Annotated in this window: 52 protein-coding genes, 2 tRNA genes and 1 pseudogene (1 of these 55 only partly in view); 24 read left to right on the top strand and 31 right to left on the bottom strand. The window is 58.5% G+C overall.

All coding sequences use genetic code 11. From position 1 onward, the window contains the following. Both ABJD00_RS17445 and ABJD00_RS17440 read left to right on the top strand, forming a co-directional pair. Positions 1 to 121, top strand: a 121-nt coding sequence (locus ABJD00_RS17445; protein ID WP_413828751.1) for an IS3 family transposase, incomplete at its 5' end; no start/stop codon positions are given. A 136-nt stretch (positions 122 to 257) separates the two neighbouring features. After that, positions 258 to 620, top strand: a complete 363-nt coding sequence (locus ABJD00_RS17440) for a hypothetical protein (RefSeq protein WP_413832983.1) — start codon at positions 258 to 260, stop codon at positions 618 to 620. A gap of 7 nt (positions 621 to 627) precedes the next feature. Here the strand turns inward: ABJD00_RS17440 and ABJD00_RS17435 are convergent, their stop codons facing one another. The 9 genes from ABJD00_RS17435 to ABJD00_RS17395 all read right to left on the bottom strand — a co-directional run bounded on the left by ABJD00_RS17435 (position 628) and on the right by ABJD00_RS17395 (position 6,484). Beyond that, positions 628 to 1,209 (bottom strand): GNAT family N-acetyltransferase, encoded by a 582-nt coding sequence (locus tag ABJD00_RS17435; RefSeq protein WP_413832981.1) that lies wholly within the window; start codon positions 1,207 to 1,209, stop codon positions 628 to 630. Next, complete coding sequence (locus tag ABJD00_RS17430) at positions 1,206 to 1,598, bottom strand: ketosteroid isomerase-related protein (RefSeq protein ID WP_413832979.1); 393 nt, start codon at positions 1,596 to 1,598, stop codon at positions 1,206 to 1,208. Before ABJD00_RS17430 ends, ABJD00_RS17435 begins: the two co-directional genes overlap by 4 nt. Next, a complete protein-coding gene (locus ABJD00_RS17425; protein WP_413832977.1) occupies positions 1,598 to 2,059 on the bottom strand; it encodes a low molecular weight phosphatase family protein in 462 nt (153 codons plus the stop codon). The genes ABJD00_RS17430 and ABJD00_RS17425 overlap by 1 nt, the downstream gene beginning before the upstream one ends. Next, positions 2,060 to 2,539, bottom strand: coding sequence for a UPF0262 family protein (locus ABJD00_RS17420; RefSeq protein ID WP_413832975.1), 480 nt, complete (start codon positions 2,537 to 2,539; stop codon positions 2,060 to 2,062). 162 nt (positions 2,540 to 2,701) lie between these two features. Continuing rightward, positions 2,702 to 4,003 (bottom strand): histidinol dehydrogenase, encoded by a 1,302-nt coding sequence (gene hisD / locus ABJD00_RS17415; RefSeq protein WP_413832973.1) that lies wholly within the window; start codon positions 4,001 to 4,003, stop codon positions 2,702 to 2,704. A gap of 92 nt (positions 4,004 to 4,095) precedes the next feature. Further along, a complete protein-coding gene (locus ABJD00_RS17410) occupies positions 4,096 to 4,602 on the bottom strand; it encodes an N-acetyltransferase family protein (RefSeq protein WP_413832971.1) in 507 nt (168 codons plus the stop codon). Further along, a complete protein-coding gene (locus ABJD00_RS17405) occupies positions 4,595 to 5,062 on the bottom strand; it encodes a DUF2948 family protein (RefSeq protein WP_413832969.1) in 468 nt (155 codons plus the stop codon). The genes ABJD00_RS17410 and ABJD00_RS17405 overlap by 8 nt, the downstream gene beginning before the upstream one ends. Then, on the bottom strand, positions 5,059 to 6,330 hold the full coding sequence (murA, locus tag ABJD00_RS17400) for a UDP-N-acetylglucosamine 1-carboxyvinyltransferase (protein ID WP_413832967.1): 1,272 nt from the start codon (positions 6,328 to 6,330) through the stop codon (positions 5,059 to 5,061). Before murA ends, ABJD00_RS17405 begins: the two co-directional genes overlap by 4 nt. Then, positions 6,323 to 6,484, bottom strand: a complete 162-nt coding sequence (locus tag ABJD00_RS17395; RefSeq protein ID WP_199913640.1) for a hypothetical protein — start codon at positions 6,482 to 6,484, stop codon at positions 6,323 to 6,325. The genes murA and ABJD00_RS17395 overlap by 8 nt, the downstream gene beginning before the upstream one ends. 84 nt (positions 6,485 to 6,568) lie before the next feature. Here ABJD00_RS17395 and ABJD00_RS17390 point away from each other — a divergent pair. From ABJD00_RS17390 to ABJD00_RS17380, 3 genes are all read left to right on the top strand, one after another. Beyond that, positions 6,569 to 6,643, top strand: a tRNA-Thr gene (locus tag ABJD00_RS17390). A gap of 382 nt (positions 6,644 to 7,025) precedes the next feature. After that, entirely contained in the window at positions 7,026 to 7,358 is a 333-nt protein-coding gene (locus ABJD00_RS17385) for a hypothetical protein (protein ID WP_413832965.1), read from the top strand. A gap of 435 nt (positions 7,359 to 7,793) precedes the next feature. Then, entirely contained in the window at positions 7,794 to 8,027 is a 234-nt protein-coding gene (locus ABJD00_RS17380; RefSeq protein ID WP_413832963.1) for a hypothetical protein, read from the top strand. Between the two features lie 57 nt (positions 8,028 to 8,084). Here the strand turns inward: ABJD00_RS17380 and phnF are convergent, their stop codons facing one another. Beyond that, positions 8,085 to 8,795 (bottom strand): phosphonate metabolism transcriptional regulator PhnF, encoded by a 711-nt coding sequence (gene phnF / locus ABJD00_RS17375; RefSeq protein WP_413832961.1) that lies wholly within the window; start codon positions 8,793 to 8,795, stop codon positions 8,085 to 8,087. A gap of 102 nt (positions 8,796 to 8,897) precedes the next feature. Between phnF and phnG the strand changes: the two genes are divergently transcribed. The 8 genes from phnG to phnN all read left to right on the top strand — a co-directional run bounded on the left by phnG (position 8,898) and on the right by phnN (position 14,504). Beyond that, positions 8,898 to 9,353, top strand: coding sequence for a phosphonate C-P lyase system protein PhnG (gene phnG, locus ABJD00_RS17370; protein ID WP_413832959.1), 456 nt, complete (start codon positions 8,898 to 8,900; stop codon positions 9,351 to 9,353). Next, complete coding sequence (phnH, locus tag ABJD00_RS17365; protein ID WP_413832957.1) at positions 9,353 to 9,913, top strand: phosphonate C-P lyase system protein PhnH; 561 nt, start codon at positions 9,353 to 9,355, stop codon at positions 9,911 to 9,913. Before phnG ends, phnH begins: the two co-directional genes overlap by 1 nt. 2 nt (positions 9,914 to 9,915) lie before the next feature. Continuing rightward, positions 9,916 to 11,007 (top strand): carbon-phosphorus lyase complex subunit PhnI, encoded by a 1,092-nt coding sequence (locus ABJD00_RS17360; protein WP_413832955.1) that lies wholly within the window; start codon positions 9,916 to 9,918, stop codon positions 11,005 to 11,007. Between the two features lie 208 nt (positions 11,008 to 11,215). Then, positions 11,216 to 12,088 carry an alpha-D-ribose 1-methylphosphonate 5-phosphate C-P-lyase PhnJ gene (locus tag ABJD00_RS17355; RefSeq protein WP_413832953.1) on the top strand — a complete coding sequence of 291 codons (873 nt, stop codon included), beginning with the start codon at positions 11,216 to 11,218 and terminating at the stop codon, positions 12,086 to 12,088. Then, positions 12,085 to 12,474, top strand: a complete 390-nt coding sequence (locus ABJD00_RS17350) for a VOC family protein (RefSeq protein ID WP_413832951.1) — start codon at positions 12,085 to 12,087, stop codon at positions 12,472 to 12,474. Before ABJD00_RS17355 ends, ABJD00_RS17350 begins: the two co-directional genes overlap by 4 nt. Then, positions 12,461 to 13,240 carry a phosphonate C-P lyase system protein PhnK gene (gene phnK / locus ABJD00_RS17345; RefSeq protein ID WP_413832949.1) on the top strand — a complete coding sequence of 260 codons (780 nt, stop codon included), beginning with the start codon at positions 12,461 to 12,463 and terminating at the stop codon, positions 13,238 to 13,240. The genes ABJD00_RS17350 and phnK overlap by 14 nt, the downstream gene beginning before the upstream one ends. Before the next feature lie 41 nt (positions 13,241 to 13,281). Continuing rightward, on the top strand, positions 13,282 to 13,965 hold the full coding sequence (gene phnL, locus ABJD00_RS17340) for a phosphonate C-P lyase system protein PhnL (RefSeq protein WP_413832947.1): 684 nt from the start codon (positions 13,282 to 13,284) through the stop codon (positions 13,963 to 13,965). After that, positions 13,962 to 14,504 carry a phosphonate metabolism protein/1,5-bisphosphokinase (PRPP-forming) PhnN gene (phnN, locus tag ABJD00_RS17335; protein ID WP_413832945.1) on the top strand — a complete coding sequence of 181 codons (543 nt, stop codon included), beginning with the start codon at positions 13,962 to 13,964 and terminating at the stop codon, positions 14,502 to 14,504. The genes phnL and phnN overlap by 4 nt, the downstream gene beginning before the upstream one ends. Here phnN and ABJD00_RS17330 read toward each other — a convergent pair. Then, positions 14,486 to 15,166: a DUF1045 domain-containing protein gene (locus ABJD00_RS17330; protein WP_413832943.1), complete on the bottom strand. Its 681-nt coding sequence runs from the start codon at positions 15,164 to 15,166 to the stop codon at positions 14,486 to 14,488. The two genes, phnN and ABJD00_RS17330, sit on opposite strands and share 19 nt — an antisense overlap. Positions 15,167 to 15,200: 34 nt before the next feature. Here ABJD00_RS17330 and ABJD00_RS17325 point away from each other — a divergent pair, with 34 nt between their 5' ends. After that, positions 15,201 to 16,343, top strand: coding sequence for an alpha-D-ribose 1-methylphosphonate 5-triphosphate diphosphatase (locus ABJD00_RS17325; RefSeq protein WP_413832941.1), 1,143 nt, complete (start codon positions 15,201 to 15,203; stop codon positions 16,341 to 16,343). Between the two features lie 54 nt (positions 16,344 to 16,397). Here the strand turns inward: ABJD00_RS17325 and ABJD00_RS17320 are convergent, their stop codons facing one another. Further along, positions 16,398 to 16,886, bottom strand: coding sequence for a fasciclin domain-containing protein (locus ABJD00_RS17320; RefSeq protein ID WP_234423559.1), 489 nt, complete (start codon positions 16,884 to 16,886; stop codon positions 16,398 to 16,400). 157 nt (positions 16,887 to 17,043) lie between these two features. Between ABJD00_RS17320 and ABJD00_RS17315 the strand changes: the two genes are divergently transcribed. Both ABJD00_RS17315 and ABJD00_RS17310 read left to right on the top strand, forming a co-directional pair. After that, the gene (locus tag ABJD00_RS17315) at positions 17,044 to 17,898 is read left to right on the top strand and encodes a DUF6502 family protein (protein WP_413832939.1); all 855 of its coding nucleotides are present in this window, start codon (positions 17,044 to 17,046) and stop codon (positions 17,896 to 17,898) included. Further along, complete coding sequence (locus tag ABJD00_RS17310) at positions 17,895 to 18,857, top strand: hypothetical protein (protein WP_413832937.1); 963 nt, start codon at positions 17,895 to 17,897, stop codon at positions 18,855 to 18,857. Before ABJD00_RS17315 ends, ABJD00_RS17310 begins: the two co-directional genes overlap by 4 nt. Before the next feature lie 7 nt (positions 18,858 to 18,864). Here ABJD00_RS17310 and urtE read toward each other — a convergent pair whose 3' ends face one another. The 6 genes from urtE to ABJD00_RS17280 all read right to left on the bottom strand — a co-directional run bounded on the left by urtE (position 18,865) and on the right by ABJD00_RS17280 (position 25,524). Further along, complete coding sequence (gene urtE / locus ABJD00_RS17305; protein ID WP_413832935.1) at positions 18,865 to 19,572, bottom strand: urea ABC transporter ATP-binding subunit UrtE; 708 nt, start codon at positions 19,570 to 19,572, stop codon at positions 18,865 to 18,867. Then, entirely contained in the window at positions 19,562 to 20,302 is a 741-nt protein-coding gene (gene urtD, locus ABJD00_RS17300; RefSeq protein ID WP_108836562.1) for an urea ABC transporter ATP-binding protein UrtD, read from the bottom strand. The genes urtE and urtD overlap by 11 nt, the downstream gene beginning before the upstream one ends. Continuing rightward, complete coding sequence (gene urtC / locus ABJD00_RS17295) at positions 20,299 to 21,543, bottom strand: urea ABC transporter permease subunit UrtC (protein ID WP_413832932.1); 1,245 nt, start codon at positions 21,541 to 21,543, stop codon at positions 20,299 to 20,301. The genes urtD and urtC overlap by 4 nt, the downstream gene beginning before the upstream one ends. Before the next feature lie 3 nt (positions 21,544 to 21,546). Then, positions 21,547 to 23,502 carry an urea ABC transporter permease subunit UrtB gene (urtB, locus tag ABJD00_RS17290; protein ID WP_413832930.1) on the bottom strand — a complete coding sequence of 652 codons (1,956 nt, stop codon included), beginning with the start codon at positions 23,500 to 23,502 and terminating at the stop codon, positions 21,547 to 21,549. Positions 23,503 to 23,567: 65 nt separating this feature from the next. Further along, positions 23,568 to 24,845 carry an urea ABC transporter substrate-binding protein gene (urtA, locus tag ABJD00_RS17285; protein ID WP_413832928.1) on the bottom strand — a complete coding sequence of 426 codons (1,278 nt, stop codon included), beginning with the start codon at positions 24,843 to 24,845 and terminating at the stop codon, positions 23,568 to 23,570. Between the two features lie 295 nt (positions 24,846 to 25,140). After that, the gene (locus ABJD00_RS17280; RefSeq protein ID WP_413832926.1) at positions 25,141 to 25,524 is read right to left on the bottom strand and encodes a hypothetical protein; all 384 of its coding nucleotides are present in this window, start codon (positions 25,522 to 25,524) and stop codon (positions 25,141 to 25,143) included. A 463-nt stretch (positions 25,525 to 25,987) separates the two neighbouring features. Between ABJD00_RS17280 and ABJD00_RS17275 the strand changes: the two genes are divergently transcribed. Beyond that, positions 25,988 to 27,097: a choloylglycine hydrolase family protein gene (locus ABJD00_RS17275; protein ID WP_413832924.1), complete on the top strand. Its 1,110-nt coding sequence runs from the start codon at positions 25,988 to 25,990 to the stop codon at positions 27,095 to 27,097. A 181-nt stretch (positions 27,098 to 27,278) separates the two neighbouring features. Here ABJD00_RS17275 and ABJD00_RS17270 read toward each other — a convergent pair. The 5 genes from ABJD00_RS17270 to ABJD00_RS17250 all read right to left on the bottom strand — a co-directional run bounded on the left by ABJD00_RS17270 (position 27,279) and on the right by ABJD00_RS17250 (position 29,472). Next, positions 27,279 to 27,355 (bottom strand) — tRNA-Arg (locus ABJD00_RS17270). A gap of 45 nt (positions 27,356 to 27,400) precedes the next feature. Continuing rightward, positions 27,401 to 27,865, bottom strand: coding sequence for a GNAT family N-acetyltransferase (locus ABJD00_RS17265; protein ID WP_413832922.1), 465 nt, complete (start codon positions 27,863 to 27,865; stop codon positions 27,401 to 27,403). Next, positions 27,865 to 28,311 (bottom strand): cupin domain-containing protein, encoded by a 447-nt coding sequence (locus ABJD00_RS17260; protein WP_413832920.1) that lies wholly within the window; start codon positions 28,309 to 28,311, stop codon positions 27,865 to 27,867. Before ABJD00_RS17260 ends, ABJD00_RS17265 begins: the two co-directional genes overlap by 1 nt. Beyond that, complete coding sequence (locus tag ABJD00_RS17255; protein ID WP_108836572.1) at positions 28,311 to 28,622, bottom strand: ETC complex I subunit; 312 nt, start codon at positions 28,620 to 28,622, stop codon at positions 28,311 to 28,313. The genes ABJD00_RS17260 and ABJD00_RS17255 overlap by 1 nt, the downstream gene beginning before the upstream one ends. 157 nt (positions 28,623 to 28,779) lie before the next feature. Further along, positions 28,780 to 29,472: an RraA family protein gene (locus tag ABJD00_RS17250; RefSeq protein WP_413832918.1), complete on the bottom strand. Its 693-nt coding sequence runs from the start codon at positions 29,470 to 29,472 to the stop codon at positions 28,780 to 28,782. 137 nt (positions 29,473 to 29,609) lie between these two features. Between ABJD00_RS17250 and uvrB the strand changes: the two genes are divergently transcribed. Continuing rightward, a complete protein-coding gene (gene uvrB, locus ABJD00_RS17245; protein ID WP_413832916.1) occupies positions 29,610 to 31,808 on the top strand; it encodes an excinuclease ABC subunit UvrB in 2,199 nt (732 codons plus the stop codon). 5 nt (positions 31,809 to 31,813) lie between these two features. Here uvrB and ABJD00_RS17240 read toward each other — a convergent pair whose 3' ends face one another. Then, complete coding sequence (locus tag ABJD00_RS17240) at positions 31,814 to 32,434, bottom strand: Fic family protein (RefSeq protein WP_413855094.1); 621 nt, start codon at positions 32,432 to 32,434, stop codon at positions 31,814 to 31,816. 452 nt (positions 32,435 to 32,886) lie between these two features. Between ABJD00_RS17240 and ABJD00_RS17235 the strand changes: the two genes are divergently transcribed. The 3 genes from ABJD00_RS17235 to ABJD00_RS17225 all read left to right on the top strand — a co-directional run bounded on the left by ABJD00_RS17235 (position 32,887) and on the right by ABJD00_RS17225 (position 34,511). Further along, positions 32,887 to 33,387 carry a hypothetical protein gene (locus tag ABJD00_RS17235; RefSeq protein WP_413832912.1) on the top strand — a complete coding sequence of 167 codons (501 nt, stop codon included), beginning with the start codon at positions 32,887 to 32,889 and terminating at the stop codon, positions 33,385 to 33,387. A gap of 157 nt (positions 33,388 to 33,544) precedes the next feature. Next, complete coding sequence (locus ABJD00_RS17230; RefSeq protein WP_413832910.1) at positions 33,545 to 33,970, top strand: hypothetical protein; 426 nt, start codon at positions 33,545 to 33,547, stop codon at positions 33,968 to 33,970. Positions 33,971 to 34,172: 202 nt separating this feature from the next. Continuing rightward, positions 34,173 to 34,511, top strand: a complete 339-nt coding sequence (locus ABJD00_RS17225; RefSeq protein ID WP_413832908.1) for a hypothetical protein — start codon at positions 34,173 to 34,175, stop codon at positions 34,509 to 34,511. Positions 34,512 to 34,568: 57 nt separating this feature from the next. Here ABJD00_RS17225 and ABJD00_RS17220 read toward each other — a convergent pair whose 3' ends face one another. Next, positions 34,569 to 35,039 (bottom strand): DUF427 domain-containing protein, encoded by a 471-nt coding sequence (locus tag ABJD00_RS17220; RefSeq protein WP_413832906.1) that lies wholly within the window; start codon positions 35,037 to 35,039, stop codon positions 34,569 to 34,571. A 105-nt stretch (positions 35,040 to 35,144) separates the two neighbouring features. Between ABJD00_RS17220 and ABJD00_RS17215 the strand changes: the two genes are divergently transcribed. Beyond that, positions 35,145 to 35,798 (top strand): hypothetical protein, encoded by a 654-nt coding sequence (locus tag ABJD00_RS17215; protein WP_413832904.1) that lies wholly within the window; start codon positions 35,145 to 35,147, stop codon positions 35,796 to 35,798. A 38-nt stretch (positions 35,799 to 35,836) separates the two neighbouring features. On the opposite strand, the pseudogene ABJD00_RS17210 reads toward ABJD00_RS17215, so the two are convergent. Both ABJD00_RS17210 and ABJD00_RS17205 read right to left on the bottom strand, forming a co-directional pair. Next, positions 35,837 to 38,125: pseudogene (locus ABJD00_RS17210) on the bottom strand (glycosyl hydrolase family 28-related protein). Positions 38,126 to 38,349: 224 nt separating this feature from the next. Further along, the gene (locus ABJD00_RS17205) at positions 38,350 to 38,775 is read right to left on the bottom strand and encodes a tellurite resistance TerB family protein (protein WP_413832902.1); all 426 of its coding nucleotides are present in this window, start codon (positions 38,773 to 38,775) and stop codon (positions 38,350 to 38,352) included. A 145-nt stretch (positions 38,776 to 38,920) separates the two neighbouring features. On the opposite strand from ABJD00_RS17205, the gene ABJD00_RS17200 reads away from it, so the two are divergent. Together ABJD00_RS17200 and ABJD00_RS17195 are read left to right on the top strand one after the other, a co-directional pair. Then, a complete protein-coding gene (locus ABJD00_RS17200) occupies positions 38,921 to 40,498 on the top strand; it encodes a lysine--tRNA ligase (protein ID WP_413832900.1) in 1,578 nt (525 codons plus the stop codon). Positions 40,499 to 40,562: 64 nt separating this feature from the next. Beyond that, on the top strand, positions 40,563 to 40,964 hold the full coding sequence (locus tag ABJD00_RS17195; RefSeq protein WP_413832898.1) for a DUF4864 domain-containing protein: 402 nt from the start codon (positions 40,563 to 40,565) through the stop codon (positions 40,962 to 40,964). 3 nt (positions 40,965 to 40,967) lie between these two features. Here the strand turns inward: ABJD00_RS17195 and ABJD00_RS17190 are convergent, their stop codons facing one another. The 4 genes in view from ABJD00_RS17190 to ABJD00_RS17175 are tightly spaced (at most 18 nt apart) and all read right to left on the bottom strand, a layout consistent with a single transcriptional unit that may run on beyond the window. Next, positions 40,968 to 41,618 carry an ABC-type transport auxiliary lipoprotein family protein gene (locus tag ABJD00_RS17190; RefSeq protein ID WP_413832896.1) on the bottom strand — a complete coding sequence of 217 codons (651 nt, stop codon included), beginning with the start codon at positions 41,616 to 41,618 and terminating at the stop codon, positions 40,968 to 40,970. Then, a complete protein-coding gene (locus tag ABJD00_RS17185) occupies positions 41,615 to 43,393 on the bottom strand; it encodes an MlaD family protein (protein ID WP_413832894.1) in 1,779 nt (592 codons plus the stop codon). The genes ABJD00_RS17190 and ABJD00_RS17185 overlap by 4 nt, the downstream gene beginning before the upstream one ends. An 18-nt stretch (positions 43,394 to 43,411) precedes the next feature. Next, positions 43,412 to 44,206 carry an ABC transporter ATP-binding protein gene (locus ABJD00_RS17180; protein WP_199913686.1) on the bottom strand — a complete coding sequence of 265 codons (795 nt, stop codon included), beginning with the start codon at positions 44,204 to 44,206 and terminating at the stop codon, positions 43,412 to 43,414. Next, positions 44,203 to 44,429: the final stretch of an ABC transporter permease gene (locus tag ABJD00_RS17175; protein ID WP_413832996.1), read on the bottom strand. The gene runs 898 nt beyond the window's last position; only the last 227 of its 1,125 coding nucleotides appear in the window; its start codon lies off the right edge, out of view; it ends in the stop codon at positions 44,203 to 44,205. The genes ABJD00_RS17180 and ABJD00_RS17175 overlap by 4 nt, the downstream gene beginning before the upstream one ends.

The raw sequence follows: 44,429 nt of genomic DNA, 5'->3' as shown, positions 1-44,429 counted from the left end.
GGACGTGTTCGAATACATCGAGATGTTCTACAACCCGACACGCAAGCACACCAACAACGGTATGCTGTCGCCGGTTAACTATGAAATCAAACAGAAGAAGATGAACGAGGCAGGCGTCTAGGAAACTAGGGGCACCTCAGTTCCTTTTTGCCCTGATTGGCCGCAAATATAGGAACGTGAATTGCCCCCGCCTCCGAAATTCGACATACTCTGTCCCAGTCAGAGCGGCAGAACCCGCCAGAGCAGAGGTGACATCTATGAACCAGAGCACGTGTCTGATCGCTGCGATTTGCGCTATCGCGCTTGTGGGCTGTTCCAGCAGCGGCTCACGCTCGACCGCCGTCAATCCGACAATCGCCCCGGCGGTGATGTTTGCCACCGGCCCGATCTACAGCGCATGTCGCGACGCGGGCCGCAAACAGGCCAGTCGCGCGCAGTGTGGATGCGTGCAGGCAGTGGCCAACCAATCGCTTGATCCATCGGATCAGCGCCGGGGGGCTGGCTTTTTCACTGATCCGCAAGAGGCACAGGACGTGCGTACGTCGGAGCGGTCTTTAGACGAGCGGTTCTGGCTGCGCTGGAAGGCCTACGGGGACAAGGCCGCCCAGATATGCACCTGATCCGCACTTAGAGATCGCGCATCCACATCTGCAGTGGCTTGGCCGTCTCGCTCACCTGATCGACGTCTTTCCAGGTAAACTGCGCCACAACACCGGGCAGGCGATCATAGCCCCGTTTTTTCCAGAACGGGTCAAGCGCGCGGTAGTCAGAGGGTTTCAGGGGATGGTCCGGCGGGCGTACAACGCTGGAAAAACAGATTTTCTCGAACCCCAAGCCGCGCGCATAGTCTTCGCGCGCCTCAAAGAACTGGTGCCCGATGCCCTGCCCCCGATAGCGTGGCAACAACACGCTTTCCCCGCAGTAAAAGATCTTTTCGACATCAAATGGCGTGCCCTCGAACGCTTCGCCAAAATCCTCGGCATGTTCGGAGAGTGGGGCCCCGGTAGAAGCCCCTACGAGCCAGTCCCCGTCATAGACAGCCAGCGCAATCGCGCGCTCCGACACCTGGTAGGCTTGCAGATATCTGTGCTCGTTCTCCATAGTGCCTTCGTAGAGGTAAGGCCAGTCGCGGAAGACCGCCATGCGCAGGCGTGCGATGTCGTCGAGGGCTTCGCTCAGCGCTGCCCCGGTCAGCGTCTCCACTCTCATGTGCTGACCTGCCGGATCCAGTCCGCGAGGTTGTAGTAGGTTGTTACGCGAGCAATGCGCCCCTCGGACAGATCAAAGAACGACCCCGCAGGCAGTGTATAGGTTTGCCCATGTGCCTCCGGCAGACCAGAGTCGCTCGCCAGATACGTGCCGTTCACCACATATTCAGCCGCCGCCCGGGTGCCCGAAGGGTCGGTCAGGATCACCATGTCACTGAGCCGTTCGTCATAGCAACGCGCCATATGCTTGCAAAACTCGCCAAAGGCCGCGCGGCCGGTGCGCACCTGCCCTTCATTGACGTGATGGGCTACATTTTCCGTCAGGCAGGCGAGCATGGCCTCAGTGTCGCCTGCGTTGAAGGCATCGAAATAGCGCCCGACGATCTCCATCACCCGCCTTCCTGTGCCGGACCCCAGCGGTCGGTCAGGCGCGTGATGATCTGGTCGCGGGCGGAGCGATAGCTGTCCAGCTTGGCTTCGCGCGTCTCCCCAAGCCCAGTTGGATCAAGGATCGGCCAATATTCGACTTCGAGGTGATAAAACCGCGTCAGCTCGAGCGCGCGACGCTGGCTGGCCGGGGACAGGGCCACCACCAGATCGAAGGATGACAGGTCATCCCCCCACTCCTCCATCTCGTCAAAACTGCGCGAGCGATGGCGGCTGAGTTCCACACCCAGCTCCTGACAGACGGCAATCGAGAACCCATCGATTTCCATGTCGTTCTTGACCCCAACGGACTGCACATAGGTGCCCTGTCCAAAGAACTTTTTCATGATCCCCTCGGCCATCGGGGATCGGACCGCATTGTGATCGCAGCAAAAGAGCACGGATTGCGGCAGTGGATCAGTCATCTATCCGCCAAAATGAAGGACACAGATCAGGGTGAAGAGACGGCGGGCTGTGTCTGTGTCGACTTCGGCCTTGCCTTCCAGACGTTCCTGCAACACGCGGCTGCCCTCGTTGTGGATCCCGCGCCGGGCCATGTCGATGGTTTCGATCTGCGAGGGGGGCAGCTTTTTGACAGCCTCGAAATAGCTTTCGCAGATCTGAAAGTAGTCTTTGACTACCTGCCGGAAGGGGCCAAGAGACAGGTGAAATTCTGCCGCTTTTTCCGCGTTTTGCGTTTCCACATCAAAGACCAGCCGCTTGTCGCGGATCGACAAGCCCACTGCATATGGGCCTTCTGGCACGACGCGTCCGTCGCGCGCGGGCAGGACAAATGTATTGTCCTCCAGCAAGTCGAACATAGCCACTTTCCGCTCCTGCTCGATTTCGGGCGTGGGAGGCGGAAGGTTGGCGTCATCAAGAGTGATCTGGGCGATACGGGTCATGGCAACAGCAGTCAGTTTGCAAACGTTCAGGACGAGATGCTTACGCAAGCCCTAAGGGCAACACAATGGGAACCGTCCGATATTTCCAACGGGCCCGAAAATGCAGCCTTTCGTCTCAGTAAGTGCTGAAACGGGCTGCAACTGGCTCGGGCTTTCGCTGTGTCAGTCGTTCAATTTACGCAAACGCGCCGTCACTGACAAACCGTGTGCCTCAAGGCTTTCTGAGGCCGCGAGTCGCTCGGCCCCCGGCCCAATGGCGCGCAGGGCCTCGGGGCTCATCTGTGCCAGCGTTGTCCGTTTCACAAAATCCATCACCGACAGACCGGAAGAAAAGCGCGCCGAGCGCGCGGTAGGCAAAACGTGATTGGGTCCGCCGATGTAGTCGCCGATGGCTTCAGGCGTCCACTGGCCAAGGAATATAGCGCCGGCATGGGTGATCTGTGCCGAGAGAGCCGCGGGGTCAGCCACACACAGTTCCAGATGCTCGGGCGCAATCCGGTCAGACAAGGCAGCGGCCACATCCAATGATGGCACCGTTACGATGGCCCCGAAATCCCGCCAGCTGGCCCCGGCAATCGCGCGCCGTTCCAGTGTTTCGAGACGTTTGTTCACCGCATCTGCTACCGCACGGCCAAATCCAGCATCCGTTGTGATGAGAAGCGATTGAGCGCTTTCGTCATGTTCGGCCTGACTGAGCAGATCGAGAGCGATCCAGTCCGGATCGTTGTCTGCATCCGCAATCACCAGAATCTCTGACGGTCCCGCGATCATGTCGATGCCGACCTTGCCGAACACCCGGCGTTTGGCGGCCGCGACAAAGGCATTGCCGGGTCCCGTGATCTTGTCCACAGGCGCAATGGTGTCTGTGCCATAGGCCAGCGCCGCAATCGCCTGCGCGCCGCCGATGCGATAGATCTCGTCCACACCCGAAATCTGGGCCGCCAGCAACACCAGCGGATTCAGCACCCCATCCGGTGCTGGCACGGTGATGGCAAGACGCCCTACTCCGGCGACTTTGGCGGGAATGGCATTCATCAGAACGGAGGACGGATAGCTCGCCAACCCGCCCGGTACATAGAGACCAGCCGCCGATACGGGCGTCCAGCGCCACCCAAGCGTCGCGCCGGCGTCATCCGTCCACTGCGCATCCTCTGGCATCTGGCGGGCGTGATAGGCCCGGATACGCGCGGCTGCCAATTCAAGCGCCGCACGGTCCGCGTCATCCACCTGTTCTGTCGCTGCCGCAACCTCTGCGGGCGTGATCCGCAGGGTCCCGGGTGTCAGTGCGATCCGGTCAAATCGCTCCGTCAACTCGATGACTGCGGCGTCTCCTCGGGCGCGCACATCCGATAAAATGTCCGCCACCACAGCATCTACGTCCGGGCTGTCTTCGCGCTTGGCGTTCAGCAGATCGATAAAACGCGCCTCGAAATCGGCATCGCTATAGTCAAGGAACTGGGGCATTGGCATTTCTCCGTCTCCCGGGGACATAGCGGGCCAGCGGGGTGGTCTCAAGGTGGCGATGTGTCGGGGCACCTACACGTGCGCAGCCCATGTCAGGGCTTTGCGAGAATGCGGATCATGATCAGATCATCCTCAAACCCATTTGCACCGGCAATGGCATTTGGAATTTTGCCGGCCAGCTCAAATCCATGGCGCTCATAAAGCGCGATCGCGGGCGCATTTTCCACAAAGACCGAAAGCTCGAGCTGCCAGACGTCCATCTCTTGCGCCGCGTCTATTGCGGCCATCAGCAGCCCGTCAGCAATGCCTTGCCCACGCGCATTCGGGGCCACATAGAGCGGGCCGATTTCGCCACGATGCGCAGTGCGGGGCATTCCTTGACGGTTGAGCCCGATCAGACCGACAGGCACGCCGTTCAGAAAAGCCAAAAACCGGTCGCCATTTGAAAGCCGCTTTGCGTCCTCTTCGATCGGTACCACTGCGGCTTCTTCTGCCGTAACGATAAAGGCTTGCGGATGTCGCGTAATCCCATCCATCCGCAAGGCCCGCCAGACTTCTACGTCCTCCGGCGTGGCAGCGCGGATGACTGCGTCAGTCATCGTGTTCGGGCACGGACTTGGACGGGGCAACATAGGGCCGTGTGACGTCCTTGAGGGTCGCCTCGATCGCCTCGACCTGCAGCCTGATCGCGCCATCCCCGGCAAGGGTCAGCAGGATATGTCCCGCGCCGTCGGTCTCTTCCTCAAAGCTGATCGAAAGCAGGGACAGGATCAGGTCCTTGTCGCTGCGGTCGATGCCTTGGCTCGACACTGACAGCACCGTGTCAAAGGCCAACACCGATTGCACCCGTTCGGGTGCATGCCTACCGGCCCCTTGGTCTTCCCAGCGGAACCGGTTGATCAGCAGGGCAAAACGCCGCTGGCTGCGTGCATAGGTCATTTCAGTGATTGGAAAGACTGCGTCTTGTGCAAGAGACGAAATCACCTGCAAATCATCGCCATCCAGTGCGCCAAGGTTTAGTGGTGCTTCGCGCCCATCCTCAAACCGTGCATCCGTCATTCGCCCTGCACCCTTTCGATCTGTGCGCCCACACCAGACAGTTTGCGCACCACATGCTCGTAACCACGATCAAGGTGATAGACCCGCGCCACCCGCGTTTCCCCTTCGGCGGCAAGACCTGCAAGGATCAGGCTGACAGAGGCACGCAGGTCCGTGGCCATCACGGGTGCACCTTTCAGCTTTTCCACGCCGGTAACTGTCGCGGTCCCGCCGTGCACTTCGATATTGGCGCCCATGCGGGTCAGTTCTGGCGCATGCATGAACCGATTTTCAAAGATTTTCTCTTCCAGAACGGACGTCCCTTCGGCAGTGCACAGCAGTGCCATCATCTGCGCCTGCAGGTCTGTGGGGAAACCCGGGAAAGGTTCGGTCACCACATCCACAGCCCGGATACGCCCGTTTTTGCGGTGCACTTTGAGGCCTTTTTCGGTCTCTTCCACGCTGATCCCGGCGGCGTCCAGCTTCTCACAGAATGCGCCAACCAGATCGATACGTCCGCCCAACAGTTCAACCTCTCCGCCGCAAATGGCCGGGGCAAGCATATACGTGCCCAGTTCAATCCGGTCTGTCACGACCCGGTGCGTGGCCCCGTGCAGGCGGTCGACCCCTTGGATCGTGATCGTCGATGTGCCGTCGCCGTCAATCTGCGCGCCCATGGCCCGCAGGCATGCAGCGAGGTCCACGATCTCGGGCTCACGTGCCGCGTTGTTGATCACTGTGGTGCCTTTAGCGAGTGTGGCTGCCATCAGGATGTTTTCCGTGGCACCAACAGATGCAAAGGGGAAATCGATCACCGCCCCCTTTAGCGTGCCGCCGTCGGCTTTGGCATGCAGGTAGCCATCGCGCAGGTCGATCTCGGCTCCCATCTTGGCCAACCCGTCCGTGTGGATGTCCATGGGCCGCGCACCAATGGCACAGCCCCCGGGCAGCGAAACTTCGGCGCGCCCTTCGCGGGCCAAAAGCGGGCCCAGCACAAGGTTAGAGGCCCGCATCTTTCGCACGATGTCATATTCGGCCCGCGTATTGATCCCCCCGTGACAGGACATCGCCTGCACCTGCCCGTCCTGCATCGACGTAACTTCGGCCCCGAGTGACTGGAGCAGTTGGGTCATGGTGGCGATATCGCTGAGCCGCGGTGCGTTGGTGAGCGTCAGGGGTTCATCGCTCAGCAGCGTTGCCGGCATCAGCGCAAGACATGCGTTTTTGGCCCCCGCAATCGGGATCTGCCCGCTCAGCGGGCCATTGCCGCGTACCACAATACTATCCATCGTCCTGCTCCTTGCCTGCCTGATCCGCTTTGTCCGTATCCGTGCGCGCCTTGGCCTGTGCCTTGCGCCGGCCCAGATTCGCCTTGAGGGCTGCCTTGAGGCGGGCCTCTCGATCATCCTTGGCCTTGGAATTGGGTGCGGTTTTATCTGCCATGGAGCCTCTCTAGCGCAGGGGTGCGGGGGCGTCCAGAATGGGGTTGCGCGGGGGGTCGTTTGAGGCTAGTCACCCGCCCACGGCGCTGTGGTAGCTCAGTGGTAGAGCACACCCTTGGTAAGGGTGAGGTCGAGAGTTCAATCCTCTCTCACAGCACCAGACCTTCCAAATTCCCGGAAGACACGGCGTTCCCAGTCATACGTCTGGTCTCGACTTACGCGCATCTCATTGGGTAACAGCCAAGTGCTGCCCACATTCGAGCAAAAGACCGGAACGGGTTGGAACGCTGGTTTATCCCGATTTTGCCCAATTTACGTCCCACTAAAGAACCATGTGTATCGCTTTGCTTTTTGCCGGGAACTGCAGTTCTAAATTGCTCATGTCTGTGGGAGGCTCTTATGCGATGCAATCTGGCCGGTGCCTTTCTCTCGGGAATGCTTGTGGCACCCGCCGTCGCCGATGACTGACAAAGCCCCCGCCGCTTCTCCCGGCCACATTTTGCGACACTCTTTTTGATCTCGACACACCCGTCTTTGGGAGCATGGAACCCGTCAACCAATTCCTTGTCATGGAATTAGAATACGAAACGCTGCCAATCACGCTGCCGCGGAACTATCTGGAAGATATGTGGGATTTCAACGAAGGCTATAGCGTGCCAAGCCATGCGTTTCGGGTGGATATCGACACGTTCGAGCCCATAAGATCGCGCGATCTGAAAGCTTTCTTTGATGAACACGGGCAACGTAGCCTAGACATACTGATCGACGATAACTGGGGCCTCCGGAAAGTTTTGGATACTGCGATCCGATGGGATTTACAAAGCTACGAAATGTTTGGAGGTCTGACAGAAGTGTATGACCCGGAATTGGGGTAACCCGTATAGAACCCGTCGAGCCATTTCCCCGCCACAAGATTCTTTTCACCAACCGGGTCAAGCACGGCCCGCTGGTAGATATGTTCTCATGCAGACGTCCAGGCGATGGGGTAAACCAAAGTTGCCGGCACCATTTCCGGGTGCATGACGTTGATGTCTATGCCAGATATGACGATCAGCACCTTCCGTCTTGGCAGATCATCAAAGCCAACGTCACGACATTCCTTGGTTGCATGCTGAACTTTGAAAAGAGTTCTAACTGAGCTTATCGACCGCGGCATTTTCGGATTGAGCACGCACGACAGAGATTAAAGGGATGGGTCAAGCACCCAACCCATGACTCGTCCTGCGTATCCCAACTTTGCCCAGTTTACGTCTTACTAAAGAACCATGTGTATCTCTTTTCTCATTCGCAGACCAAATGGAGAGATGATCATGGCTATGGGTGCTTCAGTGATAGCGTTTGTATTGGCCTGCGTGGCCGCGGGCACAACACTTTTTCTTGGCTATTCGGTTTTGATCGCTGTCCTTACTTATTCCGGTGTGGGCGCTGTCGGTCTGCTTTTGGCGGTCTGGATCGCGGATGCTCTCACCAAAGACACCACGCCTGTCTCACAAGGGGTGCTCAGCGGGTGGCCAGCTAAGGTTACTATCGCTTTTCATGCTTGAGAATGAGGGGCCGTGTTTGCGGTCGCGACACGCTGACCTAACAGTCGCGGATGGTCTTCATTCCTGATCCAGCGTCAGCGTGACCCGGTCGCCGGCAAACCAACTGCGTCCGTATTCCACCGGGCGGCCTTCTCCATCCACATTGACGCCCACACTGCGCAGTATCGGAGCGCCTTCGGCGATGCGCAGATGCAGGGCCTGTGTTGCCGTCGCCGCCTTGGCCGTCAGCCGCGTTGACGTACGGGTATAGTCTGCGACGCCGCCAGTTCGTAGCGCGTCCGTCACCGATGCCGACGACTGCAGGGCGCGGGGCAGTTCCGGAAACCGCGCCGCGGGAAAGACAGATCGAAACAGCGCGATCGGTTGTCCGTCGGCAAGGCTGAGCCCCTCGTAAACATGCACCAAGGCGCCTGCCTCAATATCCAGCGCTTCGCGTTCGGCGTTGCTGGGCAGGCGGGTCTCGACCGACAGCACCTCTTTGGCCGGGATACGCCCGGCGGCGGCGACATTCTGGTGAAAGCGCACACGTTTGCCGATGGGATAATCCGTGGGTGTCTGTGCCACAAATGCCCCCGCCCCGCGCCGCGTGTGTACGATGCCCTGTTCGACAAGGTGGCTGAGCGCGTGGCGCACTGTGTGACGGTTCACGCCAAACCGGGTTGCAAGCTGTGCCTCGGTCGGGAGTTTGTCACCGGGCATATAAAGCCCACCGCTGATTTCGCCCGAAAGCGTTGCTGCGATTGATTTCCAGATCGGCGTGCGCGCCATGGGTCGCAAAACTTTCACATGAATTAGGTGGACGGGCGCCGCGAGCGGGCCTATGATTTGTCTAGTTGTATAGCAATCTCGACAACTTCGCAAGGTGTATAGATGGACGGAACTCTGGATCCCAACGCGGCCCGCAAGGCGTGGCTGTCAGTGCTGGCCAAGGCTGATGCGGCATCGGTCGACACTCTGTGGGCTGAAATGGGCCTTGCCCCCGAACACAGCGTTCTGCGCGCGCCGGAGATTGGTGCAGTGATGGTACGCGGGCGTGCAGGGGCAGTTGGCGCAGCATTCAATATGGGTGAAATGACGGTGACCCGGGCCTCTGTCCGACTAGCCACGGGCGAAGTTGGTCATGGCTATGTGCAGGGGCGCAGCAAGGATCATGCGCGCACGGCAGCTTTGGTTGATGCGCTGATGCAAACCAATCAGGCAGGCGTGGTGGAGGCTAGCGTGCTGACCCCGTTGCGTGATGCAGCCACCAAACGCACTGCGACACGTGCAGCCAAAGCCGCCGCCACCAAGGTCGATTTTTTCACAATAGCGCGTGGAGAAGACTGATGGATCACGCCAGCCTCGCCGGTGGTTTCACCGACCCGCCGCACCAATCCGCCGACGCCTTTCGCGCTGTGATGCAAGCAATGGCGCGGCCCGGAACGATCCAAGACCTAGTTGGTGCGGTGCCGCCCGCGCCTTTGTCAGTAGCAGCGGGCACCGTCATGATGACACTGTGTGATCCGGAAACAGGTGTGCATCTGGCCGGTCAGTATGACGTGCCCGAAGTCCGCGACTGGATAACCTTTCACACTGGTGCTCCGCTGGTCAGCGCGGAAGCAGCCAGTTTTGTGGTGGGCACGTGGGATGCGATACCCATAGATATCCTCGCCCTTGGTACGCCCGAATACCCAGACCGGTCCGCCACAGTGATTGTGGAAACACCCAAAATTGCCAAGACCGGGGCAACGCTGCGCGGTCCGGGGATCAAGGACATCGCTGCGTTGAATCTCCCTGAGATCGAGGCATTCCAGCGCAACGCCATGCTGTTTCCCCTGGGCCTTGATTTCATGTTCACCAGCGGGGCGCAGATCGCCGCCCTGCCCCGCAGCACAAAGGTGTCCTGACCATGTATGTAGCCGTCAAAGGGGGCGAAAAAGCCATTGACGCCGCCCACGCGTGGCTTGCCGAAGAGCGGCGTGGGCCCGTGGATGTAGCGGAGCTAAGCGTCAATCAGATCAAGGGGCAACTGAAGCTGGCCGTGAACCGGGTGATGGCCGAAGGCTCGCTTTATGATCCTGACCTTGCAGCACTCGCCATAAAGCAAGCACGCGGAGACATGATCGAGGCGATCTTTCTGATCCGCGCCTATCGCACCACCCTGCCCCGCTTTGGCGGGTCAGAGCCTGTGGACACCGACGCCATGGCCTGCGACCGGCGGGTGTCGGCCACGTTCAAGGACGCGCCCGGTGGACAGGTGCTGGGCCCAACATTTGACTACACGCACCGTCTGCTGGATTTCAAACTGGCAGCAGACGGCGAGACGCTCGGGGCGGCTGAGCGGGAGGAGGCCCCGGCCCCCAAGCCGCACATCATGTCCTTTCTGGACCGCGAGGACCTGATCCAGCCGGAGCCCGAAGGCCCGGAAACGCCCCCGGACCTCACCCGCGAGCCGCTGGAACTGCCCGCCGCACGTGCCCTACGCCTGCAGTCGCTGACGCGCGGAGATGAGGGGTTTGTGCTGGGCATGGCCTATTCCACGCAACGAGGTTACGCGCGCAACCACGCTTTTGTCGCCGAGTTGCGCATTGGGACTTGCGCGGTCGAAATGGACATTCCGGAACTGGGTTTTGCGATCGAGATCGGTGAGGTCGAACTTACCGAATGCGAGACAGTGAACCAGTTTCAGGGTTCCAAAACCCAACCGCCTCAGTTCACACGCGGCTATGGGTTGGTGTTCGGGATGTCAGAGCGCAAGGCAATTTCAATGGCATTGGTGGACCGCGCGCTGCGTTGGAAAGAGCTAGGTGAAGACAATGTCGGCGCGCCTGCGCAGGACGAAGAATTTGTTCTTTATCATGCAGATAACATTCAGGCGACGGGATTTCTGGAGCATATCAAACTGCCCCACTACGTCGATTTCCAGTCTGAATTGGAACTGATCCGCAAGCTGCGCCGCGAAGCGATGGATCGCGTTCCCCATCAGGAGGTAGCGGAATGACGACGATCAGTGAACAGCCAGATCACGACGCTAGTGCGTTGGTGTCAGGTCCGGTCGCGCCGACTGTTCGAGCCGATCAGTTGATCTACGGTCGTTCCCAAAATGATGCCGCCAAGGGCAACGCTCAGCACGATCATTACAATGATTTGCATTTGTCATCTCATTCATCCGCCCCTTCTTTGGAATACGAACAACTTGAGGCAATAGAATGACGGATTATAACTTTGCCTATCTGGATGAGCAGACCAAGCGGATGATCCGCCGCGCAATCCTGAAAGGTCTGGCGATACCGGGATATCAGGTGCCCTTTGCCAGCCGCGAGATGCCGATGCCCTACGGTTGGGGCACGGGCGGGGTGCAGGTGTCTGCCGCAGTGATGACCGCGCAGGATGTGTTCAAGGTCATCGATCAGGGGGCAGACGATACCACCAACGCAGTGTCCATCCGCCGGTTTTTTGAGCGCACCGCAGGTATCGCCACGACCGAGGCGACCAGCGCGGCGAGCGTGATCCAGACCCGCCACCGCATTCCCGAAGAGCCGCTGAGCGAAGACCAGATCCTTGTTTATCAGGTGCCGATCCCGGAACCCTTGCGCTTTCTTGAACCTTCCGAGGTGGAGACGCGCAAAATGCACAGCCTCGACGACTACGGGTTGATGCATGTGAAGCTCTATGAAGACATCAGCGCACATGGTGCGATCGCGACCGCTTACGCCTATCCGGTAAAGGTAGAAGGGCGGTATGTGATGGACCCCTCGCCGATCCCAAAGTTCGACAATCCTAAGATGGAAATGTCAGCGATCCAGCTGTTTGGTGCAGGGCGCGAGCAACGGATTTATGCCCTGCCACCCTATACCCAAGTCGCCAGCCTCGATTTCGACGACTATCCGTTTGAGGCCAGCAAGGCCGATCATGCCTGCGGGCTTTGCGGAGCAACAGAAAGCTATCTGGACGAATTGATCGTCGATGACGCGGGCAATCGGATGTTCATGTGTTCAGACACAGATTACTGCGAGGGCCGGCGCCGCGCCGGCCATGTGGGCGCACAAGGCGCGCCCCTTGAACAGGAGGGAGCGGCATGAGCACGCTTGGAATTGACCATATCGGATTAACCGTCGCGGACCTGACGGCTTCGCGGGATTTCTTCGTAGACTGCCTTGGCTGGACGCAGTTTGGCGGCAATGACGCCTATCCGTCGGCCTATGTGACCGATGGCGTGGCCAAACTGACCCTCTGGCAACAACGCGGCGACACTGGGTTTGACCGTCATGAAACGGTTGGCCTGCACCACACAGCACTGAAGGTCGCCGATCGCGCCACGCTGGATGCGATCTTTGAAAAGGTGCGGGACTGGCCCCGCGTCGTGGTCGAATTTGGGCCTGAATTTTCGGGCAAGGGTCCAAAAGTCCATTGCATGTTGCGGGAACCGGGCGGAACCCGATTGGAGCTGTCCTATGACCCAAGATAACCCGTTGTTGCAGGTCGAGGGCCTGTCCAAATTCTATGGCCACCGGATTGGCTGTGCAGATGTCGCCTTTGACCTCTACCCCGGCGAAGTCATGGGGATTGTGGGCGAGTCCGGGTCGGGCAAGTCCACGCTGCTTAACTGTCTTGCCGGTCACCTGCCCCCCGATAAGGGCCGGGTTATGTTTGACACCCGCGCCGAGGGCATGCGCGACACGGTCACCATGTCAGAGCCCGAGCGGCGTATGTTGGGTCGCACCGACTGGGCCTTTGTGCACCAGCATGCGCGCGATGGATTGCGCATGAATGTGAGTGCAGGCGGCAATGTCGGCGAACGGCTGATGGCTGTGGGCGCGCGCCACTATGGTGACATTCGCGGGGCGGCCATCGACTGGCTGGGCCGGGTGGAGATTGCCGAGGACCGCATTGACGACCGCCCCCGCCAGTTTTCAGGAGGTATGCAGCAACGTCTGCAGATCGCGCGCAATCTGGTGACGGGGCCGCGTCTGGTGTTCATGGACGAACCGACCGGTGGTCTGGATGTGTCAGTGCAGGCCCGGCTACTTGATCTGTTGCGAGGTTTGGTACGCGAGATGGGCCTGAGCGCGATCATCGTCACCCATGATCTTGCCGTTGTGCGTCTGCTGGCGCACCGGCTGATGGTGATGAAGGACGGGTACGTGGTTGAGACAGGCCTGACCGATCAGGTGCTGGATGACCCGCAGCACGGCTATACCCAGCTGCTGGTGTCGAGTGTGTTGCAGGTGTGAGCGCTCCAAACCTAAATATTTTTGTCAGAAGAAACATGACCATGATCAAAATAGAAAATGTCGCCAAAAGCTTTGTCCTGCACAATCAGGGCAGTGCGATCATCCCGGTGATGGACGGTGCCACTCTGTCTATTGCCCCCGGTGAGTGCGTGGCGCTGGTCGGCGCGTCGGGTGCGGGCAAGTCCACTCTGATGCGCATGATTTATGGCAACTACACAGCGCAGGCCGGGCGCATCATGGTCGGGGATGTTGATGTGGCCAGTGCCGCCCCGCGCGCGATACTGGAATTGCGCCGCACGACACTTGGCTATGTGAGCCAGTTTCTGCGCGTGGTCCCGCGTGTCCCCACACTTGAGGTGGTCGCAGAACCCCTGCGTGCGGTTGGCGTGGACAGCGCTACGGCAGAAGTGCGGGCGCGCGATCTGCTGTCCCGGCTGAACATTCCCGAACGGCTTTGGACGCTTAGCCCGACCACCTTTTCGGGGGGCGAACAGCAACGTGTGAACATCGCGCGCGGCTTTGCCTTTGAATACCCGGCGATGCTGCTGGACGAACCCACCGCCAGCCTTGATGCGACCAACCGCGCCGTGGTGCTGGACCTGATCCTTGCCGCCAAGGCGCGCGGGGTGGCCATCGTCGGCATCTTCCATGATGACGCTGCGCGAACAGAGGTTTGTGATCGCGAAGTCGATGTCAGCGACTTTACTCCAGAGGTCGCGGCATGAGCGGTCGGTTGATTGCTGTCGTCGGACCGTCCGGCGTTGGCAAGGACACGGTGATGGAGGCCATGGCGCACGCTGATCCGCGCCTTGGCCTTGTGCGCCGCGTGATCACCCGGCCCAGCGCAGCAGGCGGAGAAGTGTTTGAGGGAGTGAACGTGGCCGAGTTCAAAGCGCGGCTTGCCGAGGGCGAGTTTGCATTGCACTGGGGCGCGCATGGGCTGTTTTACGGTGTGCCTGCGGATGTCGACGCCGACCTTGGGGCCGGGCGCGACATGCTGGTGAACCTGTCGCGCGGGGTGCTGGTTGAGGCAGCCTTGCGTTTTCCCGGGCTTGTCACCATCGCCCTCACGGCGACCGCGGATTTTTTGGCCGCCCGCCTTGCCGCACGTGGGCGCGAGGACGCGGAGGAGATCAAACGGCGGCTGGCGCGTGCAGGGTCGGGGTTACCCGATGGTGTTCCCGCGATCACAATCGACAACTCTGGGACATTGGATGCAACGGTGCAAACGACCCTCTCAGCACTTTATCCGGTCAGGGCATAGCGGTGGATCTGGTGAAACTTTCCAGCGTCGTCTTCGCCCAGCAGGGTCAGACCATTGATCCCATAAGGTGCCAGATCGAGGGCGGACACCGGGGCCGCGAGCGCGCTTTGCACCGGTTCAATCACGTCCGCCTCCAACTTTCCGCTCAGCGTCAGGTGAAAGCGGAACTGGTCGAGCACGTAAGGGTAGCCCCAACGGACCAGATGTTCCTCCTGGGCCGCACTCAGTCGGGAGGCGCGACGCTTGGCCAGTTCGGCTTCATTCGGGGCAGCGCGGAAAGCATCCAGTTCTTGGACGGCGCGGGCCGCGAGGATTCCGAGTGTCGAAGCATCGCCCGACGGCACCAGCGCCAGAAAGCGGCCCAGACGGGCCAGTTCCAACCCTTCCAGCGTGACGGGGGCGGCATCGGCGCACAACGTGGCCACCGCATCTGCCAGACCTTGCGCTGTCATTCCCTCTGCCAGCCGGAAGGGCGGTTTGATTGTGCCGTGGAAGCCGTATTTGTGCGGAGTTGCCGTGATCTTCTCGACGTCCGTCCCGTCCACATTCGGGTGCGCCCGCGCTGTTCCGGTCGCGCTGTCCCACCCCAGCCAGTTTGCACCGAACTCGGCCAGCGGCGTTCCGGGTGCTGGCGTGTAGTAGATGGCGTAGCGCGTAAACATATTCGATCCCATTCCAGTTTGAGATGACATCCACATGACACAAGAAACGATCCTCGCCAACGCCAAGCTGATCCTGAGGGATGAGGTCGTCACCGGCTGCCTGAAATTGAACGACGGGGTAATCAGCGCGATTGATCCAGGAGCGTCGGTTCCCTCAGGTGCTCTCGATTGCGGTGGCGACTATCTGGCCCCCGGGCTGATAGAACTGCACACCGACAATCTTGAACGCCATATCTCGCCCCGCCCCGGAGTTGCTTGGCCACACAGCGCCGCAATCCTTGCCCATGACCGCGAAATGGCGGGCTGCGGGATCACCACCGTTTTTGATGCGATGCGCGTGGGGTCGATCCCTTCTGCCAAGGCGCGGTACAAGAAATACGCCCGCGAGTTATCGTCTGAAATGCTCGCATTGCGCGCCCGCGGGGCGCTCAAGGTCAGCCACTTCCTCCACTTGAGGGCCGAGATTTGTTCCGAGACCCTGACCGAGGAGTTGGCTGAGTTCACACCTGACGACCGCGTCGGCATCGTCAGCCTGATGGACCACACCCCGGGGCAGCGTCAGTTCCGCGACATCGCCAAGATGAAGGCCTATGTGATGGGCAAGAATAACCTCAGCGCTGAGGAATTCGCCGAGCATCTCGCCAAGTTGCAAGGATTACAGAAACGGCTTGGGGCTGCGCACGAAGCTGCGGCGGTGCAAGAGGGCTTGCGACTGGGGGCCGTTCTGGCCAGCCACGACGACACCACAGTCGAACAGGTCGCAACCTCTGCTGTGCACGGCGTGACGATGGCTGAATTTCCCACGACTGCTGAAGCGGCGCAGGCGTGTCGCGACCACGGCATTGCGATCATCATGGGCGCGCCGAACCTTGTGCGGGGTGGTTCACATTCTGGCAATGTGGCCGCCAAGGACCTTGCCGAGCAGGATCTGCTCGACATCGTTTCGTCTGACTATGTGCCCGCCGCTCTGCTGATGTCAGCGGTGCAACTGGGTGAAATCTGGGGGGACATGGCGCGGGGGCTCGCTACCGCCACGGCCAATCCCGCCCGGTCTGTGGACCTAAAGGATCGCGGTGTGGTGGAGATTGGCAAGCGGGCGGATGTGGTCCGCTTTGCGCTGGATGACCATACACCCGTGGCGCGCCAAGTCTGGAGCCTTGGCGCACAAGTCGCCTAAAGGCAGAAGAGACCCCCGCACAGACACACTGCACGAGGGTCGGTACGGAGTGGGTTATGGCAGCAGCACGCTGTCGATGACGTGGATCACGCCGTTCGATGCCAGAATGTCGGCTTGGACAACGTTTGCTTTTTCGACTTTGACGCCATTGCGGCCATCAATGTGCAGGTCCGCGCCGTTCACTGTGGTGACGCCCAGACGTTGACCGGCAAGATCAGTGGACAGCGTTTGACCGGGCACAACGTGGTACGTCAGGATCGCAACCAGTTTGTCTTTGTTTTCAGGCAACAGCAGGCTGTCGACAGTGCCCGCTGGCAGCTTGGCAAAGGCTGCGTCTGTTGGAGCAAAGACTGTGAAGGGGCCCGGGCTTTTCAGCGTGTCAACGAGACCAGCAGCCTGCACAGCAGCCACCAGAGTGGTGAAAGAACCGGCTGCGACAGCGGTATCGACGATATCAGGTTCTGAGCTGAATTCGGCACAGGCACCGAGAGCTGCGAGGGTGGCACCGGCAACGGTCATTTTCATAAAGCTACGGCGTTTCATTTCTTAGTCTCCTTGGTCAGGTGGGGCGCGGGCGGCCATCACTCTTGTCGTGTTGCATTTGTGAGTGGGAATTTTTCCCACACGAGGCGAAGTGACGCACGATTGAGGAAAATCAAGGAATCGCGTGGAAAAAAATTCCACGCGCCCTTAATCTAATATGATGGCAAGCATCGATCCATCCAATGCATCTGACGCATTTGTTCGTGTTCTCAGGGGGTTACTGCGCCCACTGGTGCGCACAATGATTGCACGTGGGCTGACGGCACCAGTAATCTATGCACTGCTCAAACGGGTCTATGTCGAGGTCGCACAGGAAAGTTTTGGCCTGGACGGCACCCCGCCGACCGACAGCCGCATCGCAATGTTGACCGGCGTACACCGCAAAGACATCCGCACAATCCGCGCCGAAACCGATGACGGCACGTCTGAGGCGCGGCGCAAAAGCGCCCTTCTGGCCACGATCATCGGGCAATGGATGTCGAACCCTGACTTTACCGATGCATCTGGCGCGTCCCGGCCCCTGCCCCGCGCGTCTGATGACGGCCAGAGTTTCGAAACCCTTGTCCGATCGATCAGCAAGGACGTGCGTCCCCGTACAGTTCTGGATGAGCTGGAACGGGGCGGACTTGTCACCGCGAAGGAAGACTTGTTGCACTTGAATGCTGAAGCGATCGTGGGCACCGCTGCTGCGTCCGACAAAGAGGCGTTCTTTGGCGCCAACGTCGGCGATCACCTTGCCGCTGCCACGGAAAACCTGCTGGCGGACACCACGCCCTTCTTTGAACGCTCGGTTTTCTACAATCAGATGACGCCCATGGCTGTGGACGGGGTCGAGGCTTCGGCGCGCGCGCAAGCCCAGACAATGCTCGAAGACCTCAACCGCAAAAGCAGCGCCGCCCATCGGCGTGACAAAGGCAAAAGCGGGCCGCGCCAACGCTACCGTCTGGGGGTTTATTTTTACCGCGAAGACGCGGATACAGGCACAGACACACAAGGGCCGGACAAGACGTGACACGCCTCAATCGACGCCACATTCTGAGCCTGATGGGGGCAACAGCCCTGACCGGTTGTGCTCCGGCCATATCTACGGCGCAGCTGGGCGATGACCCGTTTGAAGGCGGCATCGGCGGGACCGGGATCGTGGGACTGATGACAGGCACGGGCAGCGTGCTGGTCAACGGTTTGCGAGTCGAAATACCCGGCACCACTCGCATCTTTGCCAATGGCAGTGCGGCAAGTGACAGCATGCTGGTGCCAGGCACAGCCCTTAGCATGGTGGCCTACGCCCGCCGTGGCCGGTTCGAAGCGCAACACATCGACATCGACTCGCCGCTGATCGGCACGCTCATGCGCACATCGCGTGGCTTTGCGATCAACGGAACGTCCGTGCAGATCGCCCGTGCCGCCGCCTTTGCCGGTCAGCGCGTGGCAGCGCACGGGCTGTGGCAACCCGATGGCTCCCTACGCGGCAGCCTTGTGCAGGCCATCCCAAGCGACATAGACAGCGTTGCAGGTGTGGCTGTTGGCAGCCCGGGAACAGGTTGGAAAATCGGACAAACTCCCGTCGCCCTGCCAGAGGGCGGAATTTTGATTGCGGGCCAGTTCGCCATCGCTGCGGGCAAATTCGCTGACGGCACCCTCACCGCCACATCGTTGGAACTGGGGCGCTTCCGGGGTGGGCAAGCCCTGCGCCAACTGTCCATCGAAGGATACCTTGAACCCATCGCAGCCGCCCCCGGCTTCCGCATTTCCGGCCTCGGTCACAGCTTTGACCGCCGCCTTGCGCTCAACCCATTCGCGCAAGCGCGCGCTCTTTATTTCGGCCGCTATGACGGACGGTTCCGGGCGCGTCGCGCGGTTGTACTGCCCGAAAATCAAGGAACGCGTCAGGCCCTGCTGCGCCCTGCGGAGGGTGAGAATTTTGCCAAAGGACTGATCGGCACAGCCGCCAAACCCATTGACGCACTGTAGTTCTGGATCAGACGGAGACAGCCGCCAACAAGGTGTCTCGCTCGATCTCGTCGCTACGTCCGCTCAGCTTTTCCGCGCCGCGTTCCAGCACCAGAAACTGATCCCCTAACTCTCGGGCAAAGTCGAAATACTGTTCGACCAGTACAATACCCATATCGCCCCTGTCGCGCAGCTGCGCAATCACGCGGCCAATCTGCTGGATGATATTAGGCTGGATGCCCTCGGTTGGCTCGTCCAGCAGCAACAGTTTGGGTCGGGTCACGAGGGCGCGCGCGATGGCCAACTGTTGTTGCTGACCGCCAGACAAATCGCCCCCGCGCCGGCCAAGGAACTCCTTGAGGATCGGGAACAGGTCGAAAATCTCTTCTGGCACGGACCGTTCAGACCTTGGCAGGCAGGCAAAACCAGTTTCGAGGTTCTCTTTCACTGTCAGAAACGGAAAAATCTCGCGCCCTTGGGGGACATAGGCCACCCCGGCTTGCGCAAGCGCATGGGCCGAGGCGCGGCCAATCTCGACCCCGTCCAACTTATAGGTCCCGCCCGAACGGGGGTGTGTGCCAGAAATGGCCTTGAGCAGGCTCGTTTTGCCAACGCCATTGGTGCCCATCACACAGGTCACCTCACCACGTTTGGCCGTCACGCTGACCCGGTTCAGGATCTGGCTGCCGCCATAGTGCAGCGTCAGGTCCGAAATGCTGAGGACGTTATCTGCCAAGATACACCTCGATCACTTTCTCATTTGCGGTGACGTGATCCAAGCTGCCCTCGGCCAGCACCGATCCTTCGTGCAGCACCGTTACCTTGCAGTTCAGACGGCGCACAAACTCCATGTCATGCTCAACCACGACCACCGCGCGAGTCTTGGCCGCTTCCACCAGAATGTCGGTGGTGTGCTCCCGCTCTGCCGGGGTCATGCCAGCGGCTGGCTCGTCCACCAGCAACAGTCGAGGGTCCTGCGCCAGCAGCATCCCAATCTCCAGCCACTGTTTCTGGCCATGGCTCAACTCACCCGACTTGCGCGGCAACTGGTCAGTCAGACCGATCTCCTCGGCCAGCTTTGCGACCGCCTCGTGATCTTCGCGCGCGGGGCGAAAACGCAAGACAGCCCACGGGCTGCGGTCTTTTTTCAACGCCATCATCAGGTTGTCGGCGACACTTTGATCCTCAAACACCGTGGGGCGCTGGAATTTGCGGCCAATGCCCGCCTGAGCGATCTGGCTCTCGCTCAGCTTCAGCAAGGACCGGGACTTTTCGCCAAACAACACCGTGCCCTCGTCTGGCTTGGTCTTGCCCGTCACGATGTCCATGAATGTGGTTTTACCCGCCCCATTGGGCCCAATCACGGCGCGCATTTCTGGCTCGCCGATCTGAAAAGACAGGTTGTTGATCGCCTTGAACCCGTCAAAGGTTTTGGAGACGCCCGAGACTTCGAGAAGTGTGCTCATTTATTCGCCTCGCTTTCGCGCAAAGACCCGGCATCAGGCCCAAGATCCGCGCCATGGCGGTTGGGGCTCGGGATCATGTCGAGCAGCCCACCGATGCCTTTGGGCGCGAACAGCGTGACTGCCACAAAGGAGAAGCCAAGCAGCACGGTCCACCAGTCCACCCATGAGATCACATAAAAGCCAAGGTTGACGTCTGGCGCCTGCCCGCCTGTGAACCATGTGGATACAAGGGACACGAAGGCCGCACCGATGACCGCACCATACAGCCGTCCGCGCCCGCCGATGGCGACCCAGACAGCAAGGTAGATCGAAGCGATGGGCGCGATTTCTGCCGGGTTGATAATGCCCGCCTGCGGGTAATAGAGCGCGCCTGCAATAGCGGCGATCACCGCAGTCAGGGTGAAGATGGTCAGCTTGTAGGCCTCAACCGAATAGCCAAGAAAGCGCACCCGCGCCTCATCATCACGGATCGCGCGGATGACCGACCCGAACTTGCCTGAAACGACCCACGCACAAAGAAGATAGGCAAGGCCGAGACCCAGCGCCGACGCCCAAAGGAACCAGATGGAAACCGTGGCCTGGGGTACGTCCCCCATACCGGGGAGGTTTTGCAGGCCCGAAAGACCGTTGTTGCCGCGCAGTCCGGAGTCGTTCTGGAACAGATATAGGGACAGGGCGAGCGTCATCGCCTGTGTCAGGATCGAGAGGTACACGCCTGTGACCCGGCTGCGGAAAGCGAGCCAGCCAAAGATCAGCGCGAGCAGCCCCGGCACAATCACGATAGCGGCCAGTTGCAGAGGCAAGGAATGTGCAAAGGCCCAGATTGGCGGGAATTCAGAGGCCCCGACCACACCAAAGATCTGCGTCGCAATCCCTTGGGAAATCTCCCCTGCTGTGGGAGGTAGCGGAGCTGCCGCAAGGCTTTGCACCACAATGATCTCGGTGCGCGCATACATCAGCCACATGCCGATCGCGTAGCCGCCAATGCCAAAGAACGCCATATGGCCAAGGCTGAGGATGCCGCAGTAGCCCCAGACCAGATCCATCGCGAGCGCGACCATGCACAGGCACAGAGTCTTGCCTAGAGTTTTGACAAAGCTTGTCGAGATGACGCCGATCCCGAACCCTTCGGCAAGGATCGTGACGCTGATGGTGAAAAGCGCAAGGCACGCCATAAAGATCAGGACCGACGGGTGACGCGCGATGAACGGACGGCGCGAGGCAAGGGCTGCTGTACTCATGATCTACGCCTCCGCCGCACGGCCCTTGAGGGCGATAATGCCACGAGGGCGGAACTGGATGAACAGGATGATGAAAAGGATCATGTAGGTTTGGGCCGCCAGTGTGTTGGACGGGTTCAGCCACTCGATCCCTTTTTGCATGGTTCCCACCATGGCGGCCCCCAACAGGGTGCCCCAGATGTTGCCAACGCCGCCGACAACTACGGTCATAAAGGATTGGACGATATAGTCGGACCCCATCTCGGACGTGACCTTGGCATAAAGCCCGATGGCGACCCCGGCGATGCCCGCGATACCCGACCCGAACCCAAAGGTCAGCATGTTGATCCGATCCGGGTTGATCCCCATCGACGCCGCCATGCGCGGGTTTTGCGTGACGGCGCGGACCTCAAGCCCTAGGCGCGTGCGGTTCATCACGATCAGGAAGATGGCGAGGAAGATCAGCGCAAGGATGAAAATCGCGATGCGGATATAGCTGATCGAAACAATGTCGTTGATCACCATGGACCCATCAAGCCAGCCGGGGGCTGTCAGTGGCCGGGCTTGCGTGCCAAAGATGTTCTTGGCCAGTTGCTGCAGGGCGATGGAGACCCCGAAGGTGGCCAGCAGGGTTTCCAATGGCCGGTGATAGAGCCAGCGGATCACGAGCCGTTCCATCGCAACACCGGCCCCAAAGGTCACCATGAAGGCCAGCGGAATGGCCAGCAGGATCGACAATGTGTGATCGGGCACGAACAGCTGCACGACATAACCCGTATAGGCGCCCATCATGATGAATTCGCCGTGGGCCATGTTGATTACACCCATCACGCCAAAGGTGATGGCAAGGCCGATCGCGGCGAGGAAATAGATCGAGGCCAGCGAGATGGCGTCGAGCGCGAGGTCTGCTGTCTGGTTCAGCGCGACGGAGGTCTCAATATCACTCAGCACCGCTTGTGCTGCGATTGCAACGCCGGGTGGAGCGCCGATGAAGACCTCGTAGAACTGATAAGCGCCAAGGGCCGTGTCGATCTCTTCCGTCGTTGCCGCCGGTTCTGCGAGGCCCTGTTCTACCAGCGTTGCAAAGGCCGCGTTGCGCGCACTGTCTGTATCAAGGCTTGCGACCTGCACACCGGCGACAGTGTCGCCATCAATATTGCGGATCAGTGCTTCGCGTACTTGGTTCGCGGGTATCAGCGGCGGGGCAAGATCAGCCCGTACAAGCAGTTCGTAGGCTTCGGCCTTGGGCAGGGTTTCATCCCCCGGTGTGACGACGCGGATAACTTCAGCACCCACTGGCACGGCCTCGCCGACCTCAATCCGGGTGGCAACAAGTGGGTTCAAAGCAGCGCGGGCATCCACACCCAGATCGCCCGCGAAGTAGGAAATCGCGTCAATCTTTTCATTGTCATCCGCGCCGAACTCGATTGTCAGCAAGCGTTCCAGCCGCGTCATCTGGGCCGAGAGGGCCGGGTCGCCTTCGCGATCCATAACATCGCGCAAGGCGGGCAAGTGTGTCTTGTCAGGGTCGCGCGAAATAGCATCAAGCGCAGTCAGGCGCACGGACGTATCCGGATCGGTCAGTTGAAATTTTACCAAGGCGGCGGCAATCAAACCGCGCACGCCGCTGTTCGGCTTGAGTTGTTTGTATCCGTCATCCGGCACCTGGCCCAAATCCATGCCGTCTGACACCTCGAAGATGCGAATGGTACTGCGGTCAATCTCTTCGGCAAAAACGAACAGGCCGGTTTCTTCGTCCAGCCACATCTCTTTGTTCTGCCAGCGTTGCAGCACCTCTTGGGCCGCAGGCAAACCGCTGTCGGTCAACGCATCAATGGCAACCTGAATGGTTTTCCGGGACGCTTTGGCCAGCAGGTCTGCATGGGTCTGCATCACTTGCTGAATGGGGGCATCTGCGTTTTGGGCAGAGACTGGAAATGCGAGGCCAAGGCAAATCAGTAAGGCCAGAAGTCGTTGCATGTATACCTGCCCCAAGGTGATCAGGGGGCGGATAGCCCGCCCCCTGAAAAGTCTTTCAATTCAGATTAGTAGTTGGATTCGATCTGCACGCAGGTGCTGGTTTCGGTGTTGTACATACCGCAGCCCAGCTCGGCCCAATCCGACTTGAGAACAGCCGACTCTGGCAGGAAGTCGGTCCATGCATCGCCCGGAACCGGCTCGGTCGCAGAGATAATGTCGAACTGACCGTCCGCCTGGATTTCACCGATCAGAACCGGCTTGGCCAAGTGGTGGTTGGGCAACATTACAGCGGTACCGCCTGTGAGGTTCGGGAACTCTTGACCGTACATCGCGGTGCGCACGGCATCGACGTCTGTAGTGCCAGCCGCTGTGGCCGCGTTCACCCACATATTAAAGCCGATAAAGTGGGCCTCCATTGGGTCGTTGGTCACACGCTCCTCACCCATACGGGCTTTCCATGCTTCGACCCATGCCTCGTTGGCATCAGATTCCGCAGACTGGAAGTAGTTCCAGGCAGCGAGGTGACCGACCAGATCGGATGTGTCGAGGCCGGACAGCTCTTCTTCACCAACCGAGAAGGCCACGACCGGGATGTCATCCGCAGAGATGCCAGCGGCTGCCAGTTCTTTGTAGAAGCCAATGTTGGCGTCGCCGTTGATGGTGGAAATCACGCCGACTTTCTTACCGTCAGCGCCCAGCGCCACAACGTCTGCAACGATCTTGGACCAGTCAGAGTGACCAAATGGCGTATAGTTCACAAAGATGTCTTCGGCAGCGATGCCTTTTTCCTGAAGGTAAGCTTCAAGAATGTTGTTCGTTGTGCGGGGATAGACATAGTCGGTGCCCAGCAGCGCGAACTTTTCGACTTCCAGTTCTTCAAGGAAGTAATCGGTGGCCGGGATCGCCTGTTGGTTGGGGGCAGCGCCAGTGTAGAAGACGTTCTTGGAGCTTTCTTCACCTTCGTACTGCACAGGGTAGAACATCAGGCCGTTCAGCTCTTCAAGAACGGGCAGCGCGGACTTGCGCGACACAGACGTCCACGACCCAAAGATCACATCTACTTCCTGAACGGTCAGCAGTTCACGCGCTTTTTCAGCGAACAGGGGCCAGTCGGATGCAGGGTCGACAACAACCGCTTCAAGGTCGCAGCCGAGCAGGCCGCCCTTTTCGTTTTGCTGTTCAACCAACATTTCCATGGTGTCTTTGAGTGTTGTTTCAGAGATCGCCATCGTGCCGGACAGCGAGTGCAGAACACCCACTTTGATCGGGGCATCGCAGGCGACGGCGGGGAGCACAGTTGCCAGCAGCACGGCAGCAGTGGTTCCAAAAAGAGTTTTTGACATTGCGTTTCCTCTAGCGCGGCGCGCGAGGGCATTGCGAAATGGACCAAACGACCTCATATCACCCTTGCGCTTTAAGTTTAGGCGCGTGCGGTGGTGTTTAGCCTTCGAAAACTGACGCCGCCGCACAATTTATCGGCCCAAGATCGGACCGACGCCTAGTTAGCTGCGCTGCAGCAACGGGGCCGAGTCTATCTTGCGCGATTTCTGAGCAGACCCGCGAAATAGATTAATTATTGGGCTATTTTGGCGCTACCTGCTGCGTTTTTAAGCGGGCTTTCTGCGCGAAAGTGACCGGCTACCCTTCAAGCAGGAGCGTTCGGCAAGTTTGCACACCGACCTCAGCGCGCTGCTTGGCGAGCCGAGCCAATCGTTCATCGGCCCCAAAATGAGCGGTGGTCAGCATGGCCGAATGCGCAAGTTTAGCCTCGATCCGATGGTTCAGTGTTTCGCGGGCGCGTTCCGCCGGCATCACAGCATCCAGAAGCGTGACAAAACGTTGCCGCTGATCCTGCAACGCGTCCGAGCGCGCGTCGCTCATCAACCACGCAAATTCCATTTCAGCAGACATACGGCCTGTGCAACCGGCAAACACCAACACCAGATCGTCATAGGCGCGCGCCGTACCACTCAGGCCTATCATGATCAGTGCGCTTGCTATCAGCGTTCTTAAACTGCTCATAAAAGCAGCTTTGCATCTTAATTTGTGCCGTGCAAGCGTGCAGTTTAAAAACTTTTATAGACAAACAGCTGCTAAGTGTCTGAAAACAGATGCTGATCACTTGAGCGCGGAAAGCCGCAGGTGTTTGACCTGATCGCCCCTAAAACCACGGCGAACTTGTGGAGTAGCGTCACGAAGTATGTCCCACGCACCGAGCGTTTCTGACGCAGGCACCTCACGGCACGAGCTCCGACGAAACAAGCACGCCATTCTTGAGGGTAAGTCAACTTTTCCTATGCTTCGTTGAAAGTGCGCGTTGTTTCATGGCGCGCCGCACTGTTCGTTGGAGAAAGCAAGGAGCCCGGTTTTTTGGTACTCCCAGATGCTAAATATTAAATGGCCTTGGCAAATGGCGACGGTGTTGACCTCGCTTTTCAGGCGGCTAGGTTTCCTCAACTGGACAGTGGATTAAGTATCTATCACGATGCCAAAAAGCTTAGCCAAACCTCTTCGCTTCCTATCGCGAGCCTTTACGCTGTCAGTGTGCGTGTCTCTTGCAGCAGGGCAGGCGCTCGCTTGCACCGGGATTGTTCTTCATGCCGAAGACGGTGGTACCGTTCCCGCAAGAACAATGGAATTTGGGTTCGATATCCAATCAAACATCTATGCGGTGCCGGCCGGCACAGAAATCGAGACACTGGCACTTGATGCTGACCAAAGTGGCTTCACGTTTACCGCACAATACGGATTTCTCGGCGCCAACGCATTTGATTACCCAGTTGTGTTTGACGGTCTGAACACCGAAGGCCTCTATTTCGGTGCATTCTACTTTGCCGGCCCCGCTGTATTTGGAGAGGCAACAGAAGATAATCGCGATCGCGCCGTATCCTCAGACGAACTTGGAAACTGGATTCTGGGCCAGTTTAGCACCGTCGAAGAAGTTCGCGCTGCTTTGCCAACGATTGAGGTCGTTGGCACGCATATCGAAGTCATCAATGGTTTTGCACCGTTTCACTATTCGGTTGTTGATGCGTCCGGCGAAGCGATCGTGATCCAGTATACCGCTGAAGGCCTGACCGTTCACGAGAACTCTGTAAACGCAGTTACAAACAACCCATCATATGATTGGCACCTGACCAACCTGCGCAACTATATCGGTCTTCAGGCTGAAAACCGAGAGGCCATCTCGGTTGGTGATTTGTCACTACCAGCGTTCGGACAGGGCAGCGGCATGGTCGGTCTGCCCGGCGACTTCTCCTCACCGTCACGCTTTGTGCGCGCTGTTGCGTTCGCCAACTCTGCACTGCCGTCTTCAACATCTGACGATGCTGTGTTTCAGGCCTTTCACATCTTGAACGCCTTCGACATCCCAAAGGGAGCAATCCGAGATGTCGGTGCGGGTGGCGTACACACTGATTACACCGTCTGGTCCTCTGCAGCCGACACCGCCAATCGTGCATACTATTACAAAACCTACAACACGCAGGCGGTTGAGATGGTCGACGTTCGTGCCGCGGTCAGCGGGATGGAGGAACCTTCTGTGCTTACGATGGAGAGCGGGTTTGTAGCTGTCGACCGCACCTCTGACTTCTAAGTTCTGAGCGCGGCTTAGGCCACAAAAGAACGTTTTGTCACGCCGCTGAACGCAGTGCCGACCTGGAACTGCTCTGGGATAAGAACAAACCGTCGACGCATTCGGCGCCAAGGCCAATTTCTCTTTTTGAATTGGTCGAAACTGCAACAGTCAAAGTCATCAGTCTTTTGACAAGGAAGACTGGCGATCCCGGAAGGACTCGAACCCTCAACATCCTGATTAGAAGTCAGGTGCTCTATCCAGTTGAGCTACGGGACCGCGCTGGCCCACTCATGCCGCAGCAATCGCGATGGGGCAAGAGGCTCAAAGCGTGCGTGTCATGAAAATGCTCAGCGGGTCGTAGATATAGCTGCCAAAAGGTGGGCACTCCTCAAACCCGTGCACGGCATAAAGCGCGCGGGCCGGGGCAAACATCTCGGCACTCCCGGTTTCAAGGCTGACGCGAGTCAGGCCCTGCGCGCGGGCCTCATCCAAAAGCGATGCAAAGATGGCGCGGGCCACGCCACGCCCTCGGGCCTCGGCGGCGGTGTGCATGGATTTCAACTCGCCATGCCCTGCGTCGATCTGTGCCAACGCCCCAACGCCCAGAACCGCACCACTGTCGCGCGCCGCAAACAGTGTCACCCCGCGCTCCAGCAAGGCACCCGGTTCCATCACATGACAGCTTTCTTCAGGGGAACTTGCCCGCATGAGATCAAAATGGCGGAGCAGCAGCGCCTGAACATCCGCGTTTTCAACCGACGCGCGCGACACCTGCATCGCCGACATCACAAGGGCGGGCCTGCAAACTCGAGGTCGGTTTCCGAGGCGATCTGGGCAATCCGAGGCATATCCGTTTCCGGCGATAGTCCTTCGGATTCAACCTGACGGAAAAACGCATCCCCTCCGCCAGGTGTCAGGACGATCACCGCGACCGACCCTTCCGGGGCAAGGCCCTTGAATGCATGCACAGTGCCGGGCGGAATCGTCACGGTATCGCCCGGACCCGCTTCGAATTGAACGCCATCGGCCTCAAACAGCAACCGGCCCGAACGTACTACAAATATTTCTGTGGCCGCATGGTGAATGTGGCGCGGCGGCCCGGCGCCGTTCGGTATGTCTTCTTCCCACACGGACGGAGAGGTGTCGTTTCCGGAAACGTGGAACCGGCGCGGCAGACCAAACGCGCTGTTGGTTTCCCCGGATCCAGACGGTGCGTGGACGGCGCCGCCCATCAGTGCGTCCAAGCACCGCGGCGACTGGTCGCGAAATTCTCGCCATATCCGCCGGGCCTGATGTTGGCGCGCCGTTTGTTGGGTTCCTGCACCGCGGCATCAATCCCGTGATGGGACGCATAATCAAGAGCGGCCTCTTTGGTGTCAAAATTCATGCGCACCTGTGCCTGCGTGTCATCAGACGATGTCCATCCCATCAAGGGGTCAACCGACCGGGCCGAGGCAGGTGCGAACTCCAATACCCAGTGCTTGGTCTTGGCCGTGCCCGAGGACATGGCCGTTTTGGCGGGTTGAAAAATGCGTGCGCGCATGTGGTAACGCTCCAAGAATAGTGTCACGCCCTTATGGCAAGCTGCTGCGGATTTGCCAAGCGGGCGTGGTGCATCAACCCCGCTGCGCCGCCGCGGTTTACGCATTTTGCCCATGCATTTGTCACGACCCGCGCAAAACGGACCGCGCCGCACTCAATCAGGTCACATGCGCAACCTTGTCGGCATCCTGCAACATCTCTTCTATTGCATCGGGAACGCAAAGGCCCTCGGCCACTTGGGCATCCATATCATGTTCAAGTGCGGCCACCGCATCCAACCGCCCAATGATGTGATCCAGCATGTCAAAAGGCACCACGACGACCCCGTCTTTGTCTGCCACGATCATGTCCCCGGTTTCGACACTCTGGCCGCCAATCGGCACAGGCAGCCCAACCCGACCCGGCCCTGTTGAATAGGGCGACCCGGGGTTCAACCCGGTACACCAACTCGGCAGGCCAACCGCGCGAATGCCATCGAGATCGCGCATCGGCCCATCCGTGACAAAACCCGCGGCACCGCAGTTCTGCATCATGCCCGACACACGATCCCCCGCCGCCGCACAGCCCTGAAAGCCCGCAAAACCGTTCACAACGATATCGCCTTCCCGAATGTACTTAAGGGCACCCAACAGGGCCAAAATATCGCTGGGCCGGTTGTCGACCGTCAGCGCGGGTCCAGCCACCTGCACATCCTGTCCGGGAATGGGCACGATCTGCGTGGCCAGCGATCCAGCCCCAAACATGGCATCCACAACGAACCCGGTCGGCACGTTCTGAAAGGCAGCAATCTGTGCCGCAGAGGGTCGCCGCTGCGGCGCCCTGATGGTCAATGTCTTGGGTTCTTCGATCATACTGTGCCCTCCGCTTTCTCAACTCAGGCTAGCGGCGACCTGCCACAAAGAAAAGCACGCGCGGCACCCTGTCAGTTTCTGGCAGCATCCACACCGCGCCCCCTTGCACCGGCCCGCCCAAGCGCCAAGTTAGGCGCATGGCCCACGTACACACCGATTCCCCCGACACATTCCTTTCCAATCCGGCCGAGGATGTGCGCACCCGCCTCAAACTTGAAGGCGGTGTGCCCCTGCGCATGAACACCGAATTCCAGCCGGCAGGCGACCAGCCCACAGCGATCGAAGAACTGAGCGCCGGGGTGTTGGCAGGGGACCGCGATCAGGTGCTGCTTGGGGCCACGGGCACGGGCAAGACCTACACCATGGCCAAGGTGATCGAACAAACCCAGCGCCCCGCCATCATCCTTGCGCCCAACAAAACGCTGGCCGCGCAGCTTTATGGCGAGTTCAAAGGTTTCTTTCCCGACAACGCCGTCGAATACTTCGTCAGCTTCTATGACTACTACCAGCCCGAAGCCTACGTGGCGCGATCCGACACCTATATAGAAAAAGAAAGCCAGATCAACGAACAGATCGACCGCATGCGCCACTCGGCCACGCGGGCGCTGTTGGAACGGGACGACGTGGTGATCGTGGCGTCGGTGTCGTGCATCTACGGTATCGGGTCGGTCGAAACCTACGGCGCGATGACGCAGGATTTGAAGGTCGGCAAGGAATACGACCAGCGCCAAGTGATCGCCGACCTCGTCGCCCAGCAATACAAACGCAACGATCAGGCGTTCTTTCGCGGTACGTTCCGGGTGCGGGGCGACGCGCTCGAAATCTTCCCCGCACACTTGGATGACCGCGCGTGGCGGCTGTCTTTCTTTGGTGAGGAACTCGAAAGCATCACAGAATTCGACCCGCTCACCGGTGAGAAAACGGCCGTGATGGAGCACATCCGCGTCTATGCCAACTCCCACTACGTCACACCCAAACCAACGATGTCCCAGGCCATCATCAAGATCAAAGAAGAGCTCAAAATCCGCCTCGACCAACTGGTCAACGACGGTAAACTGCTCGAAGCACAACGGCTTGAACAGCGCACCAACTTTGATCTTGAGATGCTCGAGGCGACGGGCGTGTGCAACGGCATCGAAAACTATTCCCGCTACCTCACGGGCCGCGCACCGGGCGAACCACCCCCGACCCTGTTCGAATTCATCCCCGACAACGCCATCGTCTTTGCCGACGAATCCCACGTCTCGGTGCCGCAAATCGGGGGCATGTACAAAGGCGACTACCGGCGCAAATTCACGCTGGCCGAACACGGGTTCCGCTTGCCCTCCTGCATGGACAACCGCCCGCTCAAGTTCGAGGAATGGGACGCCATGCGCCCCCAATCGGTGTTCGTGTCTGCCACACCTTCGTCGTGGGAACTCGAACAGGCGGGCGGCATTTTCACCGAACAGGTGATCCGCCCCACAGGTCTGCTCGACCCGATGGTCGAAATCCGTCCCGTCACAACGCAAGTCGATGATCTGCTGGACGAAGTGCGGAAAGTCACCGCCAACGGAATGCGCACGCTCTGCACCACGCTGACCAAGCGGATGGCTGAGGATCTGACGGAATACATGCACGAACAGGGGATCAAGGTCCGCTACATGCACTCTGACATCGACACGCTGGAACGGATCGAAATCCTGCGCGATCTGCGGCTTGGGGCCTTTGACGTGTTGATCGGGATCAATCTGCTGCGCGAGGGGCTGGATATCCCAGAATGCGGGCTGGTCGCGATCCTCGATGCGGACAAGGAAGGGTTCCTGCGCTCCGAAACCTCACTGGTGCAAACCATCGGGCGTGCCGCGCGTAACGCTGATGGCCGTGTGATCATGTACGCCGACAAAGTGACCGGCAGTATGGAGCGTGCCCTCGCCGAAACCGACCGCCGCCGCGCCAAGCAGATGGCCTACAACGAAGAACACGGGATCACGCCGACCACGGTGAAAAAGAACGTCGAGGATGTGCTCAAGGGTCTCTACAAAGGGGACACAGACCAATCCCGCGTCACCGCCAAAATCGACAACCCGCTTGCGGGCGGCAACCTGCAAACCGTGTTGGACGGGTTGCGGACAGACATGCGCAAAGCGGCCGAGAATTTGGAATTCGAAGAGGCGGCGCGTTTGCGGGATGAGGTCAAACGGCTGGAAGCGGTGGACCTTGTGGTGGCCGATGATCCAATGGCACGGCAATATGCGGTGGAGAAAGCGGTGGGCGATGCCCAAAAAGCAGGCGGTCGGAGTACCGCAGGGCGCGCTGGGCAGCGTGGGGGCAATGTTAAGCGGCGGGGGCGGTGACGCCACTAGTTTTCAGAGGTTGGTTCAGCAGATTTAATTTGTTCGTCCAATAGCTTGCCAAGAAAAACATGAAGCTCCGTCAGATCGAGATTGCCCGATAGCGCACTGGCATCCACTCTTTTCATAATACCAACGTATTCATCCCGGTTATTGCGGATAAGTTGCGGCAAGATCGGAGAACCTGGCAACCACCCGCCCAACTTAACGCACAATACAAAAAGGCAAGCCGCTCGAGCGGTTCGGCCGTTTCCATTGTTGAACGGGTGTATAAAATTTAACTTCCAAAGAACAAATGCCACCAGAACAAGTGGGTCTTGTTCAACCCAATGACGGTTTACCTGATTTACAAAATCATCCATCAAATCAGGCAGTTGATACATCGGAGGCGGTTTATAGTCACCTACCGAAACCTCGCAAGGGCGGTAAAGGCCTGCACTAGTGTGAAGGCAAGCAATCGCGTGGTAATTCAAAGCTTTCAAAACGGTTTGAGATAGGAACGGGCGCTGAACTGCTATAGCTGCCTCAACTGCTGACCTCAGAAAATCATATTGCCGAGACCCATTTTCAATCTCAAACTTCGGGTAGGTTGGATGAGCTTCGCCTCCCGTCAGGTCGAACAAAATCAATTACTTAATTGCCTTCACTGTGTTTGACGACCTTCTCGACTTGGGCTTGCGTAATATTTTCGTCATTGACGGTGCTCATGATGAAGGAAATGCGCTGGTTTCGCACTTCGCGCTCGGACAATGTTTGCTTCGCCGCTGCAGATAACCTTTCAAGCAGCGCGGGCGCTGTTGATATGCTTGTCATATTTCTCCCTCCGGCGGGCTTTAAGTAACCCGTAATACAACTAATCCAGTTTGCACTTGGTAAATTGTCATCCACTTTTCCAAGAAGCAGACGCTTAGTCGCGGTATGACGCTCAAGCGAGTCATTGTTGCAACGATCAGACTCAAACGGAAGTTTGTGCCTTTTAAAAGCATGTTGTAGGACGCCACTCCCCTCCCTCCATCCAACCTTGTCTTCCCTAACGACCTGAGCGAGAATGCCCCCCTAATCCAGCAAATGGAGCCACCTCATGAAACGTTTCGCCCTCGCTATCGCTGCCACCTGCGTAGCTGCCACAGCCGCCTCTGCTGACACCTTCGAGAAATACGGAGAAATCGAAGGCTGGAAAGTCTTTGTGGACGTGGAAAAGAAATCCTGTCTGATCGAAGCCGTCGACAGCGCCGAAAACGTTGTCCAGATGGGGCTGACCCAAGACCGCAGTGTCGGCTACGTCGGCATCTTCACAAAGGCCGAAACTGACATCAAAGCCGGTGAGACAAGCGAAATTGCCATCCTGATCGGCGACAATGTCTATGCTGGCGAATCCAAAGGCATGCGCGGCAACATCACCAAAGGGTACTCGGGCGGCTATGTGCTCAGCGATAGCCCCCAATTCGTCGAAGACATCGCACAGCAATACGAGATGCTCATCTTTCCGGAAAAAGAGTACTCCTTCATCGTAGATCTGTCGGGCACCAAGAAAGCCATCGAAATGGCGCGTGAGTGCAATCAGAAACAAATCGGCGGGTAATGCGAGCCTAAGGTGGGCGGTCTGCCCACCGCCCCGGCCTTGTCGGTGCATCTGGGACGGCTCAGGTGCACCTGACATTCACGTTCAGGGAAGTTGCACGACCCTACGGCGTTCCGCGCGCATGTACGGTGGTCAGGCGCATCAACAGCGCTACATAATGATCATGCGCTACCTGATCCCCCTCCTCTTTCTCGCCTCTCCCGCCGCCGCGTGGGAGTTCACACCGACCCCGATCTGCACCCTCACCCACACTGAGGCGAGCGCAGACGTGGCCGTCACCTACGACCACGCCACAGGGCTTTATGCCATCGCGGTCACCAGCCCGAGCGGATGGCCCGCATCACCCGCCTTCTCCATTCGGTTTGACGGGCCGCGCAGCAACATAATTTCGACTGAGCGCCACCAGACGGATGGCCCAACGCTCACCGTGAGCGATGCAGGGTTCGGCAATGTGCTCGATGGGCTCGAGTTCAACTCCACCGCGACCGCCTTTACTCAGACCTCTGCAGTGACCGTGTCGCTGGATGGCGCAGCGGAGCCCGTGCAGCAATTCCGTGCCTGTACGCAGGCTCTCGCCGCCTGAGACAAAATCCAAAAACCGTTAATGTGACCACGTATTTTATTGATTTATAACGGTAATCGGCCTGTGTCAGCGTGATGCAGGCTCACACCCGAGAGGTCGGGAATACCCCACTTCGCACGGCGGGGAGGCTGGTTTATCCTCAACCTATTCAAGAATTTGACTGCCTCCGCCGTGCAAACTGACTTTGAAAAAGGCGACTTTCATGACCCACATACTTTTTGGATTTGGCTTTACCCTGATCACCGCCCTGATCGTCATCATCGGTGACACCGCCATCAAATACGCCGCCGACGGAGGTCAACCGTTCTGGTCTGCCCTCGTGATCGCAGGCTGTATCCTCTATGGTATTTCCGCCCTGTTCTGGTTCTTTGCCATGCGCCATGTGACGTTGGTTCAGGCGGGGGTTGCCTATTCCATGATCACATTGCTGGCTCTGGCTTTGATCGGTGCCATCTGGTTTGGAGAAGTGCTCCATGCACGCGAATATGCAGGGCTTGGCTGCGCTCTGCTGGCCATGGTCCTGATGGCCCGCATCGCCTAAAATCTTCTTCCGACGGTTCATTTTTGTAGTATTTATGCGCGCTATTGATCGCCGCCATCACCAATGTCGTGTGCCTGGCGCACCTTTGATCTGCCCCGTCAGATTCGGCGTGACCCAGCCCCCATAAAAATCGCCCGGCTGCGGCAAAACCTGAACCGCTCCAACGAAACAAGCGTCCATCCGACCCGCATAAATCGCCAAATGATTCTTGAGAGCCGCGAAACGAGCCGATGGATTTGGGTAACTCCAAGCGGCGGCCTCGGCCACCATCCCACCAGCCGTCAGTGTCCAGTAGGTCGCCCGCCCCTTCCATTCGCAAAACGAGGTGCCCGCAACGGGGCTTAGGTCAGCTGTGACATCCGAGTGGGGCAAATAGTAGCTGGGCGCGTGATGCGTTTCGAGGACACGCAAAGCTGCTGTCGTATCGGCAATCACCTCCCCGCCAAACATAACGCGCACGCGCTGCGTGACCGGCTCCAGTGCCGGGGGCCGGGGATAGGACTGCACATTTTCGACGATCAATTCCATGCGGGACAGGTAATCCGTCCGTCGCGCATGGCGAGGCCATCATAACCGAATATTAACCAAGATGCGGCCAAGTCAGGTTTGATTAACCATTTGGAACGCACAACGATGCGCCTGACCCTGCTGATTGTCATTTTATGCGTTCCGTTGCCCGCCAGCTCCGGGGCATGGATGCGCGATGCGGGAACAACATTTCTGTCCTTTAGTACAACGACGGATGAGCTCGGAGAAATGGGCGGCTCATTGTACCTCACACACGGGCTGCGACCCAAACTGACCATTGGGGTAAAGATTGACGTAGATATTCTCAACCAGCGCACAGGAGGTGACACAGGTTTTGTGTTCGCACGCAAACCCCTCCCAACTGGCGAACGTTCATTCAAACTGGCCTACGAGATCGGTGTTGGCAGCACATTGGGTCCAGACAGTTCTTCGCTACTACATGCAGGGCTCAGCTACGGCCGCGGCTTTATGCTTGGGGACAAATCGGGCTGGGTAGCTTTGGACAGTGCTACAGAATGGGAAGTGGCGGACAGTGTAACCACTTACAAACTCGACAGCACCATAGGATTGAGCCTGTCAACGCGATTCCAGGTGATGATGCAGGTATTCTTGAGCGAGACAGGTGGCGACCTCTCAACCACTATCGCCCCTTCGGTGATCTGGCGGCCCCAAAAGGATGGGCCAACCCGATATCAATTCGGCTTGGAAAACGAAGATGGCACCTTCGCCTTCAAGCTGGGGCTATGGCGCACGTTTTAGGGGCCGGGCAGGCCAACTGATCTGCCCGGCGGTCAATATCAATCCTTGTCCATACGGACAGTTGCACGAATCTGGCCACGGACTTCAGACGCAAATTCCAAGGTGAACTCATCCTCGTCGGCCCCAATCCGACCCTTTCCAACCGGATTTTCAAACACGCGGGCATTGGAGGTATTGCGGATGTCTCCGAACAGCGCCACGGAATCCACAAACTGGCAGTAGCTTTCGAACGGCAACTTCTTGTTCGTGCCAATCGTCCAGATCTTGGCATTGGTGTTCTGGTCGTGTGCGACAACCAGCGGGTTGGACGCCTGTTCCTCAACGTTGTGGTAGGAGTTACCTCCAAAATACACAGACCGGTTCCGATCGTAGGCGAGATCGGCAAAGCTTGTATCTACCCGCTCGGCACGGGTCATGGTCCCATTGATGGACCGGAACCGGTTGCCGGTCACAGACACGCCGTTCAGGAAATGGCCACTACCATGCGGCTTGACCACCAGATAGCTGAACCAGTCCGCAACATCGCTGGCCAGAAAGACGTTGTCAGTCAGGCTGAAGGAACTGAACGAAAAGCCGGTTGAAAACTGCGGGGTGGGGTCACGCTCGTTCGTCCACTCGACGAAACAGTTGTCGATGTAGTTGCCGCTGATCACACTGGCAGTAAAGTTGTCCTAAAGCACAATGCCCGCTGTGCGCACACCACCCGCGATCCCATCGCCCTGAAAAAAGTGGTTGCCCATGATCAAATGGTTCTGACCGGCCATGCACAAGAAGTGGCGGAACTGGGTGGCACGGCAGTCGCGCACCTTAGCGTCATTGGAATTCACATTCAGCGCGATTGAAGTACGGTCTTCAACGGTTTCGCTTTCCTCGGCAGAGAGGAACTGGCACCGGTCAATCAGAATGCCCTGACATCCGCCACCAATCGAAGTAAGGCCACGATCCTTCGGGCGACTGATAAAGCATTCCTGCAATTCAAATGTCGAGCCAGCTGGGGCTAGCAGGATCCCACTGGTCTTGTTGTTACACTGGAACTCGATGTTGGACAGGTTGAACTTGGACAGTTTGGAAAAACCACTCAGATCAATCAGATATTTGAAGCGGCTGAACGTGTAGGTCTGCGTCCCAACCGCATCAAAGAGCGGGGCGTTGAGTGTGATTTCCTGCGCCGGAACATTCACTTCGCGCACATAGATCTCGCGGCCAACGCCAACACCCTCAACATAAGAGCCGACTTCGATGTTTGCGGCATTGGTCACATTGGTCAGGGTACGTGCGTCGGAAGTGGAATAGGTCGCCTGGCTGGTTGTGACCGTCGTGTCCCAGTTTCCATCTCCAACAGCTTCGATCTGACCATTTCGGATCACGCGTCGCGTGTTGTACTGATCGCGGTTCGGCACGGCCGCCTGCATGTCAATGGGGCCGTCCACCTGCACCCGACGTCCACACATATCCAGACTGTCGTGATCCGAGCTGTTCAGCAGAGCCTGAAAGGCCTTGCGAAAGGCGAGCCCCTCATCCCCGAATGCCTCGATGTAGGTCGGCAGGTCGTAGTTTTTGCGCAAGAGCAGCATCTTGTCGACGGGCATGCTCAACGTGCCCTCGAACTTCACCAGATGATCAAAGGCAACGTCTTTTTCCAACCGGAACGTCCCGGCAGGCACCAAAATGGTGCGCCCGTCAGCAACCGCATTGGCCGCGTCAAAGGCGTCACTGTCATCCGTGACCCCATCGCCCACAGCACCAAAATCGCGCACGTCCACGGTGGATACGATGTCGCGCAGGAAGACCGAGGTGGTGTCTTCAATTTCGATATCGTCGATGCGCACGATGCCGCCATTGGCACCCGTCAGGTCGAGCCCAAAATGTCCATAAACCGGCTCCGGGCCCCAGACCAGATCGACGCCACCGCGATTTCCTGCACCGATGATCGCCGACACTTCGACGACATCACCATAAGCGGTCAGTGTTGTACTGCTCCCACTAGTGCTGACGCCGCTCACCTCGGACCCATCTCCGCGTGCAGCATAGCCTGCGATACGCACGTCCGGAAGGTTGCCACTGATTGCCTTGATGCGGGCGGTGACCCGCAGATAGCAGCCGGAAAACAGGGGTATCTGCCCCATGTAGCGGACGCGCGTCGTGCTATCGGTTTTCTGCAACTCCAGACAACCACCAAAGTCCTGATCAGCCACAACAAGGGCCGCATTGACTGCATTCAGGTATGTATCAGATCCCGGCGTCCCGTCCCCGCTTGACCAAACATCCAAACCATCCGCAAAGGCCGGCGGCATCAGCAGCACGCCATCAGTGATCGCCTTGTTCATCCATACATCCCTTTTTGCAGGGGCCGGGACTCCGGCCTGTTCGGGACGGGGAAGTATCAATGGATGGTTAACGCGCTGTGGGACGAGCGCGCGGTGTCAAAAGCAGGCCGGCAACGCTCACGGCGATCCTGCCTGCCAGTTTGGCGCAAGCATGCTCGCCCTCGACTTCGGCAATAGCCCTCTAGGGTAACTTCAAATGCGCAAAGTGCGGCGTTTGACAGGCATTAAACCGTCAAATGCCGCGCCCGTGCACCACGCTCAATCGCGGCCGCGTGCAGGCGGTCAATGTTCAGCTCATACCGCATCTCTTCCAGAAGACGCAGTTCAGTTTCTTCAAGCGTTCCGTCTGCCGCTGCAACATCGCAGGCCAACGCATAGGCTGTCTCATACAGGCGCTCCGGCAACGCTTCACGCACCAACCCAAACAGAGCATCCAGCCCGTCTTCCTGTTCGAACAGGTCAAACACGGTTTGCGCCACGCCATTCATGCGGTCCAGATCGTAGGACGCAAAGATCGGCAAGTGGTTTACCGCCGCATTGATCTTGACCAATTCAGCGGTGCGGATGTCCTCATCCGAGGCCGAAATTGCGATCATCATCGCCACAAGAGCATCCTGCGGCGTCAGGCTCAGCTGTTCGGTCTCAGACATGGGTATTCCTTTCCACTCATACTCCCCCTCAATATTGACGCCTGCCCCCCCTCGCAATAGGTAGCGGCGGAATGATGCTGTCCGTGGGGCGCGTCACATTGGCCCCCGCATCGGGCGGGTGGTCATAAATTTAGGACAGTATCTTATGTCGAGTTTGCGTGACAGTGCGATGACGAGCAAAGCATGGCCGTTTGAAGAAGCGCGCAAAGTGCTCAAACGCTATCAGAAAGCACCACCTGAAAAAGGCTATGTTCTGTTCGAAACCGGCTATGGTCCGTCCGGCCTACCGCACATCGGCACTTTTGGCGAAGTGCTGCGTACAACGATGGTGCGCCGCGCATTTGAGATGATCTCGGACATCCCTACCAAGCTGATCTGCTTTTCGGACGATCTGGATGGACTACGCAAAGTGCCCGGCAACGTGCCAAATCCAGAGCGCCTTGAGCAGCATTTGCAGCGTCCGCTGACGGACGTGCCAGACCCATTCGGCACGCATGAAAGCTTTGGCCACCATAACAACGCCATGCTGCGGCGGTTTCTCGACACCTTCGGATTTGATTACGAATTTGTCTCGGCCCGCGAATTTTATGCGTCGGGACAGTTCGATGAAATTCTGCTGCGTTGTGCAGAGAAATACGATGACCTGATGAAAATCATGCTGAAGTCCCTGCGCGAGGAACGCCAGCAAACCTATTCGATCTTCCTGCCCCTGCATCCCGAAAGCCGCCGGGTGATGTATGTCCCGATGAAACATGTGGATGCAGTGAATGGCACCGTGACGTTCGACGATGAGACGGGTAAGGAATGGACGCTGCCTGTCACTGGTGGCAACGTGAAACTCCAATGGAAGCCAGACTTTGGCGCACGCTGGGCCGCACTTGGCGTCGACTTTGAGATGTATGGCAAAGAACACGCCACCAACGAAAAGATCTATGACGCGATCTGCCGAACACTCGGCGCACGCCCGCCCGAGCATTACAGCTACGAACTTTTCCTCGACGACAAAGGGCAAAAGATTTCGAAGTCGTCCGGCAATGGGATCAGCATCGACGAATGGCTAACCTATGCCAGCACCGAAAGCCTGTCCTACTTCATGTATCAAAAGCCAAAGACGGCCAAGCGCATGTATTTCGACGTGATCCCCAAGGCCGTAGACGAATATCACCAGCAACTGCGCGCCTATGTGGGGCAAGACGAAACACAGCGGCTCAATAACCCGGTCTGGCACATTCACGGGGGAGACGTGCCTGCCAGTGACATGGTGGTGCCGTTCTCGATGCTGCTCAACCTTGCCTCGGTCAGCAGTGCGGAAACCAAGGACACGCTCTGGGGCTTTATCCAGCGCTATGCGCCCAACACAGGCCCCGAAACCAATCCCGGCATGGATCAGGCCGTCGGCTTTGCGGTGCGCTATTACAACGACTTTGTGAAACCCACCAAAACCTATCGCCTACCCACAGCCGCCGAACGCGAAGCGCTCGAGGCACTGCGCGCTGAATTGGCCGCCTATGACGGCGCTATGGACGACGAGGCGCTGCAATCCGTTGTCTACGCAGTGGGACGCGACCGGTTTGACCCGCTGCGCGGATGGTTCACAGCCCTCTACGAAGTCCTGCTTGGCGCCAGCCAGGGACCGCGTTTTGGCGGGTTTATCGCGCTTTACGGATTGGACGAAACGATCGCATTGATCGACCAGGCACTGGCCGGAGAACTCGTCGCTTAAACCCCAAGCCCTTGGCCATTTCGAATCCCGCACTATCATCCTTGCATCAGCAAGGAGATTTGCGATGCACAACTGGATAATCGGGGCGGCCCTGGCCATCAGCATGACTGGCGCCGCTTGGGCCCAAGGCACAGAGATCGAAGGAGTCATCAGCGACCAACTTGACGCGTTCAAGGCGGACAATTTCGCCGAAGCATTCGAATTCGCGTCGCCCAACATCCGCGGTATATTCCGAACGCCCGAGAATTTCGGTCGCATGGTGACCCAAGGCTATCCGATGGTCTGGCGCCCCACCGAAGTGACCTATCTGGAGCTGCGTCAAGAAAACGGAAGCTACTGGCAAAAGGTGCAGATCGTCGACGCCAAAGGTCAGGTGCACGTGCTGGACTACCGGATGCTCGAAACCGAGAACGGTTGGAAAATCAACGGCGTACAGCTTTTGGAAAGCGCGGGCGTCAGCGCCTGACGCTTAGAACCGGGGCGCCCCATAAGACGCGATTGAACGAATACTCCACTCAACAGCGTCCCGCAGAGTATCTCCCAGCGCTTCGTCAAAGGCGATGGCGACATCGCTGGCGTCGTCAGAGTCGGAAAGTGAAACTTCCTCGAACGAACGTGACGCGATGATGCGATCGGAAAACGCATCGATGACCTTTATGTTCAGGCGGACATGAATGTTCAGAGGCGCGTCCGCGTCGACGGCCGGCACAAAGGCTTGAAATTCACGGATGTCCGTCACGATCAAAAAATCAGCGCGCAAACCAATGGCCGAACTGCCAACCGCAGGCACTTTGCCCGAATTCTCAAAACTTTCGATCATCACTGACTGCACGATCAACGGGGCACGGTCCACCCAACGCGCCTCAGGCAGGTACTGCACCCGTAGCGGCGTGGGTTGTACGGCGATCTGGTCAGTATTGACTGACGCCGTCGCCGTCGGCTCCTCAACGGCGATCTGATAGCGCAGCCTTGGCAGGTTCGTATCAAAGGTGCTTTTCGGGGTCAGCACGTACAGTTCACTTGGTACACTTGCAGCCGACAGCCCGGACAGTGCGGCACAGCCCGGCAATACCATCACAAGCATCAGGGCTAACGGCCACGATTTGGAAAACGTCTTCATCGGCTGAACCTTGAATTCTGAGTACCTAACAAAAAGCGGGCCGGATCGCGTTCGATCCGGTTGACCAAACGATCGATATTGCTCACCAGACTGCGCGCGTCATCCGTAAACAATAGCAAGGAGGGCAGACCCAGCCGCACAAAATCGGAGAGTTGGCGTTGGTTGCTACTGATCACCTCTTCCAGTGAAGCGGTGAGGTTTGCAGCGGACGTGGACGCCGCAAGGACCTGCTCAGTGACTGTGTCGAGGCTTGCGGACGTCTTGTTGATCGTAGTGGTAAACGCCGTGGTTGCACCACGTACATCAGCAACGATCCCATCAATATCAGTATCGAGAATGCGATTGGCCACCTCGAAGGTAGAATTGGCAGTCGCCAATGTGGCAGACGCATCTTCCATCGCCGTGTAGATCGCGGCCAGAGTGATATCGGCATTGGCAAAGGTTTTGTCCGCCGTCGCGATCAGTTCAGTGCCATCATCGGCAAAGGTGATGAACCGGTCCGCAACCACCGACGCCTGACTGCCCACCTCGTCAATCACGCGGTTGGCGGTCTGTGTGGTTGTGCGCAAATCGCTGGTGAGGGGGGTCAGTTGTTCGTCAATATAGGTGTTCGCCCGCGCCACAGTGGTGCGTGCGTCCCGAATGGTGTTCTGAGCATCGTCCAAAGCAACAACGGTACTGTCCAGCACCACCGTTCCACGATCTGCAAGGTAGTCTATCCGCCCCGCGATCCGCTGAACCTCAGTCCCCGATTCCGAAATGACCCGGTTGGCCGTCTGTGTCGTTGTGCGTAAATCGTCTGACAAGGGCACAAGGTTCGTGTTCGTGAACTCTGTGATCCCCTCAATGGCCGTATTGGCGGATGCAAAGGTCTGATTGGCCGTGGCCAGCGCTTGGCTCGCATCATCCAGAACGACGCCACCACGCACCGCCAATTCATCAATCCGCCCCGCAATCACGCTCGCTTGCCCGCCAACATCGTCGATCACACGATTGGCGGTCTGGCTGGCTGTGCGCAAATCTTCGGCCAGAGGCACCAGTTGATCCGTTGTCAGATCACCCACGCGGGTCACCGTTTCGTTGGCAATTTCCAAGGTGCCAGTTGCAGTCGTCAGCGTCACGTACGCCGTATCTGCCAGTGCGTCCAAACGGTCCGTGAAAGACGCAATCTCGCGCGCGGCAGACCCCAAATCACCCGACAAGGACTCGAAATCTTCCAGCACCGTATCAATCCGCGCCGAAGCCGATGACAGGTTTGCGAGCAGGGTCGAAACGGCATCCTTGTTTTCGGTGTCAAACACGTCGTTGACGTTTTCCAGCAATTCAATCGCCCGCTCCAAGACCTCCGGTGCTCCCTCGAAAACGGTCTGCAGGGCGGTGCGCTCTGACGGGATTTCGCTGTTGCTAGGCAATGGCGTTGAGGTCTCAGAGCCACCCGACAAGCCAACAAAGCTGACGCCTGTCACCCCTTGGGATTGCAACTTTGCGACGGTTTCAGTGTTCACCGGCGTGTCTGCCGAAATCTCGATCTTGACGCGGACCTGCGAGGAGTCGCCGTCGTCCAACGCCAGATCAACCACCTGCCCCACGGGCAGACCGTTATAACGCACGTCACTGGCCGCGCCCAACCCAGACACATCCTCAAACAGAATGTCGTAATAGGAATACTGGCGATCCACCTGAACTTTGGCCAGCCACAACAAAAGACCCAGCGCACCCACGATACCGGCAAGGGTGAACAGCCCGATCAGAACATAGTTGGCTTTGGTTTCCATGGCCGCAGGCCGCTTCCTTCAGGTTTTCTTTGCTTGGGCCGCACGCGCACGCGGACCGGTGAAATATTCTTGCACCCAAGGGTGGTCGATCTCTGTCATTCCCTCAATCGGCCCTTCAAACAACACGCGCTTTTCCGCCAGTACCGCAATTCTGTCGCAGATCGCATAAAGGGAGTCGAGATCATGGGTCACCATAAACACAGTCAGACCCAGCGACCGCTTAAGTTCGTTGATCAATTCGTCATATGCCGCCGCCCCGATGGGATCGAGGCCAGCTGTCGGTTCATCCAGAAATACGATTTGCGGGTCGAGCGCCAGTGCGCGCGCCAAAGCCGCACGTTTGCGCATACCCCCGGACAATTCTGAAGGCAGTTTGCCACAGGCCAAGGCGGGCAGGCCTGCCATGCTGATCTTGAGTTGCCCCAGCTCTTTCATCAGCGCGGGGCTGAGGTTCAGGTGTTCTCTCATCGGGGCCATGACGTTTTGCAAAACCGTAAGCGATGAAAACAGCGCCCCATCCTGAAAGGCCACGCCCCAGCTTTGTTCGGTCTTCAGACGGTCTTCGCGATTGCCATGCAGCACGTCTGTGCCCAGCACATTGATCGACCCGGCCGCAGGCGTGTTCAGCCCGACAATGGTGCGCAGCAAAACCGATTTGCCAGTGCCCGATCCACCGACAACGCCAAGCACCTCACCCTTCCAGACATCAAGGTCCAGATTTTCGTGCACGACCTGCGGCCCAAATTGGGTCCTCAGACCCCGCACAGTGATCACCGCCTCACGGTCGTTTCGGGTGGCCGGGCTGTCGCTCACAATCCCAACTCCGCGAAAAAGATCGAAAATACAGCGTCGGCCACAATGACAAGGAAAATGGCCTGCACCACAGAGGTCGTCGTCCGCCGTCCCACGCTTTCGGCAGAGCCTTTAACCTGCAACGCCTGCCAGCACGCCACGATCCCGATGATAGCTGCAAAGAACGGTGCCTTGATCATGCCGATGGCCAGATGCCAGACGTCTGTGTTCTCCTGCAAACGAG

The organism is Tateyamaria sp. (assembly GCF_039945315.1).
Classification (GTDB): Bacteria; Pseudomonadota; Alphaproteobacteria; order Rhodobacterales; family Rhodobacteraceae; genus Tateyamaria.
This window is presented reverse-complemented; position numbering and strand designations above follow the sequence as displayed.

What these genes read in the sequence shown, in the direction of transcription:
- ABJD00_RS17440 (WP_413832983.1), top strand. Translation starts at nt 258, where the DNA reads ATGAACCAGAGCACGTGTCTGATCGCTGCGATTTGCGCTATCGCGCTT.
- ABJD00_RS17435 (WP_413832981.1), bottom strand. Translation starts at nt 1,209, where the DNA reads ATGAGAGTGGAGACGCTGACCGGGGCAGCGCTGAGCGAAGCCCTCGAC.
- ABJD00_RS17430 (WP_413832979.1), bottom strand. Translation starts at nt 1,598, where the DNA reads ATGGAGATCGTCGGGCGCTATTTCGATGCCTTCAACGCAGGCGACACT.
- ABJD00_RS17425 (WP_413832977.1), bottom strand. Translation starts at nt 2,059, where the DNA reads ATGACTGATCCACTGCCGCAATCCGTGCTCTTTTGCTGCGATCACAAT.
- ABJD00_RS17420 (WP_413832975.1), bottom strand. Translation starts at nt 2,539, where the DNA reads ATGACCCGTATCGCCCAGATCACTCTTGATGACGCCAACCTTCCGCCT.
- hisD (WP_413832973.1), bottom strand. Translation starts at nt 4,003, where the DNA reads ATGCCCCAGTTCCTTGACTATAGCGATGCCGATTTCGAGGCGCGTTTT.
- ABJD00_RS17410 (WP_413832971.1), bottom strand. Translation starts at nt 4,602, where the DNA reads ATGACTGACGCAGTCATCCGCGCTGCCACGCCGGAGGACGTAGAAGTC.
- ABJD00_RS17405 (WP_413832969.1), bottom strand. Translation starts at nt 5,062, where the DNA reads ATGACGGATGCACGGTTTGAGGATGGGCGCGAAGCACCACTAAACCTT.
- murA (WP_413832967.1), bottom strand. Translation starts at nt 6,330, where the DNA reads ATGGATAGTATTGTGGTACGCGGCAATGGCCCGCTGAGCGGGCAGATC.
- ABJD00_RS17395 (WP_199913640.1), bottom strand. Translation starts at nt 6,484, where the DNA reads ATGGCAGATAAAACCGCACCCAATTCCAAGGCCAAGGATGATCGAGAG.
- ABJD00_RS17385 (WP_413832965.1), top strand. Translation starts at nt 7,026, where the DNA reads ATGGAACCCGTCAACCAATTCCTTGTCATGGAATTAGAATACGAAACG.
- ABJD00_RS17380 (WP_413832963.1), top strand. Translation starts at nt 7,794, where the DNA reads ATGGCTATGGGTGCTTCAGTGATAGCGTTTGTATTGGCCTGCGTGGCC.
- phnF (WP_413832961.1), bottom strand. Translation starts at nt 8,795, where the DNA reads ATGGCGCGCACGCCGATCTGGAAATCAATCGCAGCAACGCTTTCGGGC.
- phnG (WP_413832959.1), top strand. Translation starts at nt 8,898, where the DNA reads ATGGACGGAACTCTGGATCCCAACGCGGCCCGCAAGGCGTGGCTGTCA.
- phnH (WP_413832957.1), top strand. Translation starts at nt 9,353, where the DNA reads ATGGATCACGCCAGCCTCGCCGGTGGTTTCACCGACCCGCCGCACCAA.
- ABJD00_RS17360 (WP_413832955.1), top strand. Translation starts at nt 9,916, where the DNA reads ATGTATGTAGCCGTCAAAGGGGGCGAAAAAGCCATTGACGCCGCCCAC.
- ABJD00_RS17355 (WP_413832953.1), top strand. Translation starts at nt 11,216, where the DNA reads ATGACGGATTATAACTTTGCCTATCTGGATGAGCAGACCAAGCGGATG.
- ABJD00_RS17350 (WP_413832951.1), top strand. Translation starts at nt 12,085, where the DNA reads ATGAGCACGCTTGGAATTGACCATATCGGATTAACCGTCGCGGACCTG.
- phnK (WP_413832949.1), top strand. Translation starts at nt 12,461, where the DNA reads ATGACCCAAGATAACCCGTTGTTGCAGGTCGAGGGCCTGTCCAAATTC.
- phnL (WP_413832947.1), top strand. Translation starts at nt 13,282, where the DNA reads ATGATCAAAATAGAAAATGTCGCCAAAAGCTTTGTCCTGCACAATCAG.
- phnN (WP_413832945.1), top strand. Translation starts at nt 13,962, where the DNA reads ATGAGCGGTCGGTTGATTGCTGTCGTCGGACCGTCCGGCGTTGGCAAG.
- ABJD00_RS17330 (WP_413832943.1), bottom strand. Translation starts at nt 15,166, where the DNA reads ATGTTTACGCGCTACGCCATCTACTACACGCCAGCACCCGGAACGCCG.
- ABJD00_RS17325 (WP_413832941.1), top strand. Translation starts at nt 15,201, where the DNA reads ATGACACAAGAAACGATCCTCGCCAACGCCAAGCTGATCCTGAGGGAT.
- ABJD00_RS17320 (WP_234423559.1), bottom strand. Translation starts at nt 16,886, where the DNA reads ATGAAACGCCGTAGCTTTATGAAAATGACCGTTGCCGGTGCCACCCTC.
- ABJD00_RS17315 (WP_413832939.1), top strand. Translation starts at nt 17,044, where the DNA reads ATGATGGCAAGCATCGATCCATCCAATGCATCTGACGCATTTGTTCGT.
- urtD (WP_108836562.1), bottom strand. Translation starts at nt 20,302, where the DNA reads ATGAGCACACTTCTCGAAGTCTCGGGCGTCTCCAAAACCTTTGACGGG.
- urtC (WP_413832932.1), bottom strand. Translation starts at nt 21,543, where the DNA reads ATGAGTACAGCAGCCCTTGCCTCGCGCCGTCCGTTCATCGCGCGTCAC.
- urtB (WP_413832930.1), bottom strand. Translation starts at nt 23,502, where the DNA reads ATGCAACGACTTCTGGCCTTACTGATTTGCCTTGGCCTCGCATTTCCA.
- urtA (WP_413832928.1), bottom strand. Translation starts at nt 24,845, where the DNA reads ATGTCAAAAACTCTTTTTGGAACCACTGCTGCCGTGCTGCTGGCAACT.
- ABJD00_RS17280 (WP_413832926.1), bottom strand. Translation starts at nt 25,524, where the DNA reads ATGAGCAGTTTAAGAACGCTGATAGCAAGCGCACTGATCATGATAGGC.
- ABJD00_RS17275 (WP_413832924.1), top strand. Translation starts at nt 25,988, where the DNA reads ATGCCAAAAAGCTTAGCCAAACCTCTTCGCTTCCTATCGCGAGCCTTT.
- ABJD00_RS17265 (WP_413832922.1), bottom strand. Translation starts at nt 27,865, where the DNA reads ATGTCGGCGATGCAGGTGTCGCGCGCGTCGGTTGAAAACGCGGATGTT.
- ABJD00_RS17260 (WP_413832920.1), bottom strand. Translation starts at nt 28,311, where the DNA reads ATGGGCGGCGCCGTCCACGCACCGTCTGGATCCGGGGAAACCAACAGC.
- ABJD00_RS17255 (WP_108836572.1), bottom strand. Translation starts at nt 28,622, where the DNA reads ATGCGCGCACGCATTTTTCAACCCGCCAAAACGGCCATGTCCTCGGGC.
- ABJD00_RS17250 (WP_413832918.1), bottom strand. Translation starts at nt 29,472, where the DNA reads ATGATCGAAGAACCCAAGACATTGACCATCAGGGCGCCGCAGCGGCGA.
- uvrB (WP_413832916.1), top strand. Translation starts at nt 29,610, where the DNA reads ATGGCCCACGTACACACCGATTCCCCCGACACATTCCTTTCCAATCCG.
- ABJD00_RS17235 (WP_413832912.1), top strand. Translation starts at nt 32,887, where the DNA reads ATGAAACGTTTCGCCCTCGCTATCGCTGCCACCTGCGTAGCTGCCACA.
- ABJD00_RS17230 (WP_413832910.1), top strand. Translation starts at nt 33,545, where the DNA reads ATGATCATGCGCTACCTGATCCCCCTCCTCTTTCTCGCCTCTCCCGCC.
- ABJD00_RS17225 (WP_413832908.1), top strand. Translation starts at nt 34,173, where the DNA reads ATGACCCACATACTTTTTGGATTTGGCTTTACCCTGATCACCGCCCTG.
- ABJD00_RS17220 (WP_413832906.1), bottom strand. Translation starts at nt 35,039, where the DNA reads ATGGAATTGATCGTCGAAAATGTGCAGTCCTATCCCCGGCCCCCGGCA.
- ABJD00_RS17215 (WP_413832904.1), top strand. Translation starts at nt 35,145, where the DNA reads ATGCGCCTGACCCTGCTGATTGTCATTTTATGCGTTCCGTTGCCCGCC.
- ABJD00_RS17205 (WP_413832902.1), bottom strand. Translation starts at nt 38,775, where the DNA reads ATGTCTGAGACCGAACAGCTGAGCCTGACGCCGCAGGATGCTCTTGTG.
- ABJD00_RS17200 (WP_413832900.1), top strand. Translation starts at nt 38,921, where the DNA reads ATGTCGAGTTTGCGTGACAGTGCGATGACGAGCAAAGCATGGCCGTTT.
- ABJD00_RS17195 (WP_413832898.1), top strand. Translation starts at nt 40,563, where the DNA reads ATGCACAACTGGATAATCGGGGCGGCCCTGGCCATCAGCATGACTGGC.
- ABJD00_RS17190 (WP_413832896.1), bottom strand. Translation starts at nt 41,618, where the DNA reads ATGAAGACGTTTTCCAAATCGTGGCCGTTAGCCCTGATGCTTGTGATG.
- ABJD00_RS17185 (WP_413832894.1), bottom strand. Translation starts at nt 43,393, where the DNA reads ATGGAAACCAAAGCCAACTATGTTCTGATCGGGCTGTTCACCCTTGCC.